Source organism: Streptomyces sp. NPDC058955 (genome assembly GCF_042741435.1).
Lineage (GTDB): Bacteria > Actinomycetota > Actinomycetes > Streptomycetales > Streptomycetaceae > Streptomyces.
Genome location: NZ_JBHYKM010000047.1, coordinates 13,882 through 54,479 on the forward strand (window position 1 = coordinate 13,882; position 40,598 = coordinate 54,479).

At 72.6% G+C, this 40,598-nt stretch carries 41 protein-coding genes; 28 read left to right on the forward strand and 13 right to left on the reverse strand.

Annotated elements, in window-relative coordinates:
* Positions 1-153 precede the first annotated feature (153 nt).
* From ACFW1I_RS19495 to ACFW1I_RS19505, 3 genes are read right to left on the reverse strand one after another with little or no spacing between them, the layout of a single operon-like run.
* The gene (locus ACFW1I_RS19495; protein WP_384671376.1) at positions 154-1,338 is read right to left on the reverse strand and encodes a hypothetical protein; all 1,185 of its coding nucleotides are present in this window, start codon (positions 1,336-1,338) and stop codon (positions 154-156) included.
* A 10-nt stretch (positions 1,339-1,348) separates the two neighbouring features.
* Positions 1,349-1,603, reverse strand: coding sequence for a MoaD/ThiS family protein (locus ACFW1I_RS19500; protein WP_031009700.1), 255 nt, complete (start codon positions 1,601-1,603; stop codon positions 1,349-1,351).
* Positions 1,604-1,648: 45 nt separating this feature from the next.
* Positions 1,649-2,455, reverse strand: a complete 807-nt coding sequence (locus ACFW1I_RS19505; protein WP_384671379.1) for an alpha/beta hydrolase — start codon at positions 2,453-2,455, stop codon at positions 1,649-1,651.
* Between the two features lie 257 nt (positions 2,456-2,712).
* Here ACFW1I_RS19505 and ACFW1I_RS19510 point away from each other — a divergent pair, with 257 nt between their 5' ends.
* The 5 genes from ACFW1I_RS19510 to ACFW1I_RS19530 all read left to right on the forward strand — a co-directional run bounded on the left by ACFW1I_RS19510 (position 2,713) and on the right by ACFW1I_RS19530 (position 8,008).
* Positions 2,713-3,528, forward strand: a complete 816-nt coding sequence (locus tag ACFW1I_RS19510) for a response regulator transcription factor (protein WP_384671381.1) — start codon at positions 2,713-2,715, stop codon at positions 3,526-3,528.
* 72 nt (positions 3,529-3,600) lie between these two features.
* Complete coding sequence (locus tag ACFW1I_RS19515) at positions 3,601-4,623, forward strand: LacI family DNA-binding transcriptional regulator (protein ID WP_384671384.1); 1,023 nt, start codon at positions 3,601-3,603, stop codon at positions 4,621-4,623.
* A gap of 147 nt (positions 4,624-4,770) precedes the next feature.
* Positions 4,771-5,853, forward strand: coding sequence for a S1C family serine protease (locus ACFW1I_RS19520; RefSeq protein WP_384671386.1), 1,083 nt, complete (start codon positions 4,771-4,773; stop codon positions 5,851-5,853).
* A gap of 20 nt (positions 5,854-5,873) precedes the next feature.
* Positions 5,874-6,608 (forward strand): response regulator transcription factor, encoded by a 735-nt coding sequence (locus ACFW1I_RS19525; RefSeq protein ID WP_384671389.1) that lies wholly within the window; start codon positions 5,874-5,876, stop codon positions 6,606-6,608.
* Complete coding sequence (locus ACFW1I_RS19530; protein ID WP_384671391.1) at positions 6,605-8,008, forward strand: sensor histidine kinase; 1,404 nt, start codon at positions 6,605-6,607, stop codon at positions 8,006-8,008. The genes ACFW1I_RS19525 and ACFW1I_RS19530 overlap by 4 nt, the downstream gene beginning before the upstream one ends.
* Before the next feature lie 9 nt (positions 8,009-8,017).
* Here ACFW1I_RS19530 and ACFW1I_RS19535 read toward each other — a convergent pair whose 3' ends face one another.
* The 3 genes from ACFW1I_RS19535 to ACFW1I_RS19545 form a co-directional block, all read right to left on the reverse strand.
* Positions 8,018-8,614: a DinB family protein gene (locus ACFW1I_RS19535; RefSeq protein ID WP_384671393.1), complete on the reverse strand. Its 597-nt coding sequence runs from the start codon at positions 8,612-8,614 to the stop codon at positions 8,018-8,020.
* Between the two features lie 50 nt (positions 8,615-8,664).
* Positions 8,665-9,525, reverse strand: a complete 861-nt coding sequence (locus ACFW1I_RS19540) for a phosphatidylinositol-specific phospholipase C (RefSeq protein ID WP_384671394.1) — start codon at positions 9,523-9,525, stop codon at positions 8,665-8,667.
* 124 nt (positions 9,526-9,649) lie between these two features.
* On the reverse strand, positions 9,650-11,491 hold the full coding sequence (locus ACFW1I_RS19545) for a bifunctional metallophosphatase/5'-nucleotidase (protein WP_384671397.1): 1,842 nt from the start codon (positions 11,489-11,491) through the stop codon (positions 9,650-9,652).
* A gap of 162 nt (positions 11,492-11,653) precedes the next feature.
* On the opposite strand from ACFW1I_RS19545, the gene mshD reads away from it, so the two are divergent.
* The 11 genes from mshD (at position 11,654) to pstB (ending at position 23,136) form a co-directional block, all read left to right on the forward strand.
* On the forward strand, positions 11,654-12,583 hold the full coding sequence (mshD, locus tag ACFW1I_RS19550; protein ID WP_384671399.1) for a mycothiol synthase: 930 nt from the start codon (positions 11,654-11,656) through the stop codon (positions 12,581-12,583).
* 88 nt (positions 12,584-12,671) lie between these two features.
* The gene (locus ACFW1I_RS19555; RefSeq protein WP_384671401.1) at positions 12,672-13,064 is read left to right on the forward strand and encodes a GntR family transcriptional regulator; all 393 of its coding nucleotides are present in this window, start codon (positions 12,672-12,674) and stop codon (positions 13,062-13,064) included.
* The gene (locus ACFW1I_RS19560) at positions 13,061-13,903 is read left to right on the forward strand and encodes an ATP-binding cassette domain-containing protein (RefSeq protein ID WP_384671403.1); all 843 of its coding nucleotides are present in this window, start codon (positions 13,061-13,063) and stop codon (positions 13,901-13,903) included. Before ACFW1I_RS19555 ends, ACFW1I_RS19560 begins: the two co-directional genes overlap by 4 nt.
* Positions 13,900-14,838 carry an ABC transporter permease gene (locus ACFW1I_RS19565; protein ID WP_384671405.1) on the forward strand — a complete coding sequence of 313 codons (939 nt, stop codon included), beginning with the start codon at positions 13,900-13,902 and terminating at the stop codon, positions 14,836-14,838. Before ACFW1I_RS19560 ends, ACFW1I_RS19565 begins: the two co-directional genes overlap by 4 nt.
* A gap of 245 nt (positions 14,839-15,083) precedes the next feature.
* Positions 15,084-17,327 (forward strand): RNA degradosome polyphosphate kinase, encoded by a 2,244-nt coding sequence (locus ACFW1I_RS19570; RefSeq protein WP_384671407.1) that lies wholly within the window; start codon positions 15,084-15,086, stop codon positions 17,325-17,327.
* Positions 17,314-18,315, forward strand: a complete 1,002-nt coding sequence (locus tag ACFW1I_RS19575; protein ID WP_384671411.1) for a CHAD domain-containing protein — start codon at positions 17,314-17,316, stop codon at positions 18,313-18,315. Before ACFW1I_RS19570 ends, ACFW1I_RS19575 begins: the two co-directional genes overlap by 14 nt.
* The gene (locus ACFW1I_RS19580; protein WP_384671414.1) at positions 18,312-18,758 is read left to right on the forward strand and encodes an NUDIX hydrolase; all 447 of its coding nucleotides are present in this window, start codon (positions 18,312-18,314) and stop codon (positions 18,756-18,758) included. The genes ACFW1I_RS19575 and ACFW1I_RS19580 overlap by 4 nt, the downstream gene beginning before the upstream one ends.
* Before the next feature lie 273 nt (positions 18,759-19,031).
* Positions 19,032-20,171, forward strand: coding sequence for a phosphate ABC transporter substrate-binding protein PstS (gene pstS / locus ACFW1I_RS19585; RefSeq protein WP_384671417.1), 1,140 nt, complete (start codon positions 19,032-19,034; stop codon positions 20,169-20,171).
* Positions 20,172-20,283: 112 nt separating this feature from the next.
* The gene (pstC, locus tag ACFW1I_RS19590) at positions 20,284-21,267 is read left to right on the forward strand and encodes a phosphate ABC transporter permease subunit PstC (RefSeq protein WP_384671420.1); all 984 of its coding nucleotides are present in this window, start codon (positions 20,284-20,286) and stop codon (positions 21,265-21,267) included.
* A complete protein-coding gene (gene pstA, locus ACFW1I_RS19595) occupies positions 21,264-22,337 on the forward strand; it encodes a phosphate ABC transporter permease PstA (protein ID WP_384671422.1) in 1,074 nt (357 codons plus the stop codon). The genes pstC and pstA overlap by 4 nt, the downstream gene beginning before the upstream one ends.
* Positions 22,338-22,359: 22 nt before the next feature.
* Positions 22,360-23,136, forward strand: a complete 777-nt coding sequence (pstB, locus tag ACFW1I_RS19600; RefSeq protein WP_360607851.1) for a phosphate ABC transporter ATP-binding protein PstB — start codon at positions 22,360-22,362, stop codon at positions 23,134-23,136.
* 137 nt (positions 23,137-23,273) lie between these two features.
* On the opposite strand, the gene ACFW1I_RS19605 is transcribed toward pstB, so the two are convergent.
* Positions 23,274-24,272 (reverse strand): anion permease, encoded by a 999-nt coding sequence (locus tag ACFW1I_RS19605; RefSeq protein ID WP_384671424.1) that lies wholly within the window; start codon positions 24,270-24,272, stop codon positions 23,274-23,276.
* A gap of 6 nt (positions 24,273-24,278) precedes the next feature.
* Entirely contained in the window at positions 24,279-24,899 is a 621-nt protein-coding gene (locus ACFW1I_RS19610) for a DUF47 domain-containing protein (protein ID WP_030495503.1), read from the reverse strand.
* Positions 24,900-25,096: 197 nt separating this feature from the next.
* On the opposite strand from ACFW1I_RS19610, the gene ACFW1I_RS19615 reads away from it, so the two are divergent.
* A complete protein-coding gene (locus ACFW1I_RS19615; protein ID WP_384671428.1) occupies positions 25,097-25,450 on the forward strand; it encodes a metal-sensitive transcriptional regulator in 354 nt (117 codons plus the stop codon).
* A 9-nt stretch (positions 25,451-25,459) separates the two neighbouring features.
* Here the strand turns inward: ACFW1I_RS19615 and ACFW1I_RS19620 are convergent, their stop codons facing one another.
* Entirely contained in the window at positions 25,460-25,627 is a 168-nt protein-coding gene (locus ACFW1I_RS19620; RefSeq protein WP_319008913.1) for a hypothetical protein, read from the reverse strand.
* Between the two features lie 119 nt (positions 25,628-25,746).
* Entirely contained in the window at positions 25,747-26,574 is an 828-nt protein-coding gene (locus ACFW1I_RS19625) for a hypothetical protein (RefSeq protein ID WP_384671430.1), read from the reverse strand.
* Positions 26,575-26,658: 84 nt separating this feature from the next.
* Here ACFW1I_RS19625 and ACFW1I_RS19630 point away from each other — a divergent pair, with 84 nt between their 5' ends.
* A complete protein-coding gene (locus ACFW1I_RS19630; protein ID WP_384671433.1) occupies positions 26,659-26,835 on the forward strand; it encodes a hypothetical protein in 177 nt (58 codons plus the stop codon).
* Here the strand turns inward: ACFW1I_RS19630 and ACFW1I_RS19635 are convergent.
* Together ACFW1I_RS19635 and ACFW1I_RS19640 are read right to left on the reverse strand one after the other, a co-directional pair.
* Positions 26,832-27,563, reverse strand: a complete 732-nt coding sequence (locus ACFW1I_RS19635; RefSeq protein ID WP_384671435.1) for a phosphatase PAP2 family protein — start codon at positions 27,561-27,563, stop codon at positions 26,832-26,834. The genes ACFW1I_RS19630 and ACFW1I_RS19635 overlap by 4 nt on opposite strands.
* A 246-nt stretch (positions 27,564-27,809) precedes the next feature.
* Positions 27,810-28,850 (reverse strand): NlpC/P60 family protein, encoded by a 1,041-nt coding sequence (locus ACFW1I_RS19640; protein ID WP_384671437.1) that lies wholly within the window; start codon positions 28,848-28,850, stop codon positions 27,810-27,812.
* 339 nt (positions 28,851-29,189) lie between these two features.
* Between ACFW1I_RS19640 and ACFW1I_RS19645 the strand changes: the two genes are divergently transcribed.
* From ACFW1I_RS19645 to ACFW1I_RS19670, 6 genes are read left to right on the forward strand one after another with little or no spacing between them, the layout of a single operon-like run.
* Positions 29,190-29,498 (forward strand): hypothetical protein, encoded by a 309-nt coding sequence (locus tag ACFW1I_RS19645; protein ID WP_030495498.1) that lies wholly within the window; start codon positions 29,190-29,192, stop codon positions 29,496-29,498.
* Positions 29,499-29,550: 52 nt separating this feature from the next.
* A complete protein-coding gene (locus tag ACFW1I_RS19650) occupies positions 29,551-30,375 on the forward strand; it encodes a hypothetical protein (RefSeq protein WP_384671439.1) in 825 nt (274 codons plus the stop codon).
* The gene (locus tag ACFW1I_RS19655; RefSeq protein ID WP_384671441.1) at positions 30,365-31,735 is read left to right on the forward strand and encodes a hypothetical protein; all 1,371 of its coding nucleotides are present in this window, start codon (positions 30,365-30,367) and stop codon (positions 31,733-31,735) included. The genes ACFW1I_RS19650 and ACFW1I_RS19655 overlap by 11 nt, the downstream gene beginning before the upstream one ends.
* The gene (locus ACFW1I_RS19660) at positions 31,732-33,285 is read left to right on the forward strand and encodes an SCO6880 family protein (protein WP_384671443.1); all 1,554 of its coding nucleotides are present in this window, start codon (positions 31,732-31,734) and stop codon (positions 33,283-33,285) included. The genes ACFW1I_RS19655 and ACFW1I_RS19660 overlap by 4 nt, the downstream gene beginning before the upstream one ends.
* Before the next feature lie 20 nt (positions 33,286-33,305).
* Entirely contained in the window at positions 33,306-34,703 is a 1,398-nt protein-coding gene (locus ACFW1I_RS19665; RefSeq protein WP_384671445.1) for an ATP-binding protein, read from the forward strand.
* A gap of 1 nt (position 34,704) precedes the next feature.
* A complete protein-coding gene (locus ACFW1I_RS19670) occupies positions 34,705-36,162 on the forward strand; it encodes a type IV secretory system conjugative DNA transfer family protein (RefSeq protein WP_384671447.1) in 1,458 nt (485 codons plus the stop codon).
* Here ACFW1I_RS19670 and ACFW1I_RS19675 read toward each other — a convergent pair.
* Positions 36,159-36,716, reverse strand: coding sequence for a GNAT family N-acetyltransferase (locus ACFW1I_RS19675; protein WP_384671449.1), 558 nt, complete (start codon positions 36,714-36,716; stop codon positions 36,159-36,161). The genes ACFW1I_RS19670 and ACFW1I_RS19675 overlap by 4 nt on opposite strands.
* Before the next feature lie 145 nt (positions 36,717-36,861).
* On the opposite strand from ACFW1I_RS19675, the gene ACFW1I_RS19680 reads away from it, so the two are divergent.
* From ACFW1I_RS19680 to ACFW1I_RS19695, 4 genes are read left to right on the forward strand one after another with little or no spacing between them, the layout of a single operon-like run.
* On the forward strand, positions 36,862-37,767 hold the full coding sequence (locus tag ACFW1I_RS19680) for an ABC transporter ATP-binding protein (protein WP_384671451.1): 906 nt from the start codon (positions 36,862-36,864) through the stop codon (positions 37,765-37,767).
* A complete protein-coding gene (locus ACFW1I_RS19685; RefSeq protein WP_384671453.1) occupies positions 37,764-38,549 on the forward strand; it encodes an ABC transporter permease in 786 nt (261 codons plus the stop codon). Before ACFW1I_RS19680 ends, ACFW1I_RS19685 begins: the two co-directional genes overlap by 4 nt.
* A 31-nt stretch (positions 38,550-38,580) precedes the next feature.
* On the forward strand, positions 38,581-39,807 hold the full coding sequence (locus ACFW1I_RS19690) for a sensor histidine kinase (protein ID WP_384671455.1): 1,227 nt from the start codon (positions 38,581-38,583) through the stop codon (positions 39,805-39,807).
* The gene (locus ACFW1I_RS19695) at positions 39,804-40,466 is read left to right on the forward strand and encodes a response regulator (protein ID WP_384671458.1); all 663 of its coding nucleotides are present in this window, start codon (positions 39,804-39,806) and stop codon (positions 40,464-40,466) included. Before ACFW1I_RS19690 ends, ACFW1I_RS19695 begins: the two co-directional genes overlap by 4 nt.
* Positions 40,467-40,598 lie beyond the last annotated feature (132 nt).

Genomic DNA, 40,598 nt, shown 5'->3' on the forward strand with positions numbered 1-40,598 from the left:
CACAGCTCTCCCCCTCTCGCTCACTCGTGCTCCATCCCCCACCCTCTCTCTCTGGCGCGCCCCCCCCCCCCAACAACCCCCGCGGCGGGGGCCGGGCCCCGGGTGGTTCCCGGAACCCCGGGCGGGTGCGGCCGGACCGGATCCGGCGGCCGCTCAGACCAGGGCGCGGCCGAGAAGGTACACGGCGGGCGCGGCCGCCGTCAGCGGCAGGGCCACGCCGGCGGTCATGTGCACGAAGCGGGACGGGTAGTCGTAGCTGGCCGTCCGCAGGCCGACGAGGGCGCAGACGCCGGTGGCGAGGCCGAGCAGCGCCCCGGCGGCACCCATGCCGGTCAGGGCGCCGGCGGCGATGCCCGCGCCGGCGGCGGCGAGCAGCGAGACGACGAGCGAGACGGGGCCGGGCAGCGGCAGCGCGCGGGCGAGGACGGTCGCGGCGACGGCGACGGATCCGGCCACCACCGCGTCGGGCTCGGCGCCGAGGTGTCCGGCGGCGAGGACGGTGAGCGCGGCCGAGGCGACGGTGGCCATGAGGCCGTACATCCGCTCGTCGGGGTCGGCGTGGCTGCGCAGCTGGAGGACCAGGCTGAGCAGGACCCAGACGCCGAGGGTGCCGAGGATCGCGGGGGCCGCGTGCTCGCGGCCGGCGGCGAGCAGGGCGGCGTCGGCGACGAGCCCGCCGAGGAAGGCGAGCGCGATGCCCTGCCGGGCGGGCCACATGCCGTTGAGCCGGAACCAGCCGGCGGCGGTGAGTCCCTGGAGCGCGACCAGCGGCAGCAGGAGCCCGTACGTGCCGAGCGCGGCGCCGCCGGCGAGCAGCAGCCCGAGGGCGGCCGTCAGGGCGGCCGGCCGCATCCCGGGCTCGATGATCGGCGACCGGCCCTCGGCACGCGCGCGCTGGGCGTCGGTGATCCGGGTGTTCCCGGAGGTGGTCGGCGAGGAGTAGGCGGGGCCGTCCTGGGCCTCGACGGGCGCCGGGGCGGGGACGGGCGCGGGCGCGGGCTCCGGAGCGGCGGCGTACGCCGGGGACGGGGCGTACGGCTGCGGCTGCGGCTGCGGCTGCGCGTACGACTCCGGGGCGTACGCCTGCTGCGCGTACGCCTCCTGGGGATACGCCTCCTGGGCGTACGCCTGCTGGGGGTACGGCTCCTGCGGGTACGCGTACGGCTGCGGGGCCTGCGCCTGCTGGGCGGCGGCGGCCTGGTACCCGTACGCGTCCTCCGGGCGGACCGCCGGCTGGTACGTGGTGTCCCAGGTCTGGCCCTCCCAGGTCTGGGTGACCGAGGGGTCGTACGCGTTCGGGTCGTACGGCTGCCCGCCGTACTGCTGCTCGTTGCTCATGCTGTGGGGTTCACCCTCCTGCGAACGGGGGGAGCACCTCGACCGTGCCGCCCTCGGCAAGCCGTACCGTCTCATGGCCGCGGGTCCCGACCGGGTCGCCGTCGACGAGGAACGAGCACCGCTGGAGGACCCGGACCAGCTCGCCCGGGTGGTTCGCGCGGGCCGCGTCCAGGGCCTCGGCGAGGGTCTCGGCGGTGTACGGCTCCTCGGCGACCCCCGCGGCGGCCTTGGCCGCGGCCCAGTAGCGGATGGTTCCCGCTGCCATAGCGGCGCTCCCTTCGTTCGTGTGCGCGCCGCTCACCATGATGGGCTATCGGCGGACGAGCCAGGCGCCGAGCCGGTCGAGCAGCTCCTCGCCGGCGGCGTTCTCCGCGTGACCCATGCCGGGCTCCACCCACAGCTCCGCGTCCCCGGCGGCGGCCAGGGTGCGCGGGTGGTCGAGGGGGAAGTAGGCGTCGCGGTCGCCGTGGACGACGAGCAGCGGGGTCGGCGCGATCCGCGCGGCCGCCTCCACCGGCGAGAGCGGCACGGGGTCCCAGGCGCGGCGGTCGATGCGGACGCGGAGCCCGTACCGGCCGACGAGCCGGCCTGCCGGGCGGGTGACCACCCAGTGGAGGCGGCGCATCGGGGCCGTCCCCCGGTAGTACCAGCGGGCGGGGGCGGAGACGGCGGCGACCGCGTCGGGCGCGGCGTCGGTGCCGCGGTCCAGGGCGGCCTGGCGCAGGACGACGGAGCCGCCCATGGAGAAGCCGACGGTCGCCACGCGCGCGTGGCCCTGTTCGCGGGCCCAGCGGACGGCGGCGGCGAGGTCCAGCACCTCGCGGTCGCCGACGGTGGAGAGGCCGCCGGAGCCGCCGTGGCCGCGGAAGGAGAAGGTGACGACGGCCGCCGCGTGCCGGCCGAGGATGCCGGCGGCGCGGCGGACCGCGGGCCGGTCGAGGGAACCGGTGAAGCCGTGCGCGACGACGACGGCCGTGTCGGCGACACTGGCCGGGAAGGGTTCGTGGAGCGCCTCGATGCGGACGCCGTCTTCCGTCCGCAGCATTGCGCGGCGAGGTCCGGAAGTGAGCGAGGAAACATCCATCATGTGAAATCGGCCCTCTGCCTCGGAACTCATGTGGGCTATTCTCCTAGGCAGAGGATCCGGGCGACGTCGCCACCGGGTCCTTTTGCGTTTTCCGGCCGTTGTTACGGACGGATGAACAAAAGCTCTCGGGGCGCGGGAGCAGCACGTGAGACCGCAGTACCGCAGACGTCCTCGCAGGGACCGAGGAGGAACCGAGTCATGGACGAGCGTACGAAGCACGACCGACCGACGAAGCCGTTGCCGTTGCCGTTGCCGATGCCGACGATCTGGACGGGTGGAGTGTCGCGATGAGTTCTCTGCTGCTCCTGACCAACGCCCTCCAGCCGTCGACCGAGGTGCTTCCGGCGCTCGGTCTGCTGCTGCACAGCGTGCGGGTGGCCCCCGCCGAAGGCCCCGCGCTGGTGGACACCCCGGGCGCGGACGTGATCCTCGTCGACGGGCGGCGCGATCTGCCGCAGGTCCGCTCGCTGTGCCAGCTGCTGCGCTCCACCGGCCCCGGCTGTCCGCTGGTGCTGGTGGTCACGGAGGGCGGTCTGGCGGCCGTCACCGCGGACTGGGGCATCGACGACGTCCTGCTCGACACGGCGGGTCCCGCCGAGGTCGAGGCGCGGCTGCGGCTCGCCCTGGGCCGGCAGCAGATCGTCGCGGACGACTCCCCGATGGAGATCCGCAACGGCGACCTGTCGGTGGACGAGGCCACGTACAGCGCCAAGCTGAAGGGCCGGGTCCTGGACCTGACCTTCAAGGAGTTCGAGCTGCTGAAGTACCTGGCGCAGCACCCGGGCCGGGTCTTCACCCGGGCGCAGCTGCTCCAGGAGGTGTGGGGGTACGACTACTTCGGCGGCACCCGGACGGTCGACGTCCACGTGCGGCGGCTGCGCGCGAAGCTCGGCCCGGAGCACGAGTCGCTGATCGGGACCGTCCGCAACGTGGGATACCGCTTCGTCACGCCGGAGAAGGTGGAGCGGGCCGCCGAGGAGGCCCGGGCGAAGGAGGCCGGCGAAACGGGCGGGACGAAGCGGGAGGAAGCGGGGCAGGACGCCCGGGAGGAGGCCCGTACGGGCGCCGGAGTCAAGGGCGCCACGGCCGACACCACCCGTTAGGGGGACGGTAACGTGGCGTATGACACAGGGCGACCTGCCGGTAGGTAGGTCACCCCGCGTAGACTTCCGCGCGTGGCCAAGGTGACGCGGGATGACGTAGCGCGACTGGCGGGTACTTCGACCGCGGTCGTGAGTTACGTCATCAACAACGGACCCCGGCCGGTCGCCCCGGCCACGCGCGAGCGTGTCCTCGCCGCCATCAAGGAGCTGGGCTACCGGCCCGACCGGGTGGCCCAGGCGATGGCGTCCCGCCGCACGGATCTCATAGGCATGATCGTCCCGGACGCGCGCCAGCCCTTCTTCGCGGAGATGGCGCACGCGGTCGAGCAGGCCGCCGCGGAGCGCGGGAAGATGGTCCTCGTCGGCAACTCCGACTACCGGACCGAGCGCGAGATCCACTATCTGCGGGCCTTCCTCGGCATGCGGGTCTCCGGTCTGATCCTGGTCAGCCAGGGCATGAGCGAGCAGGCCGCCAGCGAGATCGAGGCGTGGGACGCGCGCGTGGTGCTGCTGCACGAGCGGCCCGAGGCGATCGACGACGTGGCCGTCGTGACCGACGACATCGGCGGCGCCCAGCTCGCCACCCGGCACCTCCTGGAGCACGGCCACCCGTACGTGGCCTGCCTCGGCGGCGTGCCCAACACCCCCGCCGTCGGCGACCCGGTCGCCGACCACGTCGAGGGCTGGCGGCGCGCCATGCTGGAGGCCGGCCGGTCGGTCGAGGGCCGGCTCTTCGAGGCCCCGTACAACCGGTACGACGCCTACCAGGTGGCCCTGAAGCTCCTCGCGGGCCCGGACAGGCCGCCGGCGATCTTCTGCTCCACCGACGACCAGGCGTTCGGCGTGCTGCGGGCCGCCCGCGAGCTGCGCATCGACGTGCCGACCGAGCTGGCGGTGGCGGGCTTCGACGACGTGAAGGAGGCGGCGCTCACCGATCCGCCGCTGACCACCGTCTTCTCCGACCGGCCGGCGATGGCCCGGGCCGCCGTGGACCTGGTCCTCGACGACTCGGTCCGCGTCTCGGGCTCCCGCCGGGAGCGCGTGAAGCAGTTCCCGTCGGCCCTGGTGGTCCGCCGGTCCTGCGGCTGCCACTGACCGACGCCCCCGCCGCTCCCTCCGCCGAAGCCCCGCCGCTCCGGGCATCCACACCCCGCTGCTCTTTATTTCGGGCATACAGGGTTCTGTCGGGCTTCTCAGCCGGTCCTCAGACCGTTCTCATCTGCCGGTCCGAGAGTCGGAGCCATGACGGACCACCAGCAGCCCCAGCAGCCGTACCACCCGCCGCGCCCGCCGTACGAGCCCACGCGGCCGTTCACCACCGAGCCGGGCACCACCGTGTGGCCGTCCGGATCCGGCGGCGGGTACACCCCTCCCCCGGCCGCGCCGCCGTCCGCGGCCGCCGGCCCGGCACCCGCCGCCGCCCCCCTCTCCCGCCGGCGCGCCAAGCGCGGGGTCGGCCTGATGGCGGCCGTGGCCATCGCCGCCGCGGCGATCGGCGGCGGCACCGCGACCCTCGTCCAGCAGCTGACCGCGGACGCGCCCGTCACCGCCGCGGCCTCCTCCGCGGTGACCGGCACCAACGTCTCCGCGAGCAGCACCGGCACGGTCGCCGGGGTCGCCGAGGCCGTCTCCCCCTCGATCGTGGAGATCTCCGCGCGCTCCGCCTCCGGCGCCTCCACCGGCTCCGGCGTGATCATCACCGGCGACGGCGAGATCGTCACCAACAACCACGTGATCTCCGGCGCCTCCGAGATCACCGTGCGGACCAGCGACGGCAAGACCTACCGGGCCGAGGTCGTCGGCAAGGACCCCGACAAGGACCTCGCCCTCATCAAGCTGGCGGACGCCTCCGGGCTGCGGGCCGCCACCCTCGGCGACTCGTCGAAGGTGAAGGTCGGCGACCAGGTCGTCGCCATCGGCTCCCCCGAGGGCCTCACCGGCACCGTCACCAGCGGCATCGTCTCCGCGCTCGACCGGGACGTCACGGTCGCGAAGGACGAGGACACCGACTCCCCCGACACGCAGCAGCAGTGGGACCCGCGGCAGGGCTGGCCGTTCGAGTTCGGCGGACAGCAGTTCAACGGCGACACCGGCAGCTCCAAGACCACGTACAAGGCGATCCAGACCGACGCCTCGCTCAACCCGGGGAATTCCGGCGGCGCGCTGATCAATATGAACGGCGAGATCATCGGGATCAATTCGGCCATGTATTCGCCCAGTTCTTCGGGCGGTTCCACGGCCGGCAGCGTGGGCCTCGGATTCGCCATCCCGGTGGACACCCTCAAGGCCGACCTCGACGCCCTCCGGTCGGGCGGCCGGAGCTGAACGCATGGGACGCTGACCCCATGAGCAGCGGGCAGCCGAACGCAACCGAACGCATCCTCATCGTCGACGACGAACCCGCCGTGCGGGAGGCCCTGCGGCGCTCCCTCGCCTTCGAGGGGTACGCGACCCGGGAGGCCGTCGACGGGGTCGACGCGCTCGCCGCCATGGAGTCGTACGCCCCCGACCTCGTCGTCCTCGACGTGCAGATGCCCCGCATGGACGGGCTCACGGCGGCCCGCCGGATCCGGGCCGCCGGATCGACCGTGCCCATCCTCATGCTGACCGCCCGCGACACGGTCGGCGACCGGGTCACCGGCCTCGACGCGGGCGCCGACGACTACCTGGTGAAGCCCTTCGAGCTCGACGAGCTCTTCGCCCGCATCCGCGCCCTGCTGCGCCGCAGCTCGTACGCCGTCCCGTCGGCCTCGGCCGCCGACCCGGGCGACGTGCTCGCCTTCGAGGACCTGCGGATGGACCTGGCGACCCGCGAGGTCACCCGCGCCGGGCGGCCCGTCGAGCTGACCCGCACCGAGTTCACGCTCCTGGAGATGTTCCTGGCGCACCCCCGGCAGGTCCTCACCCGCGAACAGATCCTCAAGGCCGTGTGGGGCTTCGACTTCGAGCCGAGCTCGAACTCCCTGGACGTGTACGTGATGTACCTGCGGCGCAAGACCGAGGCCGGCGGAGAGCCGCGCCTGGTCCACACCGTGCGCGGGGTCGGATACGTGCTGCGCGGCGGAGGCGGCACCGAATGACCCGGCCCCGCACCCCCCTGGCGTGGTTCCGCTCCCGGCCGCTGCGCTCCCGCCTCGCCCTGCTGACCGCCTTCGCGGTGGCCGTCGCGGTCGCCGCCGTCTCGGCGGCCTGCTGGTTCGTGACCCGGGCGCAGCTGGAGAGCGAGATGGACACGGCGCTGCGCACGACCCGGATCGACGCGGGGGCGGCACGGAGCCTGCTCGACACGTGCCTGCAGGACAAGGAGCTGCCGCCGGTCGCCGGCTTCACCATCCAGATCATCGACGCGGGCGACGGCGTCTGCACCTCCGGCACGGCCATCCCGGTCGGCGAGGCCGACCGCGCGGTGGCCCGGGGCACGCTCGCGTACGCCCTGCACACGGTGAAGGACGTCGACGGGCACGAGATGCGCGTCTACACCTACCCGCAGCAGCTGGGTCCCGCCCGCTTCGCCATCTCCGTCGCCCGCCCGCTGGCCGAGATCGACAACTCCCTCTCCACCCTGGGCTGGGTGCTGCTCCTCGTATCCGGCATCGGGGTGGTCGGCGCGGGCGCGGCCGGCCTGTGGGTGGCGAGGACCGGCCTGGAGCCGGTGCACCGGCTGACCGGGGCGGTGGAGCACGTGGCCGCGACGGAGGACCTGACGGTGCGGATCCCGGCCGAGGGCGACGACGAGATCGCGCGCCTGTCGCGGGCCTTCAACCAGATGACGGCGGCGCTGGCGACCTCGCGGGACCGGCAGGCGCGGCTGATCGCGGACGCGGGGCACGAGCTGCGCACCCCGCTGACCTCCCTGCGCACCAACATCGAGCTGCTCGCCCGCAGCGAGGAGACCGGCCGGGCGATCCCGGCGGAGGACCGGCGGGCGCTGATGGCCTCGGTGAAGGCGCAGATGACGGAACTGGCGGCGCTGATCGGCGACCTCCAGGAGCTGGCCCGGCCGGACGCGGTCCGCCCGGGTCCGCTGGAGGTCGTCGCGCTCCACAACGTGCTGCGCTCGGCGCTCGACCGGGCGCGGCTGCGCGGCCCGGAGCTGACCTTCGCCACCGATCTGGCGCCCTGGTACGTCCGGGCCGAACCCGCCGCGCTGGAGCGGGCGCTGGTCAACGTCCTGGACAACGCGGTGAAGTTCTCGCCGCCGCGCGGCACGGTCGAGGTGACGCTGATGCGGGGCGAGCTGACGGTCCGCGACCACGGCCCGGGCATCGCGCCGGACGAACTCCCGCACGTCTTCGACCGCTTCTGGCGCTCCCCGTCGGCCCGCAGCCTCCCCGGCTCCGGTCTTGGCCTGTCGATCGTGGCCCGCACGATGAGGCAGACGGGCGGCTCGGTGGCCCTCTCCCCGGCGGACGGCGGCGGCACCCGCGCGACCCTCACCTTCCCGGGCGCCCCGACGCCGCCGCCGGAGGCGACGGTCTGACGGCGGGTCCTACTGGCCCACGCGGCCGTCGACCCGTTCGCGGAGGAGGTCCGCGTGCCCGCAGTGGCGGGCGTATTCGGTGATCTGCATGGTGAGGAGTTCGCGGAGCCGGCCGCCGTCGGGGAGGGGGGCGCCGAGGTCCGGCGCGGCGGCGACGAAGCGGTCGGTGGCCTCCGCCTCCTCCTTCCAGCGGCGGCGGGCCTCCTCGACGACGGCCGGGTCGGGCACGGCGCCGGTCCAGTCGGCCTCGCGGTCGTCCGGGGTGCGGTAGATCCGGGGGGCGTCCTCGCCGGCGAGGCGGCGGAAGTGGCGTTCGTCCTCGGCCATGTGCCGGATCAGGCCGAGCAGGGACATGGTGGAGGGCGGCACGGACCGCCGGGCGAGCTGCTCGGCGTCCAGGCCCTCGCACTTCAGCTCCAGGGTGAGCCGGAAGTGCCGCAGGGCGTCGAGGAGCGCGCCCCGCTCGTCGGTCACCACCGGGCCTCCGCCCGCGCGCGGGTCGTCGTCGGGGTCGGCCCACATGTCGGTGTGGACGGTGGAGGTGGTCCACCGCTGCACGTCCGTGTCGCCGGTCCCGCCGGTCCCGCCGGTCTCTCTCGTGTCCATGCGGGCATGGTCGTACGGGAGCGGCGGCGGGGCCAGCGAATTGCCCGCCGTCAGTTGTGCCGGAGCAGGGCCTCCACCAGGCCGGCGCGGGTGGCGGGGAAGTCCAGCGGCACGATGCCGAGGCCGGTGCGGCCGGCCGCCCAGGAGCCGTCGAGCCAGCTGTGGACGCGCGGGTTGAGGTTGTCGGAGTTCCAGCGGGGCGGCAGCCCGGCGGAGGTGCTGACGAAGTTGACGTACAGCGGTCCGGGCCGTTCGACGGCGGCGCGGAAGTGGGCCTCGATCTTGGGGTACTTGGCGTCCGGCAGCGCGTTCCAGTCGTCCTGGACGGCGAAGTACCGGGAGTCCGCCCAGCGCAGGCCGGGCAGTCCGCCGTTGTCGGCGAGCAGCACGACCCGGCCGCGGGCCTCGCCGAGGAGCGGCAGCCCGTCGCCGATCCGGAAGAGGGGGCGCCAGCCGCGCCGGTCGAGGTAGTCGTCGAAGACGGCCCGGAAGGTGGCGTCGGACTCCTCGGAGTACTCCTGCTTGACCCGCATCAGCACGGTCTCGGAGGGGTGCGCGGCGAGGAAGTCCCGGCAGGCGACGAGCACGTCGCCGAACATCATGTTCTGGTAGGCGGCGCCGTGGTGGATGGCGAAGGAGCCGCCGGTGACCCGGCAGCGCACGTCGAGGAAGCGCACCCCGCTGTCGAGCTGCTGCGCGATGGTGGTGTTCTGGCACTGGGCCCAGGGGCCGCCGAAGCGCGCCCCGGAGTCGTGCGTGCCGGGGATGGTGAGCCGCGCGAGCGCGGTGCCGTCCCCGTGCGCCGCCATCCACGCGCGCGTGTCCACGGCCGCGGCCCGGGCCGCGGGGGCGCCGGCGAGCAGGACGGCTCCGGCCCCGAGGGCCCCGGTGAGAAAGCGTCGTCGCTCCATGGGCCGGATGATGACAGGTCCGCGTCAATCTCCGCCAGGGCGCGTGCGCCCCCGGAAAAGGAAGGGGGCCACCTCCCGTCGCACTCTCGGGAGGCGGCCCCTTCACTTCACGTGCCGCGCGGGACTACTGGACGACCGTGATCCGGTTCGCCGCCGGGACCTGCAGCGGGGCCGCGGCCGAGGAGTGGGCCGCGAGGTAGGCGTTGAAGACGTCGAGGTCCGACGCGCCGACCAGCTTGTTCGTACCGGTGGCCAGCGCCGCGAAGCCGTCGCCGCCGCCCGCGAGGAACTCGTTCATCGCGACGCGGTAGGTCTTCGCCGGGTCGATCGGCTCGCCGTTCAGCTTGATGCTGGACGCGACGACGCGGTCCGCGCCCGTCTTCGTCATGTCGAGCGTGTAGGTCAGGCCCTTCGAGACCTGGAGGATCTTGATCGCGTTCAGGTTCGAGCCGCTGACCTGCTGCTTCAGCGCGGTGATGAGGTTCGCGCCGGACAGGTCGACCACGTTCATCATGTTGGTGAACGGCTGGACCGTGAAGGACTCGCCGTAGGTCACCACGCCGTCGCCCTCGGAGCCGGACTGCTTGTAGACCAGGTCCGAGCGGATGCCGCCCGGGTTCATCAGCGCGATCTGGGCGCCGCCCTTGTCCGCCGGGGCCAGGCCCTCCAGCTGCGCGTCGGCGATCAGGTCGCCGAGCGGCTTCTCGTACGCCGTGGAGCCGCGGCCGTTGATGTCGGCGGCGATGAAGCCCTGCGGGCGGTTCGCGATCGGGGCCGCGAGCGCCTTCCAGTCGGCGATCAGCTGCGTCATGTCGCCGGCCTTCGGCACGTCACGGGAGACGACGTGGTTGGCCGAGTCGACCGCGGTGCGGACGATGTCCTTGGTGCGGCGGTCGTAGGTGAGCGTGGTGTCCGTGTAGAGCTTGCCGAACGAGGACGCCGAGGTGACCAGGCGCGGCTTGCCCGCCGGGTCCGGGATGGTGCACACGTACGCCTGGTGCGTGTGACCGGTGATCATCGCGTCGACCTGCGGCGAGACGTTCTTCGCGATGTCGACGATGGCGCCGGAGACGCCCTCGCCGTCGCCGTCCCCGTCACCGTCGCAGTTGTAGTTGAAGGAGCCCGAGGCCGGCATGCCGCCCTCGTGGACCAGGGCGACGATGGACTTGACGCCCTTGCGCTCCAGGATCTTGGCGTACTTGTTGATCGTCTCGACCTCGTCGCCGAACTTGAGGCCCTTGACGCCCTCGGCCGTGACGACGTTCGGGGTGCCCTCCAGGGTCACGCCGACGAAGCCGATCTTGACGCCGTCCTTCTCCCAGACGAAGTACGGGTCGAGGATCGGCTTGCCGGTCTTCTCGTCCGTCACGTTCGCCGCGAGGTACGGGAACTCCGCGCCGCCGAACGGCTCGAAGCCCTCCTCGGTGCCGAAGCAGCCGGCCGTCGGGTGACAGCCGCCGTTCTGCATGCGGGCCAGCTCGGCCGCGCCCTCGTCGAACTCGTGGTTGCCCACCGAGCTGACGTCGAGGTCCAGGCCGTTGAGCGCGTGGATCACCGGCTCGTCGTGGAAGAGACCGGCCACGAGCGGCGAGGCGCCGATCATGTCACCGGCCGCGGCCGTGATGGAGTAACGATTCCCCTCACGGGCCTGGCGCAGGTGCGTCGCCAGGTACTCGACACCGCCCGCGTCGATCTTCTCGGTGGTGCCGTCCTCCTTGGTCCGGGTGACCTGGCCGGAGGAACCGGCCGGCGGCTCCAGGTTGCCGTGCAGGTCGTTGAAGGACAGCAGCTGGACGTCGACCATCCGGCCCCAGCCCTTGCCGTTCGTCCCGCCCGCGGCGGCCTCGGCCGCGTCCTGCGAGGCACCCGCCGGCATCGCGGCGACGAGCGCCCCGACCGTCGCCAGCCCCGCGCCGGCGGCCAGAATCCGCCGCCTGGTCTTGCTCTTCCTGCCGTTCACTGCCATCTCTCCCGTGATCCCCTTTTCCCCTTGCCCCGATTCGCGGCTTTGATCGTTCCCCCGTCCTGCGGACGCAGCCTAGAGTCAACGCGCGTAGCGCAACAGGGGGTAGCTGGTTACAAGACAGTTGCCTCCGGCTGACGGAGTGTTCGCCGTAGGCTCGGAGCCATGACTTCCTCCGACGCGGCGCCCGCCCTCGAACCGGGACGGCAGATCCAGACGTACGACGAGCTCACCCCCGAGCAGGTCCAGGAGGTCATGGACCTGCTCGCGGCCGCGGACCGCGCCGACGGCGTGCACGCCGTGTCCGAACAGGGCCGCCTCTACCTCCGCCACGGCCGCCGCGAGGGAGTGCGCCACTTCCTCCTCACCGTCGGTTCCCACCTCCACGGCTACGCCCAGCTGGAGGAGACCGACCCGGTCGAGGCGCCCGCCGCCGAGCTCGTCATCCACCCCGACCAGCGCGGCCGCGGCCACGGCCGCGCCCTCGGCACCGCCCTCCTCGGCGCCTCCGGCAAGCGGCTGCGGGTCTGGGCGCACGGCGGCAAGCCCTCCGCCCGCCACCTCGCCCAGGTCCTCGGCCTCACCCTCTTCCGTGAACTGCGCCAGCTGCGCCGCCCGCTGGCCCCCCTGGACATCCCCGAGCCGGTGCTCCCCGAGGGCGTCACGATCCGCACCTTCGTCCCCGGCCAGGACGACGCGGCCTGGCTCGCGGTCAACGCCGCCGCCTTCGCCCACCACCCGGAGCAGGGCTCGCTCACCCAGCGCGACCTGGACGACCGGATCGCGGAGCCGTGGTTCGACCCGAAGGGCTTCTTCCTCGCCGAGCGGAACGGCGAGCTGGTCGGCTTCCACTGGACGAAGGTCCACGCCGAGGAGCGCCTCGGCGAGGTGTACGTGGTCGGGATCCTGCCGGAGGCCCAGGGCGGCGGCCTCGGCAAGGCGCTCACGGCGACGGGCCTGCGGCACCTGGCGGCGGAGGGGCTGCCGACGGCGATGCTCTACGTCGACGCCGACAACACGGCGGCGGTGCGGGTCTACGAGGGGCTGGGCTTCCGGACCCACGAGGTGGACCTGATGTACCGATCGGAGTCCTGAACCGACAGCCGGCAGGGGGCGGTTGACACCGCCCCCTTTCTTGATCCACCCTTTCACTACTTGATTAGTGAAAGGGTGGTGGAAGGGCGTGGTGGAGTACCGCATCGACCGGCGCAGCGGCGTCGCCACCTACCTCCAGATCGTCCAGCAGACGAAACAGGCCCTCCGGATGGGCCTCCTGGAGCCGGGCGACCGACTGCCCACCGCACGCGAGGTCGTCGAGGCGACGGCCATCAACCCGAACACGGTCCTCAAGGCGTACCGCGAACTCGAACGCGAAGGCCTCGTCGAGGCCCGCCGCGGCCTCGGCACCTTCGTCCGCGCCACGCTCGGCACCACCTCCCCCGCCGACTCCCCCCTCCGGGGCGAGCTCGACGCCTGGGCCCGCCGGGCCCGCGCCGCGGGACTGGACCGCGAGGACATGGCGGCGCTCTTCACCGCCGTACTGACACAGCACTTCGAGGGGGACGAGGACAAGTGACCAGCAACACGGTCCTGGGAGCGGAGCTCCTGGGCAAGAAGTACGGGGGACGGAGGGGCGGTTGGGCCCTCCGGGAGTGCGACTTCGCCCTCCCCGCCGGCCGCGTCTGCGCGCTCGTCGGCCCCAACGGCGCCGGCAAGTCCACCCTCCTCGCCCTCGCCGCCGGCCTGCTCCGCCCCACCGAGGGCACCCTCACGGCACCCGCCCGCGAGGACCTGGCCTACGTCGCCCAGGCCAAGCCGCTGCACCCCCGGCTCACCGTCGCCGACACCCTCCGCATGGGCCGCGAGCTCAACCCCGGACGCTGGGACGACGCCGCCGCGCTCCGGGTCGTCGAGGGCGGCGGCTTCTCCTCCGACACCCTCGTCCACCACCTGTCCGGCGGCCAGCGCACCCGCGTCGCCCTCGCGCTCGCCCTCGGCAAGCGCGCGGAACTCCTCCTCCTGGACGAGCCGATGGCCGACCTCGACCCGCTCGCCCGCCACCAGCTCATGGGCCTGCTGATGTCCGACGCCGCCGAGCGCGGCACGACGGTCGTCATGTCGTCGCACATCCTCACCGAACTGGAGGGCTCCTGCGACCACCTGCTGCTGCTCTCCGGCGGCCGGATCCGCCTCGACGGCGCCGTCGACGACCTGCTCGCCGCGCACACCCTGCTGCGCGGCCCCGTCGCCGACCTGGCCCCGCACCAGGTGGTCGACGCGCGCACGACGGGCCGTCAGCTCACCGCGCTCGTCCGGCGGGAGGGCCCGGTCGAGGGCCCCTGGGAGACCTCGGAACCGTCCCTGGAGGAACTCCTCCTCGCCCACCTCCGCAACCCCGAAGGAGCCCCCGCATGAGCACCCTCGCCCCCAAGGGCCCCGCCTGGGTGGCCCTCCGCCAGTACCGGCGGACGCTGTGGCTGGCGACCGGAGCGGCCGCCCTGGCCCTCGTCGTGATCGGGGCGCTGCGGCTCTGGGACGCGCTCACCCCGGACACGCTGCTGGCGGACGGCCGAACCTTCCCCGCCAACGACTCCGGCTACTCGCTGCTGCGCGGCGCCATGCACTCCTTCTCCGAGGCCGTCCTCGCCGTCCCGTTCGCCGCCGCGCTCTTCGTCGCGGGCCCGCTGGTGGCGCGCGAGTACGAGTCGGGGACGTACCAGGTCTCCCTCACCCAGTCGGTGAGCCCCACGGCCTGGCTGCGCAGCAAGCTGAGCTTCGCCACCACCACGGCACTCGCCACCGTCGTGCTCCTGACCGGCGCGTACGCGCTCGGCTGGGCCCGGACCGGCAACTCGTACAGCCTCCTGCGCCACGACGCCGGCCCGTACCTGGTCCTCGGCACCGTGCTCGCCGCCTACACGCTGCTCGCCGTCGCCGTCGGCGCGCTCGTCGGGCTGCTGATCCGCCGCACGCTGGTCGCCATGGCCGCCGCCGGCCTCGTCACCGGCGTCGTGATGCTCGTCCTGCACGCCTTCCGCTGGGACTTCCTGACACCGGTCACGATCACCGGGAAGGCGGTAGAGGGCGCCTCGACCGTGATGGTGCCCGACGGCGGGCGGATGATGGACCAGGGCCTGATCATGGCCGACGGACGCCGTGAGCCCGGCTGGTTCTGCGGCGACTCCGATGGCGTCTGCCGCACCGACGAACCCGTCACCGCCCAGTACCTCGACTACCACCCCGTCTCCCACGTCGTCCCCACCCAGCTCATCGAGACCGGCATCCTCCTCGCCCTCGCCGCCCTCGCGGCCCTCGCCGCCTTCCGCGTGCTCCGCGCCCGGCACCCGTAGCGACCCATCACCCGGACGGGTGAAAATGGGGGGCGGGGCCCGTCACAGGCCCCGCCCCCGATTCCCGTACGACATGTCGTCGTTACCGGCCATTCAGACGCGCTTGCGACGCTCACGCAATGAAGCGATCCGTGATCACATCCGGCGGGGGACTCCCCGCCGGAAGACTTCCCAAGGGGAGACTGCCCTCCCCCACGGCCCGCTCCGACGCGCCCGAGGACCCTTTCGCGCGGAAGAATGGGTCCATGAGCCAGCAGCCCGCCGAGGTCCCGGTCCAGACCTCCGCCACCGCGTCCCCGCAGCCGTCCCTGGGTTCCATAGCGGCGCACCGCCCGCATGCCGTGAACGGCGGACCCGCGGGCGATCTCGAACCCGACCTCGACTCCGAGATCGACGCGTACGAGGCCGACGAGGACGCCTCCGCCGAGCTGCCCCAGGGCCGCTTCCTCGACCGCGAGCGCAGCTGGCTCGCCTTCAACGAGCGCGTCCTCGAACTCGCCGAGGACCCGGCCACCCCGCTCCTCGAACGGGCGAACTTCCTCGCGATCTTCGCCTCGAACCTCGACGAGTTCTTCATGGTCCGCGTCGCCGGCCTCAAGCGCCGCATCGCCACCGGCGTCGCCACCCGCTCCGCCTCCGGCCTCCAGCCCCGCGAGGTCCTCGACCTCATCTGGACCCGCTCGCGCGAGCTGATGGCCCGGCACGCCGCCTGCTTCCAGCAGGACGTCTCCCCCGCGCTGGCCGACGAGGGCATCCACCTGATGCGCTGGCCGGACCTCACGGAGAAGGAGCAGGCCCGGCTCTTCACCCTCTTCCGGCAGCAGATCTTCCCCGTCCTCACCCCGCTCGCCGTGGACCCGGCGCACCCCTTCCCGTACATCTCCGGCCTGAGCCTCAACCTGGCCGTGGTCGTACGGAACCCGGTCAGCGGCCACCGCCACTTCGCCCGCGTCAAGGTGCCGCCGCTGCTCTCCCGCTTCCTGGAGGCGTCCCCGCAGCGGTACGTGCCGCTGGAGGACGTCATCGCGGCGCACCTGGAGGAGCTGTTCCCCGGCATGGAGGTGCTGGCGCACCACATGTTCCGGGTGACCAGGAACGAGGACCTGGAGGTCGAGGAGGACGACGCCGAGAACCTGCTCCAGGCGCTGGAGAAGGAGCTCATGCGGCGCCGCTTCGGCCCGCCGGTCCGCCTGGAGGTCGAGGAGTCCATCGACCCGTACGTGCTCGACCTGCTGGTCCGCGAGCTGAAGATCTCCGACGCCGAGGTCTACCCGCTGCCCGGCCCGCTCGACCTGACCGGGCTCTTCGGGATCGCCTCGCAGGACCGGCCCGAGCTCAAGTACCCGAAGTTCGTCGCCGGCACCCACCGTGACCTCGCCGAGGTCGAGTCCGCGTCCGCGCCCGACATCTTCGCGGCGCTGCGCGAGCGGGACGTGCTGCTGCACCACCCGTACGACTCCTTCTCCACCTCCGTGCAGGCGTTCCTGGAGCAGGCGGCGGCCGACCCGGACGTCCTCGCGATCAAGCAGACGCTGTACCGGACCTCCGGCGACTCCCCGATAGTCGACGCCCTCATCGACGCCGCCGAGTCCGGCAAGCAGGTCCTCGTCCTCGTCGAGATCAAGGCCCGCTTCGACGAGCAGGCCAACATCAAGTGGGCGCGGAAGCTGGAGGAGGCCGGCTGCCACGTCGTGTACGGCCTCGTCGGCCTCAAGACCCACTGCAAGCTGTCCCTGGTGGTGCGCCAGGAGGGCGACGTGCTGCGCCGCTACTCGCACGTCGGCACCGGCAACTACCACCCGAAGACGGCCCGGCTCTACGAGGACCTCGGCCTGCTCACCGCCGACCCGCAGGTCGGCGCGGACCTCTCCGACCTCTTCAACCGGCTCTCCGGCTACTCCCGGCGCGAGACCTACCGGCGCCTGCTGACCGCGCCGAAGTCGCTCCGCGACGGCCTGGTCTCCCGGATCACCAAGGAGATCGCCCACCACCGGGCGGGCCGGCCCGCGTACGTGAAGATCAAGGTCAACTCGATGGTCGACGAGGCCGTCATCGACGCCTGCTACCGGGCCTCCCAGGCCGGCGTCCCGGTCGACATCTGGGTCCGCGGCATCTGCGCCGTACGGCCCGGCGTCCCCGGCCTCTCCGAGAACATCCGGGTCCGCTCCGTCCTCGGCCGCTTCCTGGAGCACTCCCGGGTCTTCGCCTTCGGCAACGGCGGCGAGCCCGAGGTCTGGCTCGGCAGCGCCGACATGATGCACCGCAACCTGGACCGGCGCATCGAGGCCCTGGTCCGGGTCTCCGACCCCGCCCACCGGGCGGCCCTCACCCGGCTCCTGGAGACCGGGATGTCCGACACCACCTCCTCCTGGCACCTCGGCCCGGACGGGAACTGGACGCGCCACGCGACCGACCCCGAGGGCAAGCCGCTGCGGCACGTGCAGGAGATGCTCATCGACGCGCGGAGGCGCCGGCGTGCACAACCTTGACCCCACGCAGTCCACACCGTCCACGCAGGACGTGACCGCGGGCGAGGTCCTGGCTCCCTACCTGCACGCCCGGGCCGCGGACTTCCTCCGCGGCCTGCGGCAGCACGGCGAGAGCGGCGCGGACACGTCCGGAGCGGAGGAGGCCGCCGGCACCCTGCGGGCGGCCGCCCGCCGCATCAGCGGCAGCCTGCACACCTACCGGCCGCTGCTCGACCCGGCCTGGGCCGACCAGCTCCGCACCGAGCTGGCCTGGCTCTCCGGCACCCTCGCCCAGGAGCAGGCGTGCACCTCCCGGCTGGTGCGGCTGATGGACGCGCTGAACCGGCTGGCCGGCGGGGGCGGCCCGGTGCCGGCCGCCCGCGGCTCGGAGAGCGCCGGGCTGACCGTCGGCGCCGCCCGGGCCGGCGCCCTCCTGGAGCGGCAGCTCACCCTGGCCAGGACCCGGGCCCACTCGGCCGCCCTGCAGGCCCTCGGCTCCTCCCGCTTCCACGCGCTCGCCGACGCCGTCGCCCTCCTCGCCTCCGAGGTGCCGCTCGGCCCGGCCGGCGCGGCCCCCGCGCCCGAGGTCCTCGACGCCTCCGCCTCGGTCGCCCGCCGCCGCCTCCTCGACGCGGTCGAGGCCCTGCCGCTGACCCGCGCCGCCCACCCGTACAACGCGGAGGCGCTGGCCCTGGCGGCCGGCGAGAACCAGGACGCGCCCTGGCACCACACCCGGCTGCTGCTGCGGCTCCACCGGTACGCGACCGAGGTGACGGCCCTCGGCCGCGAGCCCGACGCCCTCCTGTACGAGGCGGCCCGGGCCCTCGACCGGCACCGCGACGCCGCCGAGGCCGCCGCCGCGGCCGCCGCCGCGGCCCGCACCCCCCGCATCGCCCCCGCCACCGCGTACGCCCTCGGCGTCCTCCACGCCGACCAGCGCCACGAGGTCGAAGCCGCCCGCTTCGCCTTCCAGAACGCCTGGCAGACCGCCGCCGTCCCGGTCCCATGACCCAGGCCGCCCGTCCCGTCCTCGCCGCCGGCTGCGTCCTCTGGCGCCCGGCGGCGGGGGACGGGCGGGCCATCGAGATCGCGCTCGTCCACCGGCCGAAATACGACGACTGGTCGCATCCGAAGGGAAAGCGGAAGCGCGGCGAGAGCGCCGAGGCGTGCGCGGTGCGGGAGGTCCTGGAGGAGACCGGACACCACTGTGAGCTGGGCCCCCGGCTGCCCACCGTCCGGTACACCGTGGACGGCCGCCCCAAGGAGGTCGCCTACTGGGCGGCCCGCGCACTCGGCGGCACCTTCGTACCGGGCCGGGAAGTGGACCGGCTGCGCTGGCTGCCGCCGGCACAGGCCCGCACCCGCCTCACCCAGCCGCGCGACCGCGAGCTGCTCGACGTCCTCCTGGCGACGGCCGCGCCCCCGCGCCGACAGCCGCCCGACGCCCCTTAGGCCGTGTCGTTGGGATCGTCCCGGGCTCGCCCGGGACACCGCGTGCCGCGCCGGGCCCGCGGGACCGGCACCCGGCGCCGGGCCGCACCGTGGCTTACGGCACGGTTCACCTCGCGTTCACTCTCCACGGCTGGCGGCTTCACCTGTTCTGCCTAATTTCGGCCTTACACGGTGCACGGAGCCTGACGATGCACCCACAACCCGACACGCGCCGCCCTCGAAGCGACGGACACCCGGTCCGGTCACGGCGGCTTCTGGAAGGAACACCCGAAAGTGAAGCTTTCGCGCAAGAACGGGCTTCGCGCCTCCGCGATCGGTGCCCTCGTCGTCTCCGGTGCGCTGGTCCTGTCGGCGTGTGGCTCGGACAACAACAACGAGCCCACCAAGGGCGGCGGCGAGAAGACGTCGGCCGCCGCGTCGAACATCAAGTGCGACGGCGCCAAGGGCCAGCTGCTCGCCGCGGGCTCCAGCGCGCAGAAGAACGCGATGGACCTCTGGGTCAAGAACTTCCAGGCGGCCTGTGACGGTGTCGAGGTCAACTACCAGGCCATCGGCTCCGGCGGCGGCATCACCAAGTTCAACCAGGGCCAGGTCGCCTTCGCGGGCTCCGACTCCGCCCTGAAGGACGAGGAGGTCGCCGAGTCGAAGAAGATCTGCAAGGGCGGCACGGGCATCAACCTGCCCATGGTCGGCGGCCCCATCGCCATCGGCTACAAGCTGGAGGGCGTGGACAACCTCGTCCTGGACGCCTCCACCATCGCCAAGATCTTCGACAACAAGATCACCAAGTGGAACGACCCGGCGATCGCCAAGCTGAACCCGGGCGCCAAGCTCCCGGACAGCACCATCCAGGCGTTCCACCGCTCGGACGAGTCCGGCACCACCCAGAACCTGGGCAAGTACCTCTCCACCGCCGCCCCGGCCGACTGGAAGCACGACCCGAAGACCAAGTCGTGGCCCGCCCAGGGTGGCCAGGCCGCCAACGGCTCCTCCGGTGTCGCCACCGCGGTCAAGGACGCCGAGGGCTCCATCGGCTACTTCGAGCTCTCCTACGCGACCGCCAACAAGATCTCCACGGTCAGCGTCAACACCGGTGCCTCCGCCCCGGTCGCCGCGACCACGGAGAACGCCTCCAAGGCCATCGCCGCCGCCAAGGTCAAGGGCACCGGCAGCGACGTGGCCCTCTCCCTCGACTACGCCACCAAGGCCGAGGGCGCCTACCCGCTGGTCCTCGTCACCTACGAGATCGCCTGCGACAAGGGCAACAAGGCCGACACCCTGCCGACCCTGAAGGCGTTCCTCAACTACGCCATCAGCGAGGAGGGCCAGAAGGTCCTCACCGACGCCGACTACGCCCCCATGCCGGCCGAGATCGCGGCCAAGGTCCGCGCGATCGTCCCGACCCTGTCCTGACCCCCGGCCGGGGGCGGCCCCTCACCTCCCGTGGAGGAGGCCGCCCCCGGCATCCGGTGCACCGCCGCCAGGAGCCCGTACGGACGTACGGCTCCGCAGACCGGAGAAACCGATGGTTACCACGACACCACCCGCCATAGAGAAGAACAGGAGCAGGCGCGCCAAGAGCGCGGCCCGCCCCGGAGACCGCATCTTCAGCGGCCTCTCCAAGGGCTCCGGCATCACCCTGCTCGTCATCATGGCCGCGATCGCGGTCTTCCTGACCTACCGCACCGTCCTCGCCGTCTCGAAGGACGAGGCCAACTTCTTCACCACCTTCGAGTGGAACCCGGCCGGCACCCCGCCGGTCTTCGGCATCGCCGTCCTGGCCTTCGGCACGGTCGTCTCCTCGATCATCGCCATGGTCATCGCCGTGCCGGTCGCGATCGGCATCGCGCTCTTCATCTCGCACTACGCGCCGCGCAAGCTGGCCAAGCCGCTCGCGTACGTCGTCGACCTGCTCGCCGCCGTGCCCAGCATCATCTACGGCCTCTGGGGCGCGATCTTCCTCGTCCCGTACCTGGACGGCCTCAACCAGTGGCTCGACGAGTACCTGGGCTGGACGTACATCTTCGACAAGTCCGCCGACGGCGTCGCCCGCAACCTCTTCACCGTGGGCATCCTGCTGGCGATCATGATCCTCCCGATCATCACCAACGTGACCCGCGAGGTCTTCCTCCAGGCCCCGAAGATGCACGAGGAGGCCGCGCTCGCCCTCGGCGCCACGCGCTGGGAGGTCATCCGCATGGCGGTGCTGCCCTTCGGCCGCTCCGGCATCATCTCCGCCTCCATGCTGGGCCTCGGCCGCGCGCTCGGCGAGACCATGGCCGTCGCCGTGGTCCTCTCGCCCAGCTTCCTGCTCTCGGGCCACCTGCTCGACCCGGGCGGCGGCACCTTCGCCCAGAACATCGCCGCGAAGTTCAACGAGGCCAACGAGTTCGGCCGGGACGCGCTGATCGCCTCCGGTCTCGTCCTCTTCGTCATCACCCTGCTGGTCAACGGCGCCGCGCGCATGATCATCGCCCGCCGCAAGGAGTACTCGGGGGCCAACGCATGAGCCACGCCGTCCAGGAACGCCCGGTCGCGTTCGCCAAGCCCCGCGGTCCGCTCTCCCACGCCCGCCTCCCGCGCTGGACCCCGCTCGCCGTCGCGGCCGGCTCCATCGCCGCCGGCGTCGGCATCGGCCTCGCCGCCGGCTGGCACAGCAAGGTGCAGTGGGGCCTGATCTCCGCGCTCCTCTTCGTCCTGGTCACCTTCGCCGTCACCACCAAGGTGGAGGGCTCCCGCCAGGCCAAGGACCGCGTCGCCACCAGCCTCGTCTGGGTCTGCTTCGTCCTCGCCGTGATCCCGCTGGTCTCGCTGGCCTGGGTCACGATCAGCAAGGGCCTGGAAGTGCTCGACGTGTACTTCCTCACCCACTCGATGAACGGCGTCCTCGACGCCGAGGCCGGCGGCGGCGTCTACCACGCCCTCCTCGGCACCCTGGAGCAGGTCGGCATCGCGACCCTGATCGCCGCCCCGATCGGTCTGCTCACCGCGGTCTACCTCGTCGAGTACGGCGGCGGGAAGCTCGCCCAGGCCGTCACCTTCTTCGTCGACGTCATGACGGGCATCCCGTCGATCGTCGCCGGCCTCTTCATCCTGTCCACCTGGACCCTGATGCTGGGCTTCGGCCCCTCCGGGTTCGCCGGTGCGATGGCCCTCGCCATCCTGATGATGCCGGTCGTCGTCCGCTCCACCGAGGAGATGCTCAAGCTCGTCCCGAACGAGCTCCGCGAGGCCAGCCTCGCCCTCGGTGTCCCGAAGTGGCGCACGATCCTGAAGGTGGTCCTCCCGACCGCGATCGGCGGCATCACCACGGGCGTCATGCTCGCGGTCGCCCGCATCACCGGTGAGACGGCCCCCGTCCTGCTCCTCGTGTTCGGTACGAAGCTCATCAACCCGAACCCCTTCGAAGGCGCCCAGTCCTCGCTGCCGCTCTACGTGTACGAGCAGTACGCGGTCGGCACCGACGCCGCCGTGGCCCGCGCCTGGGCCGCCGCGCTCGTCCTGATCGCCTTCGTCATGATCCTCAACCTGGTGGCCCGCGGCATCGCCCGCTGGAAGGCCCCGAAGACCGGCCGCTGAGCCGAACGGAAGTGAACTAGTTATGGCCAAGCGAATCGACGTCAGCGGCCTCTCCGCCTACTACGGCGCCCACAAGGCGATCGACGACATCTCCATGACCGTCGAGCCCCGCTCCGTGACGGCCTTCATCGGCCCCTCCGGCTGCGGCAAGTCCACCTTCCTGCGCACCCTGAACCGCATGCACGAGGTCACCCCCGGCGGCCGCGTCGAGGGCAAGGTGATGCTGGACGACGAGAACCTGTACGGCTCCGGTGTCGACCCGGTCGCGGTCCGCCGCACCGTCGGCATGGTGTTCCAGCGCCCCAACCCCTTCCCCACCATGTCGATCTTCGACAACGTGGCGGCGGGCCTGCGGCTGAACGGCTCGTACAAGAAGTCCGAGCTGGCCGACATCGTGGAGCGCTCGCTCAAGGGCGCGAACCTGTGGAACGAGGTCAAGGACCGCCTCAACAAGCCGGGCTCCGGCCTCTCCGGCGGTCAGCAGCAGCGCCTGTGCATCGCCCGCGCCATCGCGGTCGAGCCCGACGTCCTGCTGATGGACGAGCCCTGCTCGGCCCTCGACCCGATCTCGACCCTCGCGATCGAGGACCTGATCGGCGAGCTGAAGGAGCGCTTCACGATCGTCATCGTGACGCACAACATGCAGCAGGCCGCCCGCGTCTCGGACCGCACCGCCTTCTTCAACCTCGCGGCCGTCGGCCAGCCCGGCAAGCTCATCGAGCTGGACGACACCGAGCGCATCTTCTCCAACCCGAGCGTCCAGGCGACCGAGGACTACATCTCCGGCCGCTTCGGATAACCAGAGCGTCCCGCCCGTGCGCCCCGCGCGCACGGGCCGGGCAACCGCGTCTGCGGTGCTGCATGGCGGTGCCACCGCTAGACGAAAGGGCCCGGCTCCCCCAGGGGAGCCGGGCCCGACCATTTCGTCCGCGTCCGTCAGCCGAAGAACAGCTGCACCACGTAGAAGCTCAGTGCCGCCACGATCGCCGCCGCCGGCATCGTGATGAACCAGCCGAGGATGATGTTCTTGGCGACGCCCCAGCGGACCGCGTTGACGCGCTTCGTCGCGCCGACGCCCATGATCGCGGAGGTGATGACGTGCGTCGTCGAGATCGGCGCGTGGAACAGGAACGCCGAGCCGAACATGATCGACGCGCCGGTCGTCTCCGCCGCGAAGCCCTGCGGCGGGTCCAGCTCGATGATCTTGCGGCCCAGGGTCCGCATGATGCGCCAGCCGCCCGCGTACGTACCGAGCGAGAGCATCACGGCGCAGGCGATCTTCACCCAGATCGGGATCTCGTCGCCCTGCTGCTGCACATCCGCGATGACCAGCGCCATCACCACGATGCCCATCGTCTTCTGGGCGTCCTGGAGACCGTGGCCGAGCGCCATGCCGGCCGCCGACACCGTCTGTGCGATGCGGAAGCCGCGCTTGGCCTTGTGCGGGTTGGCCCGGCGGAACATCCACATGATCGCGCACATGACCAGGTAACCGGCGAGGAGACCGACGACCGGCGAGATGAACATCGGGATGACGACCTTGTCGAGGACGCCGCCCCAGATGACCTCGGTGCCGCCGGCGAGCGCCGCGCCCACCATGCCGCCGAAGAGCGCGTGCGAGGAGGAGGACGGCAGACCGAAGTACCAGGTGATCAGGTTCCAGATGATCGCGCCGACCAGCGCGGCGAAGAGGATGCCCATCCCCTTGTCGCCGTGCGGCGTCTCGATCAGGCCCTCACTGACCGTCTTGGCGACCCCGCTGCCCATGAAGGCGCCGGCGAGGTTCATGACCGCCGCCATCGCCAGCGCGGCGCGCGGGGTCAGCGCCCGCGTCGACACCGAGGTGGCGATCGCGTTGGCCGAGTCGTGGAAGCCGTTCGTATACGTGAAGCCGAGCGCGACACCGATGGTCACGATCAGGGCGAAGGTGTCCACGAAGCCTCAGGACTCCTTGACCGCGATGGTCTCCACCGTGTTCGCCACGTGCTCGAAGGCGTCGGCCGCCTCTTCCAGCACATCCACGACCTGCTTCAGCTTCAGCACCTCGATGGCGTCGTACTTGCCGTTGAAGAGGTGGGCGAGCAGCTTGCGGTGGATCTGGTCGGCCTGGTTCTCCAGCCGGTTGACCTCGATCCAGTACTCGGTGAGGTTGTCCATCGTGCGCAGGTTCGGCATCGCCTCGGCGGTCAGCTCCGCCGCCCGGGCCAGGACCTCGATCTGCTGCTCGACGCCCTTGGGCAGTTCCTCGATGTTGTAGAGGACGACCAGGTCGACGGCCTCCTCCATGAAGTCCATGATGTCGTCGAGGGACGACGCGAGGGAGTAGATGTCCTCACGGTCGAACGGCGTGATGAAGGAGGAGTTCAGCTGGTGGAAGATCGCGTGGGTGGCGTCGTCGCCGGCGTGCTCCGCTGCCCGCATCCGCTCCGCGATCTCGGCCCGGGCGGAAGGTTCCGCTCCGAGCAGTTCCATCAGGAGCTTCGAGCCCGTGACGATGTTGTCCGCGGAAGCGGCGAACATGTCGTAGAAGCTCGTCTCCCTGGGGGTCAGGCGAAATCGCACGTGAGGTCCTCGGGGTGCTGGGTTTCGGTCAGGCTGATGCTAGGCGCATCATCCGGCCACGGCTAACCGGCGTCCTCTCAGTGTCGCCCATCAGGCACAGTGATCTGCACGAGACCCCCGCCCCCCAAACGGCGGGGATCGGTACCATATACCCACGAGGGGTATACACCCCCTTATCTGGACAACGGGAGGACGCGATGACGACCACCGAGGCGGACCAGGTCACCCCCCAGGCCGTCGAATCCGTCGAGCCGGCCGACCACGCCCACGGGGTGCACGGCTACCACAAGCAGAAGGACGAACACCTCAAGCGGCTGCGGCGGATCGAGGGCCAGATCCGAGGTCTCCAGCGGATGGTCGACGAGGACGTCTACTGCATCGACATACTCACCCAGGTCTCGGCCTCCACGAAGGCGCTGCAGTCCTTCGCCCTCCAGCTCCTGGAGGAGCACCTGCGGCACTGCGTGGCCGACGCGGCGAGCAGCGGCGGCGACCTGGACGCCAAGGTCGCGGAGGCCACCAAGGCGATCGGCCGGATGCTGCGCACCTGAGCCGGCGGGCTACCGGCCCGCCGGTTCGACCCGGAGGACCTCGTCGATGAGGTCGGCGCTGAGCCGCTCCCCGTCCGCCGCCGAGGCGGCGATGATCAGCTCGCCGCACAGCTCTATCTCGGCGAGGGCGACGCGGTCGGGGTCAGCGGTCGCGGTCGCGGTACCGGGCGGAGCCACGCGCATTCACCTCTTCCTGCCGGAGTCGGTGTCCCAGCGTAGGGATCGGGCCACGGACCGCGCATGACACGGACGGACCATTTGGCGATGGTCCGAACCACGCGCCGGTCCGGCCGGCGTCAGACCTCGACCTTCCCGGCGTAGATGTCCCGCCCGTCCGGCAGGCTCACGGTGACCCGCGTCCCGAAGCCGTACAGCAGGGTCGTCGAGGCGACGGCGACCGTGCGCCCCTGGTTGCTGAAGCTGAACTGGTGGCGGACCTTGCGCAGCCGGCCGGCGCCGTCGAGGTACGCGTCGAAGGGCACGGCGTCGGTGGTGAACCCTTTCGCCGCCGCGGCGAGCGCGCCCCGCAGCTGCGGCGCGGCCAGCTTCGCCGCCGCGCCGATGTCGGCGACGCCCCGGTAGTGCCGCACCCGCACCCCCGCGAGCTCGGTCTCCCCCACGTACGTCACGTCCCGCGCCCCGCGCAGCAACTCGGCCGCCGCCCCGGGGTCGGTGGCGCCGCCGGTGACCAGGTTGCCGTCGTCGAGGGTGGTGGTGTCGACCCGCACCCACTTGTCGGCGGGGACGCCGGCGCCGCGGTTCTTCATGTACAGGGCGCCGGGGGTGAACAGCTCGGTGATGGGCCGGTGCGCGCTGGTGCCGGCCGCGTCCTTGGGCAGGACCACCTGGAGCCGGCCGGTGCGGGTGCGGAAGTCGTAGCCGCCCTCGCCGCGGATGGTGACGCGGGTGCCGCCGGCGGCCATCTCCATCGCGGTCGACGCCTTGGAGGTGCCGGCGCGGACCAGGGCGTCGGCGGCGCCGCGCACGGCGCCGGCCGGGTCCGGCGGCTGCTCGGGATCCCGGGGGGCGGCACATCCGGTGACCGCCGCGGCGACCAGGGACGCGGTGACGGCGAGCGCCCCGCCGCCGATCCCGCGCGGACGCCCGTACCGCTGCACCACCATCGCCCGTCGACCCCCAAAAGCCTGGATTCCCGATGCGGATAACGACGGCACGGGCGAGCCGTCACGCGCAGTACGGTGGGGGGCGTGCATGAGCAGTCCGCGACCGGCCCGCATCACACGACGACGACGGAGCGCGGTTCCTTCGCCGTGGCCCGCTGTACCTGCGGATGGGCGGGCCCGGCCCGCCGCTCCCGCGACCGCGCCCGCACCGACGCCGCCGAGCACGTGTGCGCGAAAGACGACCGCGAGGCACGGCCCTAGGCCGCGAGGCCCTTCTCGTCGCGGCCGTCGTCGGCGGGGCCGCCGAGGCGGGGTTCGGGGATGCCGACCGTCTCGGCGCGGACCGCGGCGGGCGTGTCGGCCCGGCGGGAGCGCACCAGCCTCGCGCCGCGGCGCGAGCGCGCGACGGCGGAGACCAGCGGGGTGAGCAGCGCGAGGGTCAGCGGGGCGAGGAGCAGCGCCACGGCCGTACCGAGGGCGAGGCCGCCGACGACGTCGGTCGGGTAGTGGACGCCCATGTAGACGCGGGCGAAGCCCTCGGCGAGGGCGAGGCCGATGGCGGCGAGGCCGAAGCGGCGGTGGGCGACGAAGAGGGCGACGGCGATCGCCATCGCCATGGTCGCGTGGTCGCTGACGAAGGAGTAGTCGGTCTTCCCCTCGACCAGCACCTCCAGGCCGTCGTGGTCGACGAAGGGGCGGGGACGTTCGACGAAGCCGCGGATGGGGATGTTGACCAGCAGGGCGACGCCGGCCGCGAGCGGGGCCCAGACGAGGGCGGCGACGGCGGTGACGGAGTCCGCGAGGGTGCCGCGGCGGCGGACGCTCCACCAGCACCAGAGCACCACGAGGACCATCGCGAGCATGATCCCGTACTCGCCGGTGAACTCCATGACCCGGTCGAACCACGCGGGGGCGTCCTTGGCCAGCCCGTTGATGTCGTACAGCAGGCCGACATCGGGACTGGAACCGTCCGATGCGAGTTCAGCCATCTGCCGCGGCCCCTTGCTCTCTCGTGTGCCGGGCTCTGTCGCGTGCCGGGCTGCCAACCCCCGTGGTCGGACATGAGGGGGAACGAACCCGCTGAGGCAGGCGTTCCGCAGTCCCCCGTGGATCATGATGACGTTACCGAAGAGTGACGCTTCCTCGCAGCTCAGGGCCTGTGCCTGACGGAGAGTTCCGGACAGGGGGTCCGTACGCGTCGCTCCGCCGGCCCGTCGGCCCGTCGGCCCGTCAGATCACGCCTGTGTCCCGGGAGGTCGGGTGGGCAGGGCGGCGGCCCCGTCCTTCGTGACCCGGGTCGCGCCGAAGTAGTCGGGCGTGTCGATCCGGTCGAAGCGGATCACCGCCCCGGTCCGCGGCGCGTCGATCATGTAGCCGCCGCCCACGTAGATGCCGACGTGCCGGATCGCCCGCGAGTTCGTCAGGTCGTCGGAGAAGAAGACCAGGTCGCCGGGGAGCAGCTCGTCCCGGCTCGGGTGCGGCCCCGCGTTGTACTGGTCGTTGGCCACCCGGGGCAGTTCGATCCCCACCTCCCGGTACGCGGCCTGGGTCAGGCCCGAGCAGTCGAACCGCCCGCCCTGCGCCGCCGTGCCGGTGCCGCCCCACAGGTAGGGGGTGCCGAGCTTGCCCTGCGCGTAGTGGATCGCGCCCGCCGCCTGCTGCGAGGGCGCCACCCGGCCCTGCGGGCGGGCGAAGCTCTTCGCCAGGGACCGGATGATCCGCACGTAGTTCTGCGTCTCGCGGTAGGGCGGGACGCCCCGGTTCTCGATGACCGCGTAGGGGCCGGCGTTGTACGCCGCCAGCATGTTGCTCGCCGGATCGCCCGGCACGCCCCGCACGTCCTTCGCCAGCGCGCAGTCGTACGAGGCGGCCGAGGGGATCGCGTCCTGCGGGTCCCAGATGTCCTTGTCGCCGTCCCCGTCGCCGTCGACGCCGTGGCTGGCCCAGGTGCCGGGGATGAACTGCGCGATGCCCCGGGCGTTCGCCGGCGACACCGCGCGCGGGTTCCAGCCGCTCTCCTGGTACAGCTGCGCCGCGAGGAGCGCCGGGTTGATCTCCGGGCACAGGTTGCCCCAGCGCTGCACGAGCCCCTGGTACGCCGCCGGCACCGCGCCCTTGGCCAACGCCACCGTGCCGGTCGCCGCCGTACCCGCGCCGCCGAGGAAGCCGGCCGCCGCCGCGTACGTACCGACCAGCAGCAGGGCCAGGAACCCGGCGCAGACGCCGAACGCCCCGCCGGCCAGCAGCCACGCCTTGCCCGCCCTACGCACCGTCAACCACCCCTCGGCTCCTGGCAGTACGCCCCGGGACGCAAGTCTAGGCGGGGCGGCCTCCCCTGGGGACGGCGCGTGCCCGACGCGGCCCCAAGAGTGCAACAACGACAATCATTGCCCGGAGTCACCCTCCGTGATACACAGAGTGACCATACGCTTCTTCGCATGGAATCCGGTCGCACCGCCGCAGGTCAAGACGGTCGAACCGGTCACATGTACGGGGATCGGGTAAAGAGAGCCGCCAAGCCGTCACACGCGAGCGGTTTCATCAGCGAAGATAGTGGCGATGACCCATGCCGTCCGGCAGGGGTGACCAACGACCCGACAGGGGCGGTGAGTTATATGTACCTGGCGGCCGAGAAGGGCGACATCACCACCATCATCGGTGGAATCGCCCCGAACTGGGGTCCTTTCGGGAGCCTGGGCGCCGAAGCGAAGATCATGATCGAGGTCGTGATGGCCGTGGCCATCCTGCTCTGCCTCGGCATCGCCATCTGGGGCGCGGCCAAGCAGCGCATCGGCGCGACCGCGCTCCGCGACACCTTCAGCGCCGAACAGGGCAAGGGCCTGATCGTCGCCGGCCTCACCGGCGTCTTCATCATCGGCTCCCTCGGAACCCTCTTCACCATCGTCTACGGAATGGCGATCTGACCGCACGTCATCTGCGGTCCCACCCACGAAAGAACGAGGGGGCGTACCCGGCATGAGTCCCGGCGACGAGCACGACGGCTACGGCGGCTCGGGCCAGACCCGTACCCGCCTGCCCGAGGGCAACACCGGTGACGTCCACGGCGGCACCCGCCGCCCCGCCCGCGGCTCACGCTCCCTGCTCATGGCCGTGGGCGTGGTCGTGCTGCTCGTCGCCGCCATCGCCTTCGCCAACCGCGGCGGCGACGGACCGGAGGGCGCGACCCCCTCCACCGGCACCCCCGGCAAGGCCGCCACCGCCCCCACCGGCACCCGCCCGGTCACCGGCCACGACGGCACCGTCCCCACCGGCTACGCCCACGACGAACAAGGCGCCCAGAGCGCCGCCGCCAACTACGCGACGGCCCTGGGCTCCACGGACATGTACCAGAAGGGCCCCCGCGAGGCCCTGGTACGGGCGGTGTACGCCCCGGAGGTCGTCGACGCCCGCGTCGCCGACCTCGACAAGGGGTACGGCGACAAGGCACTCCTCGGCCGCATCGGCCTCCAGGAGGACGGCACGGCCCCCCAGGGGCTCACCTTCGTCGCCCGGACCATCCCCGTGGGGACCAAGGTGGAGTCGTACTCGGGTGACCGGGCGACGGTGTCCGTCTGGCACTCGTACCTGTTCGGCCTCGCCGGCGAGGAGTCGAGGAACCCGGTCTCCGAAGCCTGGTACACCAAGACGTACGAGCTCCTCTGGACCGGCGGCGACTGGAAGATCACCGACGTCCGCCAGAAGGACGGCCCGGTCCCGGTCGGCCGCGACCAGCGGGCCTCCTCGGCCCAGGACATGGCGGACGCCGTCGAACAGTTCGGAGGCTTCACCTATGCCCGGTAGGCCCGCCGCCCTCCTCACCCGCGCCGCCGCCGTCCTGGGCTCCGCCCAGGTCGCCGTCGTCCTCCTCGCGGGCCGCGCCGTCGCCGCCCCCACCCCGACGCCCGGCGCCACCCCGTCGGGCGGCACCCCGTCGGGCGCCGCCACTCCCACACCGGGAGCGAGCAACAACCCCTGCGAACTGCTCAGCGACACCGCCCGGGACTACTGCGAAGGGCAGGGCACCGGCGGCACCGGCGGCGGAGGCTCCTCCTCCGGCACGGTCAACGACCCCGCCTCAGCCCTCGACCCCCTCTCCTCCCTCGCGCGCGGATGCGCCGACGCCGCCGTCGCCATCGTCGACTACCTCTCCAAGGCCGTGAAGGAGACCGCCGAGGTCGACTTCACGAACACCGAGTTCCTCGCCCGGTACGCCGTCGTCTTCGCCGCCGCCACCTTCCTCACCCTCCTCCTCTGGCTGCTCGCCGTCGCCAAGCGCGCCATGCGCGGCGTGCCGCTCACCACCGCCTTCTCCGAGGCCATCGGCTTCCTCTGGCTGACCGTCCTCGCCTCCGCCTTCACCCCGCTGATCCTCTACACCGTCGTCAACGCCACCGACGCCGTCACCGAGGTCATCGCCTCCGGCACCGGCCAGCAGACCGACGTCTTCTTCGGCGCGTTCAAGCAGGCCCTCCAGAAGGGCGACAGCATCAGCGGCGGACCGATCATGCTGATCATCGTCAGCCTGGTCACCGTCCTCGCCGCCGGCGTGCTCTACCTGGAGCTCTTCCTCCGCGCCGTGCTCCTCTACGTCGGCGCCCTCCTCGGCGTCGTCGTCTACTCCGGCCTCGTCGACAAGAACATGTGGGGCCACGTCCGCCGCTGGGCCGGCATCATGATCGCCGTCATCCTGGTCAAGCCGATCATCGTGATCGTCCTCGGCCTCGCCGGCGCCCTCTCCTCCGGCACCGGACCCGACTCCTTCTCCGCCGTCGTCTCCGGCCTCGCGATCATCCTGCTCGCCATCTTCGCCTCCGCGATGATCTACCGCTTCGTGCCCGGCTTCGGCGACGAGATCGTCGCCTCCCGCAACAACCGCCTCCACCGCGCCGGGGAGAACGCGGCCGCGGCCGTCATCTCCTCCCCCGCCTCCCTCGTCTCCCAGGGCATCAAGACCCACAGCACCCGCGACAGCGGCTCCGGCGGCGGCCAGGCCCCCTCCTCCGCCACCCCCCGCCCCGCGAACCAGCTGTCCGGCGGCGTCGCCGCCCACAGCAGCCGCACCCCCCAGGGCAGCGGCGCCACGCCCCCGCCCCGCAGCAGCAGCCCCACCGCGGGAACCCCGCACAGCAACCGCAAGAACTCTGGAGGTGCAGGGCGTTGACGACCCAGTCCCATCCGGTCACGCCCCGCCGCACGTATCTCATCGGCCGCGCCCGGCCGAACGCGATCGTCGGCAAGAACCGCGAGACCGGCGAGATCGCCCTGATCGTCGTCGGCGCCTTCCTCGGCATGATGAGCGGGCTCCTCGTCCCCCTCCTCCCCCTGCGGATCGCGCTCCTCGCCGGCCTGCCCATGCTCGCCATCGCCGCCGTGTACCTCCCGTACAAGCAGCGCACGTTCTACAAGTGGTTCGAGATCAACCGCAGCTACAAGCGGATGCTCAAGCGCGGCACCGCCTACCGCTCCACCGCCGTCGAGGCCGGCACCCGCCTCGACGGCCGCGAGGTCGAGGTCGGCCCGCCCCCCGGCATCGGCCGCGTCAGCTGGCTCTCCGCCCCCTTCGGCCCCGACGAGATCGCCGTCCTGCTGCACGCCGACCGCCGCACCGTCACCGCCGCCATCGAGATCGAGGGCCCCGGCGTCGGCCTGCGCGACTCCGAGGACCAGGAGGCCCTCGTCGACCGGTTCGGCACCCTCCTCAAGCACGTCGCCAACGGCGACGGCTTCGTCACCCGCCTCCAGATGCTGGCCCGCACCCTCCCCGCCGACCCCGACGCCCACGCCAAGGACGTCGCCCAGCGCGGCGACCCGACCGCGCCCGGCTGGCTCCAGGAGTCGTACGACCAGCTCCAGTCCATGGTCTCCACCTCCAGCGAGCAGCACCGCGCCTACCTCGTCGCCTGCATGCACTACACGCGCGACCTCGCCGCCGAGGCCAACGCCATGGCCCACGCCGCCAAGCACGCCTCCGGCGCCCGCCGCCTCGACCGCGACGGCGGCCTCGCCGTCGTCATGGCCCGCGAGCTCACCGACATCTGCGCCCGCCTCACCGAGGCCGACATCCGGGTCCGCCAGCCCCTCGGCCAGTCCCGGCTCGCCTCCCTGGTCCACTCCATGTACGACCCGGACCACCCGATCGACCACATCCAGGCCATGACGAAACGAAACGCTTGGCCCGCCGAACTCGACGCCATGGAGGCCACCTACCTCCAGGCCAAGACCCGCGAGTCCTCCACCCGCGCCCCCTGGTGCCACGCCACCGCCTGGGTCAAGGAGTGGCCGATGACCCCGGTCGGCGTGAACTTCCTCGCCCCGCTCCTCGTCCACACCCCCGACGTCATCCGCACCGTCGCCGTCACCATGGACCTGGAGCCCACCGAGGTCGCGATCGAGCGCATGCTCACCGAGAAGACCAACGACGAGGCCGAGGCGTCCCGCCAGGCCAAGATGAACCGCACCGTCGACCCGCGCGACATCGCCGCCCACGGCCGGCTCGACCAGCGGGGTGAAGATCTCGCCAGCGGCGCGGCAGGCGTCAACCTCGTCGGGTACATCACCGTATCGGCGCGCTCGCCCGAGGCCCTGGCCCGCGACAAGCGCACGATCAGGGCCTCCGCCGGCAAGTCGTACCTCAAGCTGGAGTGGTGCGACCGCGAGCACCACCGGGCCTTTGTGAACACCCTGCCGTTCGCGACCGGCATCCGCCGCTAGGGCCGAAGGGGCACCGACCGATGCGAGATCCGCTGTCCGTCCTCACCGAAGCCTTCACCTCCTTCGTCCTCGGCAAGGTGGAGACCACCCGCCTGCCCGTGCGCACCTCCACCGGGCAGGCCCAGGCCGTCTACCTGCCGACCGCCGCCCCCGGCCTCGGCGACTCCGGCGTGATCATCGGCCGCGAGGTCTACAGCGGCAAGGGCTACGTCTACGACCCCTTCCAGCTGTACGGGCAGCAGCTCCCCGCCCCCCACTGGCTCGTCCTCGGCGAGTCCGGCAACGGCAAGTCCGCGCTGGAGAAGACGTACGTGCTCCGCCAGCTCCGCTTCCGCGACCGGCAGGTCGTCGTCCTCGACGCCCAGGGCGAGGACGGCGTCGGCGAGTGGAACCTCATCGCCCAGGAGCTGGGGATAACCCCCATCCGCCTGGACCCCATGGTCGCCAACGACTCCGGGATCCGCCTCAACCCGCTCGACCCCGCCATCACCACCACCGGCCAGCTCGCCCTGCTGCGCACCATCATCGAGGTGGCGATGGGCCACGGCCTCGACGAGCGCTCCGGCTTCGCGCTGAAGGTCGCCCACGCCCACGTCAACGAGCACATCACCGACCGCCAGCCGATCCTCACCGACATCGTCGAACGCCTCCGCCACCCGGAGGCCGAGTCGGCGGAGGCGATGAACGTCGACATAGACGACGTACGGGCCTGGGGCCTGGACGTCGCCCTGGTGCTCGACCGGCTGGTCGACGGCGACCTGCGCGGCATGTTCGACGGCCCGACCACGGTCGGCATCGACCTCGACGCGCCCCTGATCGTCTTCGACCTCTCCCACATCGACCGCAACTCCATCGCCATGCCCATCCTCATGGCGATCGTCGGCGTGTGGCTGGAACACACCTGGATCCGCCCCGACCGGAAGAAGCGCATCTTCCTCGTCGAGGAGGCCTGGCACATCATCAACAGCCCCTTCGTGGCCCAGCTGTTCCAGCGCCTGCTCAAGTTCGGCCGCCGCCTCGGCCTGTCCTTCGTCGCCGTCGTCCACCACCTCTCCGACGTCGTCGACGGAGCGGCCGCCAAGGAGGCCGCGGCGATCCTCAAGATGGCCTCGACCCGGACCGTCTACGCCCAGAAGGCCGACGAGGCCCGCAACACCGGCCGGGTCCTCGGCCTGCCCCGCTGGGCCGTCGAGATCATCCCGACCCTGACCCCCGGCATCGCCGTCTGGGACGTCAACGGCAACGTGCAGGTGGTCAAACACCTCATCACCGAACGGGAACGCCCGCTCGTCTACACCGACCGCGCCATGACCGAGTCCTCCGGCCCCGCCGACCCGGACCTGGAGTGGGAGACCGAGCAGCGCGCGCTGATGATGGAACGTCAGCTGGACGACAATCCCCGGTCGACGGTGGCGTGACGTGACCGAGGCACGGCAGAGGCAGGGCGGCGGCGTCTCCGACGGGTTCCTGATCGGGCTGTTCGCCCTGATCCTCGGCGCCTCCCTGCTCGTCTGGTCCGCGACCGGCCTGGCGGGGCTGCTCGCGCACGGCGCCTGGCCCGACGGGGTGGCGCTCACCCGCACCCCGCCGGCCCTGCGCGCCCTGGTCACCGCCCCGACCGACCTGCCGGCGGCCTGGCCGGACACCCCGCCGGGCCAGCTCTCCGGCTACGGGCTCTTCTGGGGCCTGGTCATCGGCCAGGCGATGATCCTCGCCGTCCTCGCGGTCTTCCTCCTCGGCACCTTCGCCCGCTGGCGGGCGGTCCGCGCGCAGCGCAGGGCGGGGGCGTACGCGCCGACGGCCGACCCGGCCCCGGTGCCCGCACCCGCGCAGGAGCCCGCGCCCGCCCCCGTACCCCCTCGGAAGACGACGCCCGCGACCCCCGAGCCGCACATCCCGCCGCAGACGGCGCAGCCTCCGGTGCCCGCACCGGCGCCCGTACCAGCACCGGCAACAGAACCCGGCACCGTCTACGGCCCGCCGGAGACCCGCCGCCCCCTCGCCGTCCAGGCCGTCCACGACGCCGAGGGACCGGTCCTGGTCGTCACCTCCGACCCCACCGTCTGGGCCGACACCAAGGACGTCCGCGGCAAGCTCGGCCCGGTCCTCGTCTACGACCCCGGCCACCTCTGCGACACCCCGGCCCGCCTCCACTGGTCCCCGGCCGAGGGGTGCGCCGACCCGGACACCGCCCAGGCCCGCGCCGCCGCGCTGCTCGCCCCGGTCCGCCCGCACGCACGGCTCGACGCGGCCACGGCCGGCACCGCGGAAACGCTCCTGCGCTGCTGGCTGCACGCCGCCGCCGTCGACGGCCGCCCGTTCCGCCAGGTCCACCGCTGGGCCCAGGGCGCCGACGCCCACGAGCCGGTACGGATCCTCCGCGGCCACCCCAAGGCCGCCTCCGGCCTCGCCGGCCTGCTCGAAGCGGCGCTCACCGCCCACCCCGAGACCCGGCGCCTGGCCCAGGAACTGACGGCCCGTGCGTTCTCCGCCTTCTCCTCGGTCCACATCCGCGAGGCGTGCACCCCGAATCGAACGGATTCGCTGGCCCTGGCATCTTTCCTCGCCGAAGGGGGCACCCTCTACGTGGTGGGCGAGCCGATCGAGGATCCGCGCACCCACCCGGGCGCGATGCCCCTCCTCACCGCGCTCGCGTCGCACGTGGTCGAGCACGGCCGCCGCATGGCCGCACGGTCATCCGACGGTCGGCTCGACCCACCACTGACGCTGGTCCTCGACGACGTCGCCGCCGTCGCCCCGCTCCCCGACCTGCCGGCCCTCCTCGCCGACGGCCCGGCCCGCGGCCTCCCCACCCTGGCCCTGATGCGCTCCCCCGAACAGGCCCGCACCCGCTGGCCCGAGCGCTCGCTCCACTAGGACCGGGCGGGCAGCAGCTCGTACTCGTCCTCGTACGCGCCCGTGTCGCCGGGCACCGGGACCCGCTCGCCGGACGGGACGAAGCCGAAGCGGCGGTAGAAGGCGGCGGCCCGGGCGTTCTCCTCGTGCACGTACAGCCGGACGCGCTCGATCCCCGCCACGGTCCACGACCACTCCACGGCCGCCCGGAACAGCGCGTCGATCACGCCGCTGCCGCGCGCCTCGGGCCGCACGTAGACGCCCACCAGATGGGTCTGGTCGACCTTCGCAGGATCCCCGAACCGCACCTCGTCCGTGGGCCGTTCGACGAGCACCGTCACCGAACCCAGCCAGCGCCCCTCGGGCGTCTCGGCGACGAACTGCCGCACCCGCCCCGCGCCGGTCGTCGAACCGTTCTCCGTCCGCTCCTTCCAGAAGTCGTCCGGACGCGCGACGGCGTCCTCGTGGGTCTCCAGGAAGGCGAGGTGCGCGACGGGGTCGAGCAGCGCGGCGAGCCGCAGCTCGCGCACCTGCTCCCACTCGTCGGCCAGGACGGTACGGATCTCGAAGTTCATGCGGCATCCTCACCCGCCGCCGCCCCCGTCCACAAGGGAGATTCGCAGCTCAGGGTCGTGCGTGGTACCCCGGTACGACACCGCCCGGCCCGCTGCCGACCACGGTCGGACGCCCCCGGCCCACCCGCTCCGTAGCGTCGGAGCCATGATCCGAGCAGAGCGACTCACCAAGCGGTACGGCGACCGCACCGTCGTCCGGGACCTCTCGTTCACCGTCCGCCCCGGCACCGTCACCGGCTTCCTCGGCCCCAACGGCGCCGGGAAGTCCACCACTTTGCGCATGATCCTCGGCCTCGACGCCCCGACCCGGGGCACCGCGACCGTCGACGGCCGCGCGTACGCCGCCCACCCGGCGCCGCTCACCCAGGTCGGCGCCCTCCTCGACGCCCGCTCCTTCCACCCGGGCCGCACCGCCTTCCACCACCTGATGGCCCTCGCCCACACCCACGGCATCCCGCGGACCCGCGTCGAGCACGTCCTCGGCGTCACCGGCCTCACCGAGGTCGCCGGCCGCCGCGTGAAGGGCTTCTCCCTCGGCATGGGCCAGCGCCTCGGCATCGCCGCCGCCCTCCTCGGCGACCCCGCCGCCGTCGTCCTCGACGAGCCCGTCAACGGCCTCGACCCGGAGGGCGTCCGCTGGGTCCGCACCCTCCTGCGGGAGCTCGCCGCCGAGGGCCGTACGGTCCTCGTCTCCTCGCACCTGATGAGCGAGATGGCCCTGACCGCCGACCGGCTCGTCGTCATCGGCAAGGGCCGGCTCCTCGCCGACACCACCGTCGCCGACCTCGTGCGCGACGCGGGCGCCGCCTCCGTCCTCGTCGTCTCCCCCGACGCGGACCGCCTCCGCACCCTCCTCCCGGCCCCCGCCCGCACCACCGACGAGGGCCCCGGCACCCTCCGGGTCACCGGCCTGGACGCGCCCGCGATCGGCCGGATCGCCGCCGCCCACGCCGTCGAACTCCACGCCCTCACCCCCGAGACCGCCTCCCTGGAGCAGGCGTTCATGGACCTCACCCACGACTCCGTCGAATACCAGGGAGCCCCCGCGTGACCACCACCACCGCCGTCCGCCTCACGCACGCGCGCGTGCTCCGCTCCGAGTGGCACAAGCTGTGGACGCTCCGCTCGACCTGGATCACGGTCCTGGCCTCGGTCCTGCTCGTCCTCGGCGTCGGCGTCCTGATGGGCACCACGTACACCTCCGACGGCGGCGACTCGGACGTCGACACCGTCGTCCTCACCCTCTTCGGCTCGCAGCTGGGCGGTGTCTGCCTCGCCGTCCTCGGCATCCTGGTCACCGCCGGCGAGTACTCCTCCGGCCTGGCCCGGGCCACCTTCACGGCCGTCCCCCGGCGGCTGCCGGTGCTGTGGGCCAAGGCCGCGGTCCTCGGCGCCACGGTCTTCGTCCTCTGCCTGCTGACGAACGTGACGACCTTCCTCACCGCCCAGGTCTTCCTCGGCGACACCGACCAGGCCGCCGCCCTCACCGACGACGGCGTCCTCGGGGCCCTCGCCGGCAACGCGGCCGGCCTCACCCTCCTCTCGCTCCTCGCCCTCGGCCTGGGCGCCGCGCTCCGCTCGGTGCCCGGCGCGCTCGGCGCCTTCATCGGCGGCGTCCTGGTCCTCCCCGAGGTCATCGGGATGCTCCCGTACGACGCCGTCGACACCGCCCTGCGCTACTTCCCCACCCAGGCCGCCGGCGTCCTCGGCTCGGCGACCCCGCTCCCGGACGCCCCCTCCGCCGGAGCCGCCCTGCTCGCCCTCGCCCTGTGGGCCGCGGCGGCGCTCGCGGCCCCCGCGCTGGTGCTCCGCCGCCGGGACGTACGGGGCTGAGGACGGAGCCGATGACGGGGATGATGACGAGGTGACGACGGAGACGACGGCACCCAGCCGGTGGACGCAGCAGCTCATCACCCGCGTCCGGGCGGCGGACGCCGCCCGCCCCTGGCTCTGGGACACCGTCCTGACGCTGGGCTGGACGACCGCCGCCCTGGTGGACGCGGCGGGCGGCTGGCGGAACGTGGCCCGGGACCCCTCGCTCCCCTCCGGCCTGATCGTCCTGCTCAGCCTGGCCCTCTCCCTCCCCCTGTACGCGCGCCGCCGCCGGCCCACCACGGTCCTCGCCGTGATGGCGCCGGCGGCCCTCGTCAGCGAGGCGTCGGGCGCCTTCCTCCAGGCCGCGTTCCTCCAGGCCCTGCCGCTCTTCCACATCGCCCTGACCCGCCCGCCGCGCCGCCTGCCGTGGGCCTTCGCCCTCCTGGCGCCCCCGGTGCTCCTCGGCGGCCTCCGCTTCGACGGCGACGCGTGGGACCAGCACGTGGTGCCGATCCTGTGGGCGTACGCGATCGTCGCCCTGCTCGGCATCACGGTCCGCTCCCGCCGCGACCACACCGCGAGCCTGGTGGACCGGGCCCGCCGGCTGGAGATCGAGCGGGACCAGGAGGTCCGGCTGGCCGCGGCGGCCGAACGGGCCCGGATCGCCCGGGAGATGCACGACATCATCGGCCACAACCTCTCGGTCATCACGGGCCTCGCGGACGGCGGCCGGTACGCGGCGGCGAAGAGCCCCGAGCGGGCCGCGCAGGCCCTGGACGCGATCGGCACCACGAGCCGCCAGGCCCTGGACGAACTCCGCCGCCTCCTGGGCGTCCTGTCCGCCCCCGACGACACCCCGGCCGCCGCCCGCAGCCCCCAACCGACCCTGGACGACCTGGAGTCCCTCCTGGAGGGCGTACGGAAGGCGGGCCTGCCGGTCGCCTCGGAGCTGCCCGCACCGCTCCCGCCGCTGCCGCCGGGCGCCCAGCTGACGGTCTACCGGGTGGTCCAGGAGTCCCTGACGAACACCCTCAAACACGCGGGCCCGGGAGCGAGGGCCACCGTCCGGGTGGCGGCCGGCCCTGACGCCGTCCTGGTCACCGTCACCGACACGGGCACCCCGTCCACCACCCCGGGGCAGGGCCAGGGCCTCACCGGAATGCGCGAGCGCGCGGCGCTGTACGACGGCACACTCGACTGCGGCCCCCTGCCGGACGGCACCGGCTGGCAGGTACGGCTCCGCATCCCCACCACTCCGGAGGAACACCGCCCGTGACGACGGTTCTGATCGCCGACGACCAGCCGATGCAGCGCTTCGGCTTCCGCATGCTCCTGGAGAGCCAGGACGACATGACGGTCGTCGGAGAGGCCGCCAACGGCACCGAGGCCGTCCGCCAGGTCGCCGCCCACCATCCGGACGTGGTCCTGATGGACATCCGCATGCCGGGCCTGGACGGCATCGAGGCCACCCGCCGCATCATCGCGGCGGGCGCCCGCACCCGCGTCCTCATCATCACCACGTTCGACCTCGACGAGTACGCCTACGACGGCCTCCGCGCCGGCGCGAGCGGCTTCCTGGTGAAGGACGCCCAGCCGGAGGAACTCCTCGCCGGCGTCCGCGCGGTCGCCGCCGGAGACGCGGTCGTCGCCCCGAGCCTCACCCGCCGACTCCTGGACACCTACATCCACCACCTGCCCGCCTCCGGCACCCCCACCGCGGAGGACCCCCGTCTGTCCGCGCTGACGGACCGCGAACGCGAGATCCTCACGGTCATCGGCCAGGGCTGGACCAACACGGAGATCGCCGCACGCCTGCACCTCGCGGAGTCCACGGTGAAGACCCACGTGGGGCGCATCCTGGCCAAGACAGGGACAAGGGACCGCGTCCAGGCCGTCATCCTGGCGTACGACACCCACCTGGTGAAGCCGGCCTAGAAACGGGCCCGGGTTACGGGCCTGGAGGAATGGCTCGGAACGCAGAAAAGCCCCGCACCAGAAGGTGCGGGGCTTTCCCACAATGATTGTTCGGCGGCGTCCTACTCTCCCACAGGGTCCCCCCTGCAGTAC

Bases quoted from the DNA above. Each gene is read 5' to 3' on its own strand.
- ACFW1I_RS19645 (WP_030495498.1), top strand. From the start codon at position 29,190: ATGTACCTGGCGGCCGAGAAGGGCGACATCACCACCATCATCGGTGGA.
- ACFW1I_RS19665 (WP_384671445.1), top strand. From the start codon at position 33,306: ATGCGAGATCCGCTGTCCGTCCTCACCGAAGCCTTCACCTCCTTCGTC.
- pstA (WP_384671422.1), top strand. From the start codon at position 21,264: ATGAGCCACGCCGTCCAGGAACGCCCGGTCGCGTTCGCCAAGCCCCGC.
- ACFW1I_RS19535 (WP_384671393.1), bottom strand. From the start codon at position 8,614: ATGGACACGAGAGAGACCGGCGGGACCGGCGGGACCGGCGACACGGAC.
- ACFW1I_RS19545 (WP_384671397.1), bottom strand. From the start codon at position 11,491: ATGGCAGTGAACGGCAGGAAGAGCAAGACCAGGCGGCGGATTCTGGCC.
- ACFW1I_RS19540 (WP_384671394.1), bottom strand. From the start codon at position 9,525: ATGGAGCGACGACGCTTTCTCACCGGGGCCCTCGGGGCCGGAGCCGTC.
- ACFW1I_RS19650 (WP_384671439.1), top strand. From the start codon at position 29,551: ATGAGTCCCGGCGACGAGCACGACGGCTACGGCGGCTCGGGCCAGACC.
- ACFW1I_RS19635 (WP_384671435.1), bottom strand. From the start codon at position 27,563: ATGGCTGAACTCGCATCGGACGGTTCCAGTCCCGATGTCGGCCTGCTG.
- ACFW1I_RS19520 (WP_384671386.1), top strand. From the start codon at position 4,771: ATGACGGACCACCAGCAGCCCCAGCAGCCGTACCACCCGCCGCGCCCG.
- ACFW1I_RS19530 (WP_384671391.1), top strand. From the start codon at position 6,605: ATGACCCGGCCCCGCACCCCCCTGGCGTGGTTCCGCTCCCGGCCGCTG.
- ACFW1I_RS19675 (WP_384671449.1), bottom strand. From the start codon at position 36,716: ATGAACTTCGAGATCCGTACCGTCCTGGCCGACGAGTGGGAGCAGGTG.
- ACFW1I_RS19580 (WP_384671414.1), top strand. From the start codon at position 18,312: ATGACCCAGGCCGCCCGTCCCGTCCTCGCCGCCGGCTGCGTCCTCTGG.
- ACFW1I_RS19495 (WP_384671376.1), bottom strand. From the start codon at position 1,338: ATGAGCAACGAGCAGCAGTACGGCGGGCAGCCGTACGACCCGAACGCG.
- ACFW1I_RS19570 (WP_384671407.1), top strand. From the start codon at position 15,084: ATGAGCCAGCAGCCCGCCGAGGTCCCGGTCCAGACCTCCGCCACCGCG.
- ACFW1I_RS19510 (WP_384671381.1), top strand. From the start codon at position 2,713: ATGAGTTCTCTGCTGCTCCTGACCAACGCCCTCCAGCCGTCGACCGAG.
- ACFW1I_RS19625 (WP_384671430.1), bottom strand. From the start codon at position 26,574: ATGGTGGTGCAGCGGTACGGGCGTCCGCGCGGGATCGGCGGCGGGGCG.
- ACFW1I_RS19615 (WP_384671428.1), top strand. From the start codon at position 25,097: ATGACGACCACCGAGGCGGACCAGGTCACCCCCCAGGCCGTCGAATCC.
- ACFW1I_RS19680 (WP_384671451.1), top strand. From the start codon at position 36,862: ATGATCCGAGCAGAGCGACTCACCAAGCGGTACGGCGACCGCACCGTC.
- mshD (WP_384671399.1), top strand. From the start codon at position 11,654: ATGACTTCCTCCGACGCGGCGCCCGCCCTCGAACCGGGACGGCAGATC.
- pstC (WP_384671420.1), top strand. From the start codon at position 20,284: ATGGTTACCACGACACCACCCGCCATAGAGAAGAACAGGAGCAGGCGC.
- ACFW1I_RS19500 (WP_031009700.1), bottom strand. From the start codon at position 1,603: ATGGCAGCGGGAACCATCCGCTACTGGGCCGCGGCCAAGGCCGCCGCG.
- ACFW1I_RS19565 (WP_384671405.1), top strand. From the start codon at position 13,900: ATGAGCACCCTCGCCCCCAAGGGCCCCGCCTGGGTGGCCCTCCGCCAG.
- ACFW1I_RS19655 (WP_384671441.1), top strand. From the start codon at position 30,365: ATGCCCGGTAGGCCCGCCGCCCTCCTCACCCGCGCCGCCGCCGTCCTG.
- pstB (WP_360607851.1), top strand. From the start codon at position 22,360: ATGGCCAAGCGAATCGACGTCAGCGGCCTCTCCGCCTACTACGGCGCC.
- ACFW1I_RS19525 (WP_384671389.1), top strand. From the start codon at position 5,874: ATGAGCAGCGGGCAGCCGAACGCAACCGAACGCATCCTCATCGTCGAC.
- ACFW1I_RS19505 (WP_384671379.1), bottom strand. From the start codon at position 2,455: ATGAGTTCCGAGGCAGAGGGCCGATTTCACATGATGGATGTTTCCTCG.